Source organism: Hyphomonas sp., from assembly GCF_016125515.1.
Classification (GTDB): Bacteria; Pseudomonadota; Alphaproteobacteria; order Caulobacterales; family Hyphomonadaceae; genus Hyphomonas.
The window spans coordinates 115,343-169,787 of the sequence record NZ_WGLO01000003.1; the positions used below are offsets into that span (position 1 = coordinate 115,343).

A 54,445-nucleotide genomic window follows, 5' to 3' on the forward strand; every position below is an offset into this window, starting at 1 on the left:
TGTTCCTGCTGCTGATGGCCATCGTGTATTTCGGCGCCTTGCTGTGGTTCGGCTGGCTGAACGGGGCGTTGCTGGTGAACGGCAAGGCGCGTTGGAACGCGTTCCAGTTTGCCGACCTGCGGGCCCGCGCGGTCGCGATGTATGACAGCCAGGGACGGTATTTCGGGATTGTGCATCCGGAGACGGAGAACGATCACCTTGGCGAGTTCGACCGCGGCGATCTGGCGCCTTTCGGGGCTTCGCCGGACCACAAGGCGGTGCCGGTGGCGGATGCGCCGCCCTATTTCTGGCGATGTGTGGTGTACACGGAGGATCGGCACCGGGGCGAATTGCGCAACCGCTACGGCGTGGACGTGCTGCATCTGGCGCGCTTGCCGATCAGCTCTCGCGGCGGCTCGACGCTGGAGATGCAGCTGGCGCGGTCGATGTGGAAGATGCATTCGCGCAATTCGAACCCGATGCTGCGCAAGTTCCATGAGCTGAGCGAAGCGCCGGTGTTGAACCATTACCTGGTCAATGATAGCGACACGGAAGGGCTGGAGCGCTGGTTCTCCCAGCACATTCCGTTGGTGCAGGGCGGCGGCGACGAGCAGGGCAGCATCTATGGCGTCTACGCGGCCGGGCAGTTCCTGTTCGGCAAACGGGCCGAGGAGCTGGACGCGGCGGAGCAGCTGGTGCTGGCGGCGGCGGTGCGCCGGCCGATTGCCTGGCCCGCCGATGAGGAAGCGCGCGCGGGCATCCTGTATGACCTGATCGGCGTGGAGAAACACATGGGCCGCGCGCTGCTGTGCGCGAGCGACAAGGCACGGCTGGCGGACGGCACGCGTGTGATCCCCGATGCGCGCGTGCGCAAGCGGACGCGGGAACGGCTGGCCGAGCTGCGCGTGCCGGCGAATGTGGGGCAGACGAATCCGGACTTCCTGGCGATCCTGCGGGATGAGGGGATCACGGCTGAGGTGCCGCTGGTCGCGCCGATGCGGCTGGGTAAGGAACTGGCGCCCAACGTGCAGCGCGAAGTGGTGGCGGAGCTGACAGACCTGTTTGCGCCGGTGGCGCAGGCCGAGGCGACCAAGGCCGCCGTGCCGGCCAAGCGTGAGCCGACGCGCCTGACGGGGACGCACCCGTGGCGCGGCAAGGTGCGCGAGGTGGATGTGACACTGGACGTTGCGGAGAATTCCCGATTCCGCGCGAAAGCGCGCATGGCCGCGATTGCGCTGGGCGAGACGCTATCAGCGACGGGCAGGTTCCGGACGGGCGCGCTGCCGGTACAGGAATTGTCCGCAGACGGTTCGCTGCGCCTGCACGAGGGCGACATGCCGCTGGTGATTGCGGCGGCGGACGAGACGGGCCGGATCGTGCGCTATTACAATTCCTCCTCGACGACGGCCTATTCCGGGTATGGCGACACGCGCCAGCTGATCCGCGGGTTCGGTCGCGGACCCTATGACCGCACGAACGAGTCGCGGCCTGTCGGCTCGGTGGCGAAGCTGGCGGCGGCGCTGCTGCTGGCGCAGGGCGGCGAGACCAATCCGGACAAGACGGTGAGCAATGCCTGCATGTCGGGCCTGTCGCAACGCTGCGCGGGATCGGCCGTCGGCGCAACGCCCGCGCGGGTGACGCTGCGCCGAGCGTTCGGCTCGTCGCTCAATCCGGCGGTGGTGCGCGCGCTGGGCGAGGGCACGACGATTGAGCAGATCGTGACGTTGATGGACGCGCTGGGCTTTTACGTGCCGGCGCAAAACCGCGGCACGCCGGTGGCGACGAATCTGGCGCTGGGCCGGTTTGCCGGGCGACCGCGCGCGGTGCACTGGCTGGCGGCGGCCGCCCTGTCGGCGGCGCAAGGCCGGACCGATCTGGTGATGCAGCCCTACTTCGTGGAGCGCTACTGGCTGATCGAGCCGACGGCGCAGGGCAATTACACCTTCCGGCAGGAGACGCCTGCGAGGACGTCGCTGGATGTGCATGAGGGCATCAGTGAGGGCGGGGCGAAGTTCCTGCGCGCGGTGCTGAGCCAGCCGATCTGCGACGCCGAACATGGCACGCTGCGGCGGCTGACGGCGTGGTGTGCGGCGGGGCGCAAGGACGTGACCTTGCACATTGCCAAGACAGGTTCGGTTTCGTCTGGCCCGGCCGGGGGCAGCTATGACGAATCCGATCTTTGGATCGCTGGCGGAATCGAGTTTTCCGACGGGCGGTCCTATTCCTACGTGATATCCCTTGGCGCCGGTTCGCCGCGCGCTGCCTTTGCGAAGGATCTGGGCGGCGGCATTCTCTCGCCGCTGGCCGACATCCTGCTGCAAGACCTCCTGGAGGACCAGACTTGAAGTTTCCCTGGCAACGCCGAGACGAGACCTCTGACCCTTCCGTAGGCGGACGGAACATGAATGACGCGTTTGACGCGGCCGCCCGGAACATGGGGCGGATGGCGGCGGCGGCCAAGGCGCTGCCGATCTTTGCGTCGATCCCGATCTTCTGCCTCGCCGTGTTCGTGACGATCTCGTTCATCGGAACATATACCGGCATGCTGCAGGTGTTGCAGTCGGGCGATAACAGCTTCGGCATCTTCGGCACCATTGGTGTGTTCCTGTTCATCTTTGCGACGACCGTGATCATGGCCTATTCGGTGAGCGAGATGTTCCGGTCCGGGCGGGACTTCTGGCCGCGCATGTCGCTGGTGGCGACCTATGTCGTGACGTTGCTGATCTCGGTGAGTTTCGGGTTTGCGTTCTACTGGACGCAGCTTGAGGCGCGCTCGCAGGCGGTGGGCGATGCGGAGCGTTACCTGACGGTGTTCGACCGCGAGATTACGGTGGCTGATACCCAGCTGGGCGGAACGCTGGCGACGCTGAGGACGCTGAACACGAACTTCAACCGGTTGTCGGAAGTCGAGCGCGCGAGCGGCAATCAGTGCGGTGAGGTGTCGGGCGGCGGCGACGGGCCGCGCACGCGCCATCTGGCGGCGCGGGCAGGCGAAGTGAATGCGCTGGTGATGGCGCTGACGCCGCAGATCGAACAGGTGCGCGGCGAGGCCGAGACGGTGCGAGCGTCCATAGAGGAAGTGCGCGGCATCGGTGCGAAGACGGCTGGCGATGTGACGCCCGCGCAGCGCGAGGAAGTGTTCCGCAAGGCGGCCGCCGCGGCGAACAAGGCGGGCGCAACGCTGCAGGCGCTGGCGACGAGCCAGAGCGTGACGAACTATGTCGGGGACCTGAGAACCTGGGCGGCGGAATACGCGAACCCGGCGCTGACGCGCGAGGAAAGCGGCACAGGCCTTCGGTTCAAGTGCTACAACACGACGATTGCGAGCCAGCTCAACGGCGTGGCCGCAGACCTGGCAGCGTTGCCCGTGCTGCCGATCTCGGAGCTCGACAGCTATGCCGGCGCGGCAGCGACGCGCGAGGCGCTCGACCGGTTCTGGTTCACGCTGACGACGCCGGTGCGCGCGGTGATCGACGGGCCGTCGATGCAGACCGAGACCGAACGCGAGGAAGCGGTGCGCCGCGATGCGATCCGAGAGGTGATGGTGCGTCAGGGCGAGGAGGTGACGCAGGACAAGTTGTCGAGCTCGCAGGTGAAGGACCTGGTTGAGTCGCAGCAGGGTCTGCGCCGGAACGATGCGCTGCCGCTGGGACTCGCGATCGTGATCGACTCGCTCCTGTTCCTGTCGGCGCTGTGGAGCCAGCCGAGCCAGAAGTTTGCGGCGTTTGCGCGGATGATTAAGGACCTGCGCGGGGAGCAGGAGCGGCCACTGGCGCTGGTGCAGGGTTCGAAGGATATCCAGACCAATCCGGACTTCGATTTCCTGCGGCCCTATGTGTTCACGCATTTCGATGAAGTATACTTGGCGCTGCCCGTGAGCGGGCCGCTGGCGAAAGAGCCCGAGACGCAGATCCTCAATACACTGCGCATCGCCTGGCAGGCGGGTAAGATCGTCAAGCGGGCGAGTGTGTCGTCGTCGGCGATCCAGCGGCAGCTGAAGGCGGCTGGTAGCCCGCTGCTTGACCGGATGGCCGATCCGGAGGCGGAGGTGGCGGAGCTTGAAGCCGGCGCGTATTCGGAACCGCGCGAGCCGGTCGCGGCATCACCCTTTCCGCTGAAGTTTCCGCCTTCGGATGCGACGTTCGTGGCTTACCGGTTCCTGCCCGGGGCGTTCGAGCAGATGGTGTTGCAGGCGATGGTGCCAAGCATGCCGGGCGAGGAGGACGCGCCGGACGAGGACGACGCGGCGCGCCCCGAAGCGTGAGCTGAGGCAGAAAGGTCGGGCCCGGACTGGTGTATGACGCGTCCGGGGCCGCTGCGTTCATTCGCCTATTGGCAGACCGTGGCGCTGGTGTTGCTGCCGGCCATGATGCAGTGGGCGTAGCGATATTTTTCGCGGGTCTGGGCGGCCGCATCGCCCGCGCCGAAGGTCCGGGATTGCGGCGCGCTGGGGCTGGTGCTGGACGTGTAACGCGGGGCCGAGGAGCCGTAGAGGTCTTTCCAGCGAGCATCAGCCATGCCCGGTTCATTGGTGCCGGTGCCGAAGGTGCCTTCAAGACCTGTTCCGCGTGCGGACATTTCAGAATCGGCGGCAGCGCGGACCGGACCGGACGGGAACCAGAGGGCGAGGGCGTAAAGATCAGCGGTCTCGATCTGAGCCATCGCGCCGGCGGACCTGGCCGAGAGGGCGGCTTTTTCCGCGTATTCCTTCGTGCCGATCTGGTGCAGGGCAGCGGAGACAGCGTCGCCATAGCGGCCGGCGGAGACGAGATCGTTGATGATCTTGTCGCGTGCAGCAATGCGGGCTTCGCGGGCGGCAACTTCTGCGAAGTAGCGTTCCCAGTCGGCGGCGATTTCGCAGGCGTTTTCGTGGCCCATGCCGCAGGCCTTGCGCATATATTCCGCGCCCAGCTTTTCTTCGCCGATGTCGAGATAGACCCCGCCGACATTGCGGCAGCTACCTTCATTGGCTTTTTCGTTGCAGTTGATAAGGGAGTATTTCAGGCCTTTTGCGGCGTCGAAGGCGGCAGACTCGGGGTCAGCATAGGCGCGCTCTGCGATATAGCACCCCATGATATCATTGCGCGCACAATCGCGTTCGGCAAACCAGCCCGCGTCGATCATGTTGATCAGGTCAGGGTATTTGCCCTTACTGCCATCCCAGGACCAGCTGCGGCCCCAGGCGCAGGCCTTTTCAACGCCCGCTTCGCAACCGGCCTTGGCGGTGGCGATGGCTTTCTTGAGATCGTAGGCTTCTGAAGCCGGGCTGATGCGGTTGCCGAGCGCCCATTCGCAGCCATCGACATGGCCCATGGCGCAGGCGCGCTCCTGATAAGCGACACCCCTTATGACGTTCTTCTCGAGGTTGCCTTCGCCCGCGCGGATCAGGACGCCGGAGGTGGAGCAGCCGTCGGGAATGCCGCCGTCGCAGGCCTTCAGGAAGAAAGTGACGGCTTTCTGCTTGTCTTCCGGCGCGCCAATGCCCTGAGCGTATTCGACGCCTGTATAGAAGCAGGCCTCGGCATCGCCGGCCAGGCAGGCCGGTTCTGACTGGGTTTGTGCGCTGGCAAAGGCGGCAACTGAGCCGAAGACAACTGCAGCAAGGGTAAAGGTCGAAAGGCGCATCTTGTTTTCCCTGTGGGCGGTTTCGGATTTGCCGCGAGTTTAGAAAGCATCGGAGAGACTTGATCATCCCCCCGAAGGGGCATCGGCCAGGGCAACTGCAGCTGGACCGTCCCGAGATTGTTAACGCCGCCTTAGCGAAATTTCACCAAGGTCAGGCGTGAACCGCTGGTGGCCGCAGAAGGCGTGGGCTGCCTGGAGACGAGGCAGAGACAATGACCCAGCTTTCGCAGCCAACACTGGCCACCGTGCCGGATGTGATCAACCGGATCGGGCGTGAGGCCGGCAAGGCGGCGCATCCGGATGCCTACAAGGTGCAGCTGATCGCGCGCAGCCCGGACACGAAAGTGGCCCGCGAGATGCTGGCGCGCCTGCCGGAACTCGAAGCGCAAGGCGTTGGGTTTGAAGCGATCTTCACGCGGCTGTCGGGCACGGATGTGCTGGGAGCGGTCGCGGCGGTCTATGGCGAGGATGTGGCCCGCCGCACGGTGCGCGTGGTGAACATTCCCGAACAGGGCGAGATCGTTGAGCAGGTGAATTTCGGCCGGGTCGCGGTGTGGACCGGCAAGCCGTTGAAAGCGTGGGTTTCAACCGCGTTCGAGGATGGCAAGCTGTCGATGAGCGGCGAGGGCAGCGAGCGCGCCCAGCTGGCGAGCCTGGCCTTCCGGGCGCTCTGGAGCGTGGCTGAAACGCCGGCGAACGATGCCGGGCCGCAAGGGTTGCGGATAGCGGGCGCCTAGTCCGTACTTTCGTTATGAATTCCAGGCTTGGCGCTGCTGCCGCAGCGCCTTAGCCCGTGCGGAAGGACTTGCGGCCGAAATAGGGGTTCGGGCTGGCCGGGGGCGAAGGCGGCGTGTCGTCGCCCAAGGGCTCGTTCATCGTTTCGGATTCGGGCGTGCTCGCGGCATCGACTGTTTCTTCCGTGGCCGGATCAGCGCTGCCCCCCGACTGCACGGCGGCCGGCACGGTGAGCAGGGTGCGGATGTGGGCGACCGCGGCGCGGGCTGTGGAGACATCCAGGTCCGGCACGCTTTTGTCGAGACGTTTGGCGAGCAGCTTGGCCTGATGGTGCGACAGCGATTTCAGTTGCGCTTCGAAGATCTCTTCGCCAACCGCTGTGCGCAGCGCCATCAGGCCTTCGGCGGTCTGGCCGGCGGCGTTGAGCAGTTTCTTGACGATAAGGCCGGACGCGGCGGCCCAGTCCTTGTCGGCCACGGCCGGAAGACTGTCGCGCGCAGCGACGAGCGCCTGGATCGCATCAAAGCCGGTGGGGCCGCCGCCGAAGCTCATGCCAGCTTCTCCCGGACTTCGCCAAGCAGCTGCTCGATGATATTGAGAGCGTCGCCCGGCCATTTGGCCTGAAGGGTCGGATCCGGGCCCAGCTCTATCGGGTTCGAAGCGAACCCTGATTTAAGCGGAATGATGGTCTTGAACATCGCGAACTCGGTTTCCTTGGCGTTCGCCGCATCGCGCATGGCGCCGAGCACAACCTGCTGGTGGGGTGTGTTGTCGAAACGGGTGGCCAGCACGACCGGCAGGGTCGCAATATCCCGGTTACGCAAGTTCTTCATGATGTCACCCGTGAAGAGGTCGAGACCCAGGGTGGACATGAAATCCGGAATAGTCGGCACAATGATCAAGTGGCTGGCGGCGAGCACGGTTTCGGTCATCACAGAAATGCCGGGCGGGCAATCGAACAGGATGACGTCATAGTCGGCTTTGAGCAGGTTCAGGTCGTCGCGCAGGCGTTTGCCGACCTGGTTCTGCAGGGCCTCCATCGCATAGCCCTTGGCCGTGAGTTCGAAGATCAGCTCACGCTCGGTCTTGCGCAGACGTGGCGAGGAGGGGATCAGGTCCAGCGGCAGGGGACGGCCCTTGAAAGTGACGTCGCTGGCATCGGTGACGATGAACTCCGACAGGCGGCGCTGTTCGCCGGCGAAAAAGTTTTCCAGCAACCAGTCCGAAATCGTGGCGTAGTCATTGATGGCGGTGAACAGGTGCTCGTCGCCGGCATGACCGAAGATCAGCAGCGACGCGTTGGCCTGCGTATCGAGGTCGATGACCAGGGTGCGCATGCCGGCGGCGGCAAAGGCTTCGGCGAGGCTGACACAGGTGGTGGTCTTGCCGACCCCGCCCTTGGAGTTGGCAATGGAAATCACTCGGGCCGACATGGAGTTTCTCTCTTTCGGTCTTTTCCGTTCTTGCCATCGGGTGATGGCAGATTTGGGTGCACAAGAAAACACTTGTGCCTACATTTTCTGACTCGGGTCGCATAAAAAACTCCTAAGGATTCAAAGACTCGCAAAATTGGTGCTTAAATTCCGGGCTCGCCAATCCGGCAGGACATCCGGCGGGGTTAGCTTCACGGCCGTGAAGACAGCCGGAGCGAGCGGACCCCGACATGAAATGGACCTGGCCTTTTGGGAACACCGCGCGAGGCGAAGGCGGCCTGGCCGCTGGCGATGCTAAGTGAACCGCGCGCCGCGAACTGGGCCGGGCGCGATGCAGGCGCCTTGCTGCGCCAGCCGGCTTTGGAAGTGGGTGCCTGCCGGGTTCCTTGCGGCCGGATTTTTACAGCTGCTGCGAAACGGCTATGCGATTGTCGAGGCTGGCCGAAAAAGGGCTGGATGGCCGCACCGGTCCATGGCTTTCAATCGGACCCGGATCACCTTACCTAAGAGGGGTAATTTGAAACTGAGGCGAGGAGCCCTGTTTTGGCGCTCGATCCATACACAGTCCTGGGCGTGCCCCGCTCGGCCACGGAGGCCGAGATCAAGAAGGCTTACCGTATGAAGGTGAAGGCGCTTCACCCCGACCAACACCCCAACGATGCCCGCAAGGCGGAAGAGTTCAAACGCGTCTCGTCGGCATACGAGATCCTGGGGGATGCCGAGAAGAAGGCGAAGTTCGACCGCGGCGAGATCGACGCCGAAGGCAATCCGCGTGGGTTCGCCGGGGGCGGCTTTCCCGGAGGCGGAGGCGGAGGACGCTGGGACGGCGGCAGCCCGTTCGGCGGTGCCCAGGGTGATCCGTTCGAGGACATTCTGTCCGGTATGTTCGGCGCTGGCGCCCGGCGGCGTAATCCGGGCCCCCAGAAAGGCCGCGACATCCGGTACCGGGTCGAGATCTCGTTCGAAGACGCGGTCACCGGCGCCCGCCGCCGGATGACCATGGCCGATGGCAGCGCGCTGGATGTGAACATCCCGGCGGGTATCACCAGTGGCCAGACCCTCCGCCTGAAGAGCCAGGGCCAGCCTTCGCCGTCCGGCGGCGCGCCGGGCGATGCCCTGCTTGAGGTCGATGTGCTGCCCAGCCAGATCTGGACGCGCGACGGCAAGGACCTGCGCATGCCGTTGAGCGTTGACCTGCGCACAGCGGTTCTGGGCGGCACGGTGGATGTGCGCACGCCGTCCGGACCCGTGGCACTGAAAATTCCGGCGGGCACCAATACCGGCGCGCAGCTTCGCCTGAAGGGCAAGGGCGTTCAGGTCACCCCGCCCGGCGACCTGTATGTCCGCCTTGAGATCGTTCTCAGCGATCCGCGCGACGAAGGCCTGAAGCGTTGGGCTGAAGGCCGTTGAACCTTCGCCTCGGCGGCAGAATTGTGCTATCAATTCACATCGTTGTTTGATGAGCGTCCGGATAACGGACGGCGCAATGGTGGGGAGTTTCGACATGAAGACCAGTCATCTGTTTGTGGCCGTCGGCCTGATTGCCCTTGCGGGTTGCCAGACGTTCCAGCACGGGACGCAACCCGACCCCGGGCAAAGCGTCGCCGAGATTGCGGGCGCTCCGTTGTTCGAGGGCATGGGCAATTTCCACCGGGAGATCACGACGGCGAGCCCGGATGCGCAGAAGTATTTCGATCAGGGCATGGTGCTGGCTTTCGGGTTCAATCATGCCGAGAGCATCCGGTCGTTCCGGGCTGCACAGAAACTCGATCCGGTCTGCGCCATGTGCTTCTGGGGCGAAGCGCTCGCGACCGGGCCCAACATCAATGTGACGAGCAAGGGAAAGGCCGTCATGTCGCCCGCCGACCGGGCTTCGGCCTATCGCGCGATCAAACGTGCGGATGCGCTGAAAGCCGGGGCAACGCCTTCGGAGCAGGCTCTGATCGAGGCATTGCTCACCCGATACAGCGCCGATTTCGATGCTCCGCGCGAACCACAGGACATAGCCTACGCCGAAGCGATGGGCGCCTATGTCGAAGCCCATCCGCTCGATGATGACGCTGCTGCGATGTATGCCGAGGCCTGGATGAATACCATGCCGTGGGATTATTGGTCCGCAGACGGCGAGCCGAAGCCCGAAACCGTCAAGGTGATTTCAGCGCTCGAAACCATTCTTGAGCGCTCGCCGGATCATCCGTTGGCGCTGCACCTCTACCTGCACGCAGTCGAGGCCTCCTCCGATCCGGGCCGCGCGGAAGACGAGGCTGACCGGCTCTACACGCTTGTGCCCGGTTCCGGCCATCTCGTGCACATGCCGGCACATATCTACTGGCGCGTCGGCCGGTATGACGATGCGGCGCTCGCCAACATTCAGGCCGCCAAGGTGGACGAAGACTATATCGCGCAATGCAACGCGCAGGGCTTTTACCCGGCGCTGTACTATCCCCATAACATCCACTTCCTATGGGCGGCGGCCAGCATGTCCGGTCAAAGCGCTCTCGCGCTGGAGACCGCGCAGAAGCTGGCCGACAATGTCCGGATCGAACAGATCAAGGAGTTTCCGACAATCGAGTTCTTCAAGACCGTGCCGCTCCTGGCCCATGTGCAATTTGCCAAGTGGAACGAGATACTGGCCATGGATGCGCCGCCTGCGGATCTCGATTACTCCAACGCGATCTGGCACTACGCGCGCGGCGTCGCGCTGGCACGCACAGGGCTGGCCGAACCGGCCAAGGTCGAACAGGCCGCTCTGGCGAAGGTGAAAGACACCGTCCAGATACAGTTCATGGACACGAACGACTATCCGGCGAGCCTGTTGCTGAACATTGCCGACAAGCTGCTCCTGGGTGAGATCGCGGGCGCCGAAGGCGACGACGCGGCCTCCATCGCGGCCTTCGATGAGGCGGTCGCGCTGCAGGATTCGCTACCCTACACCGAACCGCCCTTCTGGTATTACCCGACGCGGCAATCGCTCGGTGAGGCGCTCGTCAAAGCCGGCCGCTATGCTGAGGCCGAAGCCGTCTACCGCAAGGACCTGTCGGACTATCCGCACAATGGCTGGTCGATGGCCGGGCTTGCGCTGGTGCTGGAGCAGCAGGGAAAGACCGACGAAGCGGAGATGGTGCGCAGCCATTTAGACATGGTCTGGGCGAAAGCCGACGTCACACCGGTCGGATCGCGCCTCTAGCGCAGCGCGGCGCAAGACGGGCATGCGCTGCACGGGGCGCAGGTCGGGCGGTGGATCTTCCGCCCTGAAACCGTTGGTGATTTTACGTCTTTCCGGCGCGCTGGCTTGCGGCTAACAGCGCGCACAGACAGGTTAACCCACGTCAACCGACCCATTCACTTCACGTTCAGAGCTTCAACCGCATATGGGGCCTCATGAAACGCACCCTCGTTCTTTTTGCTGCCATCGGCCTGCTGCTCACCCCCGCCGCGTTTGCCGATGGCAAGGGACAGGGCAAGGACCGTCGCGAGGAACCTGGTATGGACTGGTCTGCTGGTCCTCTGGCGCAGCGTGGCGAACAGGGCTGGGGCGACCAGTTCTCGCCGGGCCAGGCCCGCGACGCGGTCAAGGAAGGCCGCACCGTCCCGCTGAGCCGGATCTTCCAGTCGCTTAAGCGCGAGTATGGCGGCTACCAGCTGGGCGCGGATCTCTACTCGCGCGACGGCGGCGGCGCTGTTTACGAAATCGACTGGCTGACGGATGACGGCCGCAAGGTTCATGTTACGGTCGACGCGCAAACCGGCGCGGTGCTTAACCGCACCGGCGGCTGAACCGCTATCTCGGAATTTCAGGAGACCCGCATATGAGAATTCTGGTGGTCGAAGACGATGCAGACCTGCGCCGGCAACTGGCGGATGCGCTCTCGCAGGCCGGCTACGCAGTCGATCTGGCTGCGGATGGCGAGGATGGTCAATTCCTTGGCGAAACGGAACCCTATGACGCCGTCGTGCTCGATCTGGGCCTGCCCAAGATCGACGGGGTCAGCGTGCTGAAAAGCTGGCGCAAGGAGGGCAAGACTTTCCCGGTGCTGATTCTCACGGCGCGCGACCAGTGGAGCGAGAAAGTGGCGGGCTTCGATGCCGGCGCTGATGACTATCTCACCAAGCCGTTCATCACCGAAGAGCTGCTGGCGCGGCTGCGCGCGTTGCTGCGCCGCGCGGCGGGCCATTCGGCGGCAATGCTGGAATGCGGCAAGCTGATGGTCGATACGCGCGCCGCGCGGGCCACGGTGAACGGCGAGCCGATCAAGCTGACGGCCCACGAATACCGCGTCCTCTCCTATCTGATGCACCATCAGGGCCGGGTCGTACCGCGTACGGAACTGGTCGAGCATATCTACGATCAGGATTTCGACCGCGACTCGAACACGATCGAGGTGTTCATCGGGCGCCTGCGCCGCAAGATCGGCCAGGACCGGATCCAGACCGAGCGCGGTCTGGGCTACCGTCTGATCGTGCCGGAAGACGAGGCGCGCGTTGCGGGCTGACGCGAATAGGGGCTAAACCGCCTCCATGAGCGCGCCCGCAGATGCCCCGCAGAAAAGCCTGTTTGACCGCTGGTCCAGCGTATCGCTGGCGCGCCGCATCACGATTGCAGCTGGCATCTGGGGCATCTTTGTGCTGATCGGCGGCGCGCTGGCGCTGTCGGCAGTCTACCGCGCGCAGACGCTGGTCCTGGTCGAGCAGGACCTTCAGGAAACACTGGTCACCCTCTCGCGCGAGTTGATCCGCGAAGACGCCTTCCTTCCGGACGGACGGCTGACCGATACCGACCGCGAACTGTTCCCCAGCGATGCGCGTTTTCAGACACAGTATTCCGGGCACTATTGGGCCGTTGTCGGGATCAACCCGGACCTCAGCATCGCCGGCGACTTCCGATCCAAAAGCCTCTGGGACGAGGACGTGCCCATCCCGCCGGACCTGATCGCACGCGCGGTTGCGGCGCCCGGCGTCACCCAGTTCGGCGACTATGAAGGCCCGGCGGACCAGCGTTCGCGCGTCGCCATTCAGGCCATCCGCATCGAGAACCGGGCGACTCCGATCATCCTGGTGGCCGCGTCGGACCGTACACCGAACGACCTTGCCGCCACACGGTTCCGCAATCTCCTGTTCGGCACGATGGTGGCATTGTTCGGCGGGGTGTTTGCGGCCATGCTGCTCGGCATCCGCTACTCGCTGAACCCGCTGGCACGGTTGCAGACCGATGTTGCGCGTGTGCGCGAAGGCGAGGCCCAGAAGCTGGAAGGCGACTATCCGTCGGAGGTTCGTCCGCTGACGGAAGAACTCAACATGCTGATCGAGCATAACCGGGAAGTGGTTGAACGCGCCCGCACGCATGTGGGTAATCTCGCGCATGCCCTCAAGACGCCGTTGGCTGTCCTGAAGAATGAAGCGGCCGGTCAGACGCAGCTTGATGATGTCGTGCGCCGTCAGGCGGAAGCGATGCAGACGAATGTCGAGCATTATCTCAAGCGCGCCCGGATGGCTGCGCGTGCTGAAACCATTGGGGCACGGACAGATGTGCGTCCCGTCATAGAAGGGCTGGCGCGCCTTCTGAACCGGCTGTTCGATGCCAAGGGGATCGAGGTCACCGTCGAAGGCAGCACGTCCGCGATCTTCCGGGGCGAGCAGCAGGATTTCGAGGAGATGATCGGCAATCTGATGGAGAATGCCTGCAAATGGGCGTCGACCGAGGTGAAGGTCACGATCACCGACTCCCCGCAGGGCATCACCATCGACGTGGAAGATGACGGTAAGGGCCTGTCGGCCGAGGAACGCGAGGCGGCCATGAAACGCGGCGTGCGGCTGGACGAGACCACCCCCGGCACCGGACTGGGCCTCTCGATTGTCAAGGAGCTGGCCGAGCTGCATAAGGGCCGCTTGGAGCTGGGCGAGGCGGCATTGGGCGGCCTGCGCGCCACGCTCAGGTTCACGCGCCCATGACGAAGCTCACTCTTTCCCGCAGCAACTGGCTGATCCTCGGCGCCTGCCTCGCCGTGTCGGTGGCCGGTTACGTGATGACCGGGCGGCCGGGCCTTAGCGACCAGCCCATGCATCTGCGCCAGGACGCGTTGATGGATAAAATCCGCAACGATCCGCAGTCGCTGACGCTGGACGAAACGCTGTCGCGCCTGGAGCAGGCCACAGTCGACCAGCCGAACGCGCCGGAACCGCACTTCTTCATCGGCGAGATGCTGCGCGCGCAGGGCCGTCCGGATGACGCGCTGCGCGCTTACCAGTCTGCCCTGCGCCGCAACCAGGATTATGTACCCGCGCTTGTGGCTCTGGCGGACGTGATCGTGGAGCTCAGCAATGGCAGCGTCGGCCCCGACGCGACCCGTCTCTATGGGCGTGCTTACGAACTCGATGAAACGCAGGTGCGCGCCGGCATGTGGGCGGCCATGGGCGCAGCGCAGGCCGGCGACCAGGCCAAGGCCGAACAGGCCATGCGCTACATTTACGCACGCCTGCCGGAAGACGATCCGCGCCGCGAGCGCTTCAAGGGCATGATCGAGGCGATCGGGCAGGGCGAAGCCGCCCCGCCAGCGCCCGGAAGCGAGTGATCTGCCGCACTCCCCAAACCCCGCGGGCCGCCCTATAACCTCTTCCATGCGCGCCCGTACGAGACGACTCTACACCTTTGGAATCGCCGCCCTGCTCGTGCTGGCGGCGTCAATCTTGGCTTTCTTCGCGTTGCGCGAGAATGCAAACCTCTTCTACACGCCTGAAATCCTTGCCGAAAAAGGCATGCCGAAGCCGGGCCGTGAAGTGAAGGTCGGCGGCTGGGTGGAGCCCGGAACGCTGAGCTATACCGATGGCGGCGCCACGATGCAGTTCACGGTCATCGACAACAGCCCCAGCACCATCACGGTAAAGTTCACCGGCGTCGCACCCGATCTCTTCCGCGAAGGCCAGGGCGTTGTGGCGACGGGGTCGTTCGGGCCTGACGGTCAGTTCACGGCCCGCCAGTTGCTGGCCAAGCACGACGAAAACTACCAGCCGCGCGAGCTGAAGCCGCTCGAGGCGGGCGGATGATCGAACTCGGCCATTTTGCGGCCTTTCTCGCACTCGGACTTTCGCTGGCGCAGGGCATCATGGGCCTGCGCGGAGAGCGGCGTCTGGTCGGCCTGATTGCGGTTGCGGCCTTTGGCGTGATGTCTCTGGCGTTCCTGTCGATCATCCATGCCTTCGTCACATCGGACTTCTCGGTCGCACTGGTGGCCAATAATTCCCACACGCTGAAACCGATGGTCTACAAGATCGCCGGTGCGTGGGGGAACCATGAAGGCTCGATGGCGCTCTGGTGCATCGTGACAATCGGCTTCGGCGCCGTCGCCGCTGCCTTCATGAAGACGGACCGGCCCCTGTTCGAAGCGCGAGCGCTCGGTATCCAGGGCCTGCTTGCGACGGGCGCTTTGGCTTACCTCCTGTTCGCCTCGTCGCCCTTCCTGCGCATCGACCCCGCACCGTTCCAGGGCGTGGGGCTCAATCCGCTGCTGCAGGATCCCGCGCTCGCGATCCATCCGCCGATGCTCTATCTCGGCTATGTCGGCTACTCCTTCGTGTTCGCGCTGGCCGCGGCCGGCCTGTTGGAGGGCCGGATTGACCGGGTTTGGGCCAGGGAAGCCCGCATCTGGTCCCTGGCAGCCTTCGCACCGCTCACCATTGGCATCGCCCTGGGCTCATATTGGGCCTATTATGAGCTGGGTTGGGGCGGCTGGTGGTTCTGGGACCCTGTGGAAAACGCTTCCCTGATGCCCTGGCTGATCGGGGCGGCGCTGCTGCATTCCATCACCGTCACCGAAAAGCGCGACGGTTTCGCGGCATGGACTGCGCTGCTCGCGGTGCTCTCATTCCTGTTCTCGATTCTCGGCGCCTTCCTCGTGCGTTCTGGTGTCCTGACTTCTGTGCACGCCTTCGCTGTCGATCCGGAGCGCGGCACGTTGCTGCTGATCGGTTTGCTCACTTATGGCGGCTTTGCGCTAGGCCTGTTTGCTTGGCGGGCGCCGAAACTGGAAGGCGGTAGGCCTTGGACATTGATCAGCCGCGAAGGTGCGCTGATGGCCAACAATATCGTACTGATCGTGGCGGCCCTGACAGTGCTGCTCGGCACACTCTTCCCTTTGATCGCCGAGGCGTTCGGGCGGACCATTTCGGTCGGCGAGCCCTATTTCAATCTCACCTTCGTGCCAATCCTGGCGCTGATCCTGATCCTCCTGCCCATCGTGCAGGCCTGGGCGTGGGGCAAGGCGGATGTGAAAGGCTGGCTGCGCTGGGCCGCAGGCGGCGCGGGTCTGGTCGCGCTCTTCGTGCTGCTGGGTGTCGGCCCGATGAACATTCCGGTCGGCGCGGCGTTCGGTCTCGCGCTGGGCCTTTGGCTAGTCTTCGGTTCGCTGTGGGAACTCAAGCGCCGTGCGATCACGCCGGGCCGCGTGTTCAAGCTGCCGCGCCGCGTCTGGTCGATGACGCTGGCCCATGTCGGCATCGGCCTGTTCGTCATCGGCGCGGTGGTCGAAACCACGGGTCGCTATGAATCCACGCTCGCGCTGGCGCAGGGCGATACCGGCACAGTCGCTGGGTGGGAACTGACCCTCGACGAAGTGCGCTCGATCGAAGGTCCGAACTGGTACGCCGACGGGGCGCTGCTGACCGCACGCAAGGGCAGCCAGATGACGACACTCGAGCCGTCCAAACGCTACTATCCCGCTGCCCGGATGCCGACGACCGAAACAGCGATCCATAAGACCGGGACCGGGGACCTCTATGCGGCATTGGGCGAACAGCGAAATGTCGATGGGCAGACACGCTGGGTGTTCCGGGTTTACTTCAATCCGATGATCGACCTGCTCTATGCCGGCGTGGCGCTGATCGGTTTCGCTGCGCTGCTCGGACTCTGGCCCACGTCGCGAAAGGTCAAGCCCGCGGAAGCCTAAGCGTTGCGCGCAGGCCCGGGCGGTCCGGCGGACCGTTGCCATCGGCCAGAACCAGTTCACCGCCGTGCAACTCTGCCACCGACTGGACCAGCGAGAGGCCAAGTCCGGATCCCGGTTGGGTGCGCGCCGAGTCCATCCGATGGAAACGCTCGATCACTTTCGACCGATCGCCCGCCGGAATGCCGGGGCCAGTATCCAACACGGTCAGGTCGATCATCGCATCCGCGCCGCGCGTGACGCTGAGCGAGATCGAGCCGCCCTGGGGCGTGTACTTGATGGCGTTGTCGATGAGGTTGGAGATTGCCTGGCCGATCAGCTCGCGGTCGCCCAGTACCAGCTGGTTGCGGGCGATCTGGCTGCGGAAGGTGAGCCCCGCTTCTTCGCAAGCCGGGTCGAACAATTCGGCGAGCTCTTCGGCAACTTCACTGAGGTCCATCCGGACCCGCAGGCCTTCGGTGCCGGCGTCGAGACGGGCCAGTCGCAGGATGGCGTTGAACGTGTCAAGCACGCGGTCAACTTCCTCGACGGTTTCGCCGAGCGTGTTGCTGGCATCCTGCTCCGTCATCGGCGAAGCGAGCGCGAGTTCAAGCCGATTGCGAAGGCGCGTCAGCGGCGAGCGCAAGTCGTGCGCGATGGCGTTGCCGGTATTCTGCGAGGCTTCGACCAGCTTGCCGATCTGGTCGAGCATGGCGTTGATCCGCTGGGCGAGGCGATCGAATTCATCGCCGGTGCCGCGGACAGGCACGCGCCGGCTGAGCTCGCCGCCGATCACCGCTTCGGCGGTTTTCGCCAGTTCCTCGGCCCGGCGGGCTGCGCCGCGCGTGATCAGCACGCCGCCCAGCAGTGACAGGATCAGCGCGACCGGCGCAGCCACGAGAATGGCGCTCTGGATACGGTCCACGATTACCGTCTGCTGAGCCGTGTCGAAGGCCACCATCAGCGCGCCGCCATTGTCCTTCAGGCGGACGATCCGGCCGGCGGCGGGCCGCAGCACTTTGGTGCCATCGGTCTGGGGCAGCTCGAAATCGAAGTAGACGGTCTTCATGCCCGACTCGGGCGGGTCGTCCGGCAGACGGGGGAAGTGCCCCGCGATCTTCCGGCCGGACGTGTCTTCCAGGTAGTAGTAGAAGGGCGAGCCCGACAGCGTCATCCGCTCGAACACCGACTGGCTGAGGCGCTGCATGCCGCCGGTATAATAGGCGTTGGCGAGCTGCTCGAACTCGACGGTGATCCGCCGCTCGGATTCCACCCGGATGTAATAGACGGTCGAATAGTACAGATAGGCCAGCAGGGCGCCGGAAAACGCGGCAATCATCAAGCTGTAGAGCATCGCCAGCTTGAAGGTGGTCGTCCGCATGAAGACCGGCATGGACTTGCGCACCGGTTCCGGGATGGGCAGCCGGATCTCGTCCGGGAATCGCGGAAGCCGCCCGGCGAGTTTCGCGGGCAGCTTGGCGAGACGCTCAAGGGTGAGCCAGGCCGGCCGGTTTGTGGGCAGCTTCATGGGCGCCTAGGTGCCAGCCCCCATGATCGCCGTCTAGCCCTGCAAACGGTAACCTGCGCCGCGCACGGTCAGCAGGAGCGGTTCGGAAAATTCCTTGTCGATCTTGGACCGTAGCCGCGAGACGTGCACGTCGATGACGTTGGTCTGCGGGTCGAAATTGTAGTCCCAGACTTTTTCCAGCAGCATCGTGCGGGTCACGACTTGGCCGGCATGGCGCATCAGGTATTCCAGCAGGCGGAATTCGCGCGGCTGGAGATCGATCTTCTTGCCGGCCCGCGTCACCTTGCGGGTGAGCAGGTTCATTTCCAGATCGCCGGCCTTGAGGGACGTGACCTGCGGCTCGCTGGTCTGACGCCGGCCGAGGGCTTCCACGCGGGCTGCCAGTTCGGCTGGAACGAAGGGTTTGCCCAGATAGTCCTCCGCGCCGGCTTTCAGGCCCTGCACCTTGTTCTGGACGTCGCCGAGCGCCGAGAGGAAGAGGGCCGGTGTGGTGCCGCCCGCGTCCCGGAATTCCCGGATCAGGGTCAGGCCGTCCTTCTCGGGCAGCATCCGGTCCACCACGAGCGCATCGAAGTCTTCCGCCCGGGCGCGGGCCAGACCGGCCGCCCCGTCGCGGGCGCACTCGACTTCATGTCCGGCATCTTCGAGGACTTTCTCGATGAAGCTGGCCATCTCATTGTCGTCTTCGATGACCAGTACCTTGAGGGCACGATGATGAAGTGTGTCCGCCATTTCAGGCTCCATGAACGCAGGGGTTACTCGGGAATATCGACAGTACGGTAGTTGGTGACCTGGCCGACGCGCAGGGCGAGCAGCACTTTCGAGCGGTTGGCGGCTTTCGCCTCGGCAACCGCTTTCTCGAAGGCCTCGACGGTGGGCACAGCCCGGCCGTTGGCTTCCAGGATCACGATGCCGTTCTCGAAGCCGGCTTTCTCGAACACGCCGTCCTTGACCACTTCCGTGATTGTCAGGCCGGTGTCGCCGGGGCGCAGGCCGAGCGCATCGCGCGTGCCTTCGTCCATCGGCAGGAGGCGCACGCCGAAATCGCTGAGCAGTTTGCCCGGGATCGCGGACGGCGCGCCCGGATCGAGCCGGTTGGTGCCGCCATTGCCCACCTGGCTTGCTGCGGTGAGGTCTGCCGGGCGTTCGCCCACGGTGACGTTGAGGGTCTGCGTCTTGCCGTCGCGTAGGATGTCGAACTTGTTTTGCGTGTTGGCGATTAGCTTGGCGACGAGACGGGTCGTCGACGTGGAGTCTGTGACCTTCTGGCCGTTGACCGACAGAATGATGTCATTGCGCTTGAGACCGCCGCGTTCAGCCGGGCTGCCGGTTGTTACGTCTGCGACGAGCGCGCCCTTGATGTCTTCCAGGCCAAGAGCTTCAGCGAATTCCGGTGTCAGGTCGCCGATCTGAACGCCAAGCCAGCCGCGCGAGACGCGGCCGTTCTTGATAAGGGTGTCCGTGACTTCCTTGGCGAGTTCTGCCGGGATGGCGAAGCCGATGCCGACCGAGCCGCCGGTGGGCGACAGGATCTGCGAGTTCACGCCGATCACGTTGCCTTTGAGATCGAAGGTCGGGCCGCCCGAGTTACCCCGGTTGATGGGCGCGTCGATCTGGAGGAAGTCGGTATAGGGGCTGCCGGAACCGAGTTCGCGGCCATCTGCCGACAGGATGCCGGCGGTGGCGGTGCCGCCCAGGCCGAACGGGTTGCCGAGGGCGACGACCCAGTCACCCTTGCGGATTTCCTTGGACGTGCCGAATTTCACATACGGGTAGGGGCCCGGCTCCTTAACGCGCACGACGGCAAGGTCGGTCAGCGGGTCGGTGCCGACGAGTTCGGCGTCGAGTTCGCGTCCGTCACTCATCACGACCTGGATCTGCGTGGCGTGGTCGATCACGTGGTTGTTGGTGACGACGAGACCGTCCTGCGATATGAAGAAGCCCGAACCGAGCGAGCGCGCTTCACGGGTGCGCGGCGAGTCCTGCTCCTGCTGCTGGCGGCGCTGCTCGAAGAAATCCTCAAGGCCCGGCATGCCACGGAACTGTTCGAAGAACTGGTCCATGTCGCCAAGGCTGCTCAACTCCTGGGTCGAGATCACGTTGACCGAAACCACCGCCGGTTCGACCTTTTCAATCAGGTCCGCAAAGCTCATCGGGGCGCCCGGCGGGGGCTGGATCGCGATCGGCTGGGCACCGGCCTCAGGGACGAGCAGCTTTGGAACGACTACAGCAGACCCCATGATCGCTGCGCCAAAGACGGCCGCCAGCATCGCACGGGCCGAAACTCCAATTTTGCTCATAAACCGCTCCAACGAATTGAATTTGTCGCCGTTTCAGGCGACGAACATGAACATAAACATGCCACAGGCAATGTGGTCATTAAAAGACAGTTAGGTGATCTGACCGGGGCTTGAAGGCGCAGAGGTGATAAAAACCGTCCGTTTTCAGACGTCTTCGGGTTCAATTTCCGGTGACTTGCGGCTCGATTTGCGGGCGAGCAGGAAACCGCCGGCGGTGCCCGCCGCCAGGAGCGCGAAGGGCAAACCCCAGAGTAACCAGCCTGACGGATCGCGAGCTGGCGGTCGGAACAGGACAAAATCGCCATAGCGGCTGACGAACCAGTCGCGCACTTCGGTGTCGGTGGCGCCTTCGCCGACCATTTCCCGGATGCGGATGCGCATGTCTTCGGCGATGGCGGCAGAGGACTGGGAGACCGGCTCGTTCTCGCAAGCCACGCAGCGGATTTCCCGCATCAGGGACTGGGCCCGAGCTTCGGCGTCAGGATCCGCCAGCGGCGTTTCGGCAAGCAGGGCGATGAAGACGGAAGCGAGCAGAAGTTTCATGCCCGACAGATAGCAAATCCGATCAGCACATGAAACGTTCTTATTCGGCGGCGGGCGGCTCCGATTGCAGCGTGGCATCGAGTAGATCGAGCAAGCGGGCCTCTTCTGGCTGGGTCACGCCATCGGCTGAGGCAATGGCACGCAGCGCAGTCTTGAGGTTCTCGATACCGGTCTCGGTGAGCAGCTTGTTTGCGAAAGACGTCATCTTGTCGAGCGAAGGAATCTGCTCCGGCGCGCGGCACCTTTCGCGGAAGGATTCGCGGTCGAAGTTTCCGAACAGCTGAGCGGCCTGGGTTTCGGCGGCGTGGATTTCGCGGTCGTCCACATTGCCATCGATGGTCACCATCAGCGCGAGGAAGTCGATCAGCAGCACAAGGAAGATCTCGTCGATCGAGCGCTCGCCGTCGTCCTCCTTCGGCCAGAGTTCGGCATACAGATGGTATTGCAGCGCGGTCAGGTCTTCTTCGAGGGCGATCATGTTGTCGAGGCCGTCTGTCACCTTCGGCGCGACGAAGAACCGGTGGAGCAACACATCCTCGGAGCAGATCTCGCCAAGGCTGAGGCCAAAGGCTTCGATCCGGTCTTCCGTCGGCGGGTGCGTGTCGACCGGATGGGGGACGCTGTCACCGAGCGCATATTGCAGGAGCGGCGCGATCCGGGCGCGGTCGACATCCAGCCGCACGCTTTCGGAGAAGTTGCGTACCACGTTGCGGGAAAAGCGGCCTTTCAGACCGCGCTCGACGAGGCTCTGCATCTGCTCGTTCCAGATCGATCCGAGTAGGGACGATTTCAGCAGCGAGTAGGCAATGTCCTCCGGCGATGAGACCTTGGCGCCGCTCTGGTCGGCGCGGTGCTCGCGCGCCCGGCCGATCCGGCGTTCGACAACGGAGAATGCATAGATCAGGTCATCGATCAGTAGTTTCGCCGGCATCGACAGGAAGCGGGTGAGCGGTCTGTCCTTGGCGGAGAAGACTTCGCTGGCTTTCGACAGGCCCATATAGACCGGCGCAAAGCGCAGCGAATAATTCGTGTCGCCGCCGGAGAAGTGACCGAGTTCGTGGCCGATGACGGCTTTGAGTTCGCCTTCGGTGAAATGGCACATCAGCGGCAGGGACAAGTGCAGCGTGCGCCCGACCATGGGCGCCTTGCCATAGGGCGTATAGACCGGCGAGGACGTGGCGAAGAAGGTCGGCTGCAGGCCGATCACCACATTGTCCGGCATCTTGGAGTTCAGTTTCTTGGCGATGTCGCGCACGAGCAGACCGAGACGCGGAAACTCGTAGAAGGTCACGGGCCGCGCCGCGATATAGGTTTTCGGCCGTGTGAAGAAGACTGCGAGCCCGCGCAGGATGGCGTAGGCGGCACCGATCAATACGGCGCCGGTGCCGATCAGCAGGAGTTCGCTTTCGACGCCGAACCAGTAGAGCAGGGTCAGGTACGCCGCGCCGCCGAAGACGCAGACGTGCACCAGTGACACGATCCCGACCACGCTGGTGATCGCTACGGCGTAGGGCCAGAAGCCCAGCGACAGGATGCTGCGATGCGTGCCGAGCAGCATCGAGACGAGACGCGTCAGCGGCACGACCCCGAAGGACAGGAGCAACACGCCGGCCGAGGCGATCGCCAGCCAGCCGAACGGCGTGGCCTCGCCGCAAGCCTGGGTATCGGGTGCATTGATGAGGGAGGTGGCACAGGCGGCCAGTTCGCCGCTGGCCGGGCCGAGGCCTGCAAGGTCCACCGGCGCGTCTCCCCAGAACCGGGCCAGGGCCACACCGAGCCCGATGAGTGGAACAGCCGTCAGAACGGCAATCAGCCTGAGTATACGCAGCAAGACCTGACCCCCCTGACTGCCCCCGCACCGGAACTGAACGAAAACGCCGAAATGGGCTTGTGTCAACGCTGCTGCCAAGCGCGCGGGCGAGCGCCTTGACACGCTTGGGATTTGTCCAAGGGCGATGTGTCGGCTAAGCGTCTGGGATGCTGAATATCCGCCCCATCGCCGCCGATCCTTCCACCGCCCTGGAGGCCGCCGAGGCCCATGCGCCCTACCTTCGGCGGCTGCGCGGGCGCGGCGTTGCAACCGACTTTCCGGCGGCGCTGAAGGCAGCGCAGACCCTGTCGCCGGACACGCCGCTGGACGTAGCCATGGCGGCGTTGCGGGCGGAGAAGCTCGCCGTGCACCTGTCGCTGGCGGCCGACGACCTGTCTGGCCGGCGGGAGGTGATGGACGTCACCCGCTGCCTCACCGACTTCGCCAATGCGTCGCTCGAAGCCGCCCTGCGTGCGGCGCTCACCGCACGCGGCCTGAAGGGCGACGGCATCTTTGCCATCGCGCTCGGCAAGATGGGGGCGTTCGAACTCAACTATTCCAGCGACATCGACATCGCCGTGTTCTACGACCGCGACCGGTTCGACGGCGGCGAGCGCGATCCCGGTGATGCGGCGCAGCGCGTCGCGCGCGATCTGGTGCGGATCATGGATGAGACGACGGCGGGCGGTTATGTCTTCCGGACGGATCTGCGCCTACGCCCCGATCCCGGCTCCACCCCGCTGGCCGTCTCGACTGAGATGGCGGAGCTCTACTACGAGAGTGTCGGCCAGAACTGGGAGCGCATGGTCTGGATCAAGGGCCGCCCGGCCGCCGGAGACATGGCGGCGGCGGCGAAGTTCCTTTCACGGATGGAGCCCTATGTCTGGCGCCGGCATCTCGACTACTGGGCCATCGGCGACATTCAGGCGATCAAGCGGATGATCAACACCAAGGTCGGCGCAGACGAGTTCGGGTCGGTTTCGCCGGATGTGAAACTTTCACCCGGCGGAATCCGCGAGATCGAATTCTTCGTGCAGACCCAGCAGCTGATCCTCGGTGGGCGCGATCCGGCCTTGCGCAACAATACAACCCTCGGCGCGCTAGCGGCATTGGTCGATGCGGGTGTCGTGGCGCAAAAGACGTCTCAAACGCTGGAAGCCGCCTACAAGGCGCTGCGCAATGTAGAGCACCGGATCCAGATGCGCCAGGATGAGCAGACCCATACCGTGCCCGCCGACCCTGCCGAGCGCGAAAGCCTCGCCTGCCTCTGCGGTTATGGCGCGCTCGCTGAGTTCGACCGAGATCTTCTGGAAACGCGCCGGCTGGTCCAAGCAGCCTACGATGGCCTATTTGTGCAGGAAAGCCGAGCCTCGGAAGACCATACGCTGGGCAACCTCGTGTTCACCGGTGTCGATGATGATCCTGGTACGGTCAAAACGCTGTCCGGTCTCGGTTTCTCCGATCCGTCTTCCGCGATCGATACGATCCGCCGGTGGCATCGGGGCAATGTGCCGGCTACCCGCACCGCGCGCGGCCGCGAACTGCTAACGTCCATCCTGCCAGTGATGCTGGAAGCCATGGGCGCAACAGGTGAGCCGGACGAGGCTTTCCGCTGGTTCTCGCGCTTCTTCGAGGGCTTGTCATCGGGGGTGCAGACGCTGTCCATGCTGCTTGCCAAGCCGGACCTGCTCTCGGATCTGGTGGCCACGCTGGCGCTGGCACCGCGCCTCGCGCGCATCCTTGCGCGGCGGCCGGATCTTCTGGAATCGCTGGTTTCCAACGCCATTCCGAAGCCGCCCGCTCTTGCATCCACGACATCCTTTGACGCGGCGCTCGATGACTGGCGCCGGTATCACCGGGACCAGAGCTTCCTTACGGGCCACCGTCTGCTGCACGGCCTCATCGCCTCGGCTGAAGCCGCCAGTGTCTGGACGAAGCTCGCCGACGACACGATCACTTTCATGGCCGGGGTCGGCGAACGGGAAACCATCCGGCGCTATGGCGATGTGCCGGGCCAGTGGGCCGTGTTCGGTATGGGAAAACTCGGCGGCGAGGAAATGACGGCCGGATCGGATCTCGATCTGATCGTCATTTACGATGCGGATGCGGATGGCGCGCAGACCTGGTTCACGCGCTTCACCCAGCGTCTCATCACGGGCCTCACGGCGCCGACGGCAGAGGGCGAGCTCTATGAGGTCGACATGCGTCTGCGCCCCTCCGGACGTGCCGGGCCGGTTGCGGTCAGCCTTGAAGCCTTCCGGCACTACCAGAACGAAGAGGCCTGGACCTGGGAGCATATGGCGCTGACCCGGCTGCGCTTCGTGGCGGGCGACGCGGGCCTTGGCGAAACGGTGCACCAGATTGCGGCCGACGCGATCTGCGCCCGCGCGCGCAGCCCCCGCCGGAAGCAGATCCCCGCCGACATTTCCGAGATGCGCCAGACACTCTACCGCGAAAAGCCGGGGGCAGGGCTGTGGGACCTCAAGACCGGTGAGGGCGGGCTGATCGACATCGAGTTCATGGCCCAGCAGGAAATGCTGCTGCGGGCCCGGCCGGACCTTGTGCGCCCGAATACGGGCCGTGCGCTGTCAGGACTGGCGGACGCCGACGAGCCTGAAAGCGAGGATTGGTTCTTCCTGCGCGCCGCGATCAACCTGCTGTCCTCGATGCAGCAATTGCAGCGCCTGGCGCTCGGCAACTTGCCCGGTGACGCGAACATCCCGGAAGGCCTGAAAAACCGGCTCTGCCGGGCGGCTGGCGAGGAAGAGTTCGAAGGGCTGGAAGAGCGTCTGGCCGGAGTGAAAGCCCGCGTCCATGCCCTGGCCTGCGAAAAACTGCACTTGCCGGCGACGGATTAGCCTGAGCCGCCCGTTTCATGGTCGCTGGGATCAAACAACGGAGATCACCCATGAAGAAACTCGTACTTGCAGCCGCTTCGGCGCTGACGATCGCGCTGGCGATCCCAATGGCCGCCCAGGCCCACGGTCATCGGGGCCATGGAGACGGTATGGCGAAAATCGACACCAACGGCGACGGCACCGTGACCCGCGCCGAAGCCGAAGCCGCGGCAACCGCCCGCTTTGCCGAGATGGACCTCGACACCGATGGCTTCCTCACCCAGGACGAGATGCGGGCGTTCAACATGGCCCGGCGCGATGAAATGCGCGAAAAACGTGACGAGATGAATGACGACCGGCCGCGTCGTGAACGCGATCCGGAAAAGATGGCCTCCCGTATGGCTGAAATGCAGGCCAAGGGCGCCGAACGCTTCGCAGCCATCGACACCAATGGCGACGGCCAGCTCAGCCCGGTCGAATTCGCAATGCCCCAGATGGACCGCTTCAGCAAGGCGGACGCCAACGGGGACGGCAGCATTTCGCCGGAAGAGCACGCCGCGGCCCGCGCCAAGATGAAGGAGAGCCACGGCAAATGGCGGGACAAACCGGCCGGCGAGTAAGGACACCTGAACCGGACCGGAGCGATGACGTGGCGATTGTTTCCCCCCTGCGATTGTCTGTCGGGTTTCCGGTCCGGAATCAGCTAGTCTCTACCGGGTGGCCTTCACGTCTGACCTTGACCAGATCACACGCGCCGCAGCGGGAGACCCGGCTGCGGTGCAATCCCTTGTCCATCGCTACAGCCCGGGCGTGCTCGCCCTGGCCACCCGGATGCTCTCGGACCGTTCGGAGGCTGAAGACGTGACGCAGGAAACCTTCCTCCGCGCCTGGAAGGCGCTACCCGGATGGGAGCCGCGCGCCAAATTCTCGACCTGGCTGCACCGGGTCGCGCTGAACCTCTGTTACGACCGGCTTCGCAAGCGCAAGGAGTCGCTGCCGGGCGAACTGCCGGACATGGCAGACATGGCGCTTGCGCCGCATGAGGTGCTCGACCAGTCCGAACGCGTCGGCGCGATCGAGCGCGCCATTGGCGCCTTGCCCGAACGCCAGAGCGCTGCCTTGACGCTGTGCGCCCTTCAGGGACACTCACAGGCGGAAGCCGCTGAAATCCTCGAGGTCAGCGTCGAAGCCCTCGAAAGCCTGCTCGCCCGCGCGCGGCGCACCTTGCGCGCACAATTGCTGGAAGGGAGAACCAGCGCATGACCGAAGACCGTCTGTTTGAACTGATCGAGATCTGGGGAGCTGATCCGGACGCCTATCCGGAATCAGAGCGCGCCGGGGCGAAAGCCTTGCTGGCGGCTTACCCGCAACGTTTCGCTGCCGCCCTCGCGGATGCCCGCGCGCTTGATGCCGCCTTCGCCCAGCTGCCGGACATTCTCCCGTCTGCCGCGCTGACCGAAGCGCTGATTGCGTCGGCGCCGAAACCTGCGTCCGCCGGCGCCGCATGGCGCCTGCCGAAATTTGCGCCCTGGGCGCCGGCCAGCGGCTTTGCCGCGCTCGCGGCCGGCTTGTTCATGGGGCTGATGATCGCGCCGACGGCCAGCGCGGCCAGCGATACGGATGACGTGCAGGCCTTGCTGGAGCAGGCGCTTGGCTATGATCCGGCCGCCCTGACCGAGGAGATTGCGCCATGAGCGAACCGCAAGTGCGCCGTTTTCCCTTCCTTCTGACGCTCTCCGTACTGACCAATCTTGTCCTTCTGGGGCTGATCGCAGGCGTGCTGTACAAGGCGCGCCCTGCGGATCCCCCGGCGCGCGGCGAACGTCCCGGGTTTGAACTCAGCCGGGAAGACCGCGACGCCGTACGCCAATTGATGCGCGCCAGTTTCGAAGCGGGCCGCGAGTCGCTTGAGGCGCGCCACGCTGCCGAGCGCCGCCTCGTCGAAGTGCTCAGCGCCGAAATGTATGATGAAGAGGCGGCCCGTGTGGCGCTGGAAGAGCTGCGCAAGGCCGATGAGGTCTCCCGGGATATTGTTGCCCGGAACATGCTGGATGGCATGGGCGATCTCACCCCCGAGCAGCGCGGCCTCGTCGCCCGTCTCATGGCAGGCAATCTGGAACGGCGCGGCGGCCATCACGAGAGGCTGGAGAAGTTCCGCGAACGCCGCGAAGAGCGCGAACGCGAGACGGAAGACCGCGAGCGCTAGTCCCTGGACTTGTGAGCGAGGCGCCCGGCATTCGCTTCCCAGTTCTGCCCGTCGAACAGCGCGACGCTGACATCAAGGCTCTGCCAGTCATCGAGGCAGCGCCACGTCACGGCAAAGCCGTCCGGGTTCGAGCGCGGAATGTAGAAACTCTTGATGCCGCAGGTCTTGCAGAAAAGGTGGCGCGCCCGGCGTGTATTGAACGTGTATTCGGTCAGATTGTCCGCCCCCTGAAGAATCCGGAAGCGGCTCGACGGCACGATCACGTGGATGTTTCCGCTCATCGCGCAGATCGAGCAGTTGCAGTCTTCCACCTCAAAGGCGTGGGGCAGCTCGGCCTCGAACCGCACGGCGCCGCAATGGCAGCCGCCTGCACACCATCGGCGGGCCGGCTCGCTCATCCCACCCACTCCGGCGGTTTGCGGTGCGCCCAGGGGGCGGCGCGTTCCAGTTGTGCGGCAAGATTCAGCAGCAGGCCCTCCAGGCCATAGCGCGCGCCGAACATCATGCCGATCGGCAGGCCGCCGGGCGCGGTCGCGGTCGGTGCGGTCCAGTGCAGCGGCACAGACATCGCCGGAGCACCCATCTGGTTGAACACGGCGCAATGCGGCGCGAATCCAGCCACCGCCTCGCCCATCTTCTGCGGGTCTGCTGTCAGTGCCATCGTGCCCAGAAGGTCAGGCGCCCGGTGGATCGTCGGCGACAGCGTCATGTCAAATCCGCCCGCATCTAGGAAGTGCTCATAGTGGATCGCGGCGGTAATGAAGGCGTTGTTGGCCTTTGCCAGTTCCGCCATCGGCACCGTGCGGCCAAGGCGCACCATGCCCGCCGTGATCGGCTCGATCTCGTCTTCGCCGACCGGCCGCCCGCGCGCCTCGCCATATTCATCCAGCTGCGCGGCAATGTTGGCTGAGATCGTGAACAGCGCGGATTTGCCGAGCAGCTCGCCGTTCAGCATCGGGCCGGCTTCGACGACAACATGCCCCAGGCTTTCGAGCAGCTTCGCCGTCGCCTCCAGCCCCGCCGTCGCGTCTGCGTCCGGCTTTGTGCCATTCGGCGCCGTGCGCCAAAGCGCGATGCGCAGCCGCTTCGGCTCGCGTTCCAGTTCGGACAGGTAAGGCCGCGCTGGCGGCGTTGCGATATAGCGGCTGCCGGTTTCCGGCCCATGCGTCAGGTCCAGCAGCGCCGCAGAATCGCGCACCGTGCGGCTCACCACATGTACCGTAGACAGACCATTCCAGCCTTCCGTGCGTGACGGCCCCATCGGCGTGCGCCCGCGCGAGGGCTTCAGGCCGAACACGCCGCAGCACGCCGCCGGGATACGGATCGATCCGCCTCCATCGCTGGCATGAGCCACGGGCAAGACGCCCGCTGCAACCGCCGCCGCAGCGCCGCCGGACGAGCCGCCCGCAATGCGGGTGCGGTCCCACGGATTGCGCGTCTGGCCGTAGAGGGTGGATTCAGTCGTCAGGGTCAGGCCGTATTCCGGCGTGGTGGTCGATCCGAAGAACACGAGCCCCGCCGCCCTGAACCGTTTCGTCAGCGTCGCGTCTTCGGTTGCGATGGTCCCCTTGTAGGCGACGCTCCCACCGGTCAGCGGCGCGCCCTTGACGCCTACGGCAAGATCCTTGGTCGCGAATGGGACACCGGCATAGGGGCCATCGAGCGTGCCGGCCGCGATCTGTTCGCGCGCCAGATCCGGAAACAGCGCCGCGAAACAGTTGATCCGCGCCTGCGCCGCTTCGGCCCGGCTCACCGCCGCCTCCAGAAGTTCCGACGCTTTTACCTGGCCGTCTTTCACGAGCCCGGCAAGCGCCAGTCCGTCATGGTCTGCATACTCACCGAACATCCGCGTTCCCCCTGAAACTAGTCTTCTTCTGCTTCGTCCAGCTTCGCATCCATTTCCGCGTCCGACCAGCCGAAATGGTGGCCGAGCTCATGGATGAACACGTGGCGCACCAGTTCCTCGATGCTGACATCGCCGCGTTGGGCCCATTCGAACAGGATCGGTAGGCGGAAGAGGTAGATCAAAGGCCGGTCCAGCGCGGGCTGGGTCACGCTTTCGATGGTCAGCGGCACGCCTGTATACAGCCCAGTCAGCTCAAGCGGGTCGTCGATCTCCAGCGAGTCGAGCAGCTCATCCTCGGCGAATTCCATGACCACGATGCGCACGTCGCCGGCGGCCTGGCGCATGAAGTCCGGCAGTTGGGCGAAGGTCTCGTCCGCGCAGGCGAGCATATCCTCGACGCTGGGGGCGGTCTTTCCGAAAGCGCTCACTCGGCCACGACAGCCGTGCCGGACACGGCCACCATCATCATCGACCCGCTCTGGCCGATCACGCCATAATCGAACTTGATCGCCACCACGGCATTGGCGCCCAGCTTCTGCGCCTCGTCCTTCATCTCAGCGAGCGCATCATCCCGCGTTTCGCGGATCGTGCTTTCATAGGATTCCGACCGGCCGCCCACGAGGTTCGTGAAGCCCGCCAGAATATCCTTGCCGAGATGCGCCCCGATGATGACTTCGCCGCAGACGATGCCCTTGTACGCCGTGATGCGCTTGCCTTCGATGGAGGAGGTGGTCGTGAGGATCATGGGTGGATTTCCTATTCAGCCGCAGTCAGAGCCGGGTCTGTCTTGCCGTCCAGTAGTTCCAGCATGCGGATCGCGCTGTCGGCAATCACCGTGCCCGGAGGGAAGATGGCGGCGGCGCCCGCTGTGCGCAAGGCGTCGAAATCCTGCGGCGGGATCACGCCGCCGACGATGATATGCGCGGTCGCGGCGCCTTCGTTGCCGAGGGCCCGTTTCAATTCCGGCACTAGCGTCAGGTGGCCGGCGGCAAGCGATGAGGCGCCGACAATATCCACGCCGGAATTGCGCGCGTCGGCCGCGGCCTCTTCGGGCGTCTGGAATAGCGGGCCGATCTCGACATCCCAACCGAGATCCATCAGTGCGGAGGCAACAACCTTCTGGCCGCGGTCGTGACCGTCCTGGCCCATCTTGGCGATGTAGATTTTCGGCCGGCGGCCATGCGCCTTCTCAAACTTCGCGGCGAGCGCCTTGGCTTGCTCGGCCTTGTCATTGCCCTTCACGCCGCCGCCATATACGCCCTTGATTGAGCGGATCACCGCGCTGTGGCGGCCCTGGCTTCGCTCCACGGCTTCGGAAATCTCGCCCACGGTCGCCTTCGCGCGCGCCGCATCCACCGCGAGCGCCAGCAGGTTGCCCTTGCCACTCGCGGCCGCGTCCGCAATCGCGTCGAGCTTCGCGTTCACCTCGGCGCCATTGCGCTCCGCTTTCAGACGCGCCAACTTGTCGAGCTGCATGCGGCGGACGGCAGCATTGTCGACCTTCAGCACAGGGACGTCTTCTTCCTCGTCGAGCAGGAACTTGTTGACACCCACCACGGTCTGCGTGCCGCTGTCAATGCGCGCCTGCGTATTCGCGGCGGCTTCCTCGATGCGCAGCTTTGGCAGGCCCTGTTCGATGGCCTTCGCCATGCCGCCCATCGCCTCGACTTCGGCAATGTGCGTCAGCGCCTTTTCGGCAAGGTCATGAGTCAGGCGCTCGACATAATAGCTGCCGCCGAACAGGTCGATCGACTGGCAGGCGCCCGCCTCCTGTTGCAGCAGGATCTGCGTGTTGCGCGCGATGCGGGCCGAGAAGTCCGTCGGCAGGGCGAGGGCTTCGTCAAAGCTGTTCGTGTGCAGCGATTGCGTCTGCCCGCCGGCCGCCGCAATGGCTTCGAAGCATGTGCGGATGACGTTGTTGTAGACGTCCTGCGCCGTGAGGCTCCAGCCAGAGGTCTGCGAATGTGTCCGCAGGCTGAGCGATTTCGAGGATTTCGGCGCGAAGTTCTCCTGCACCAGCTTCGCCCAGATCAGACGAGCGGCGCGCATCTTGGCGACTTCCATAAACGTGTTCATGCCGATCGCCCAGAAGAAGGAGAGGCGCGGCGCAAACGCATCGACATCAAGTCCCGCAGCAACGCCAGCGCGGATGTATTCGATGCCGTCGGCCAACGTGTAAGCCAGCTCCAGGTCCGCCGTCGCGCCGGCTTCCTGCATGTGATAGCCGGAAATCGAGATCGAGTTGAACTTCGGCATCTTCTGCGACGTGTAGGCGAATATGTCCGAAATGATCCGCATGCTGGGTTTCGGAGGATAGATATAGGTGTTGCGCACCATGAACTCTTTCAGAATGTCGTTCTGAATGGTTCCGGCAAGTTTTTCCGGCGGCACGCCCTGTTCCTCGGCCGCGACGATATAGAGCGCGAGGATCGGCAGCACCGCGCCGTTCATCGTCATCGACACGGACATCTGGTCGAGTGGAATGCCGGAAAACAGCGTGCGCATGTCGTAGATGGAATCAATGGCCACGCCCGCCATGCCGACGTCGCCGGAGACGCGCACGTGGTCGGAATCGTAGCCCCGGTGCGTGGCAAGGTCGAACGCGACCGAAAGTCCCTTTTGACCGGCCGCCAGGTTGCGACGGTAGAACGCGTTGGAATCCTCGGCCGTGGAAAAGCCCGCATACTGACGAACCGTCCAGGGCTGGTTCGTGTACATGGTGGGGTAGGGGCCGCGTCCGAAGGGCGCGAGGCCCGGATAGTCATCCACAAAGTCCAGCCCCGCGCGGTCTGCGGCGGTGTAGGCGGTTTTCACCGCGATGCCTTCCGGCGTCTCCCAGGCTTCGCCGAGTATCGGCTTGCCGGCCTTAAAGGCGGGTGCCGACAGATCGAGCTTGGTGAAGTCAGGAAACTTGGTCATTGGGCCACTCCGAGTTCGGCATGGGCAAGTTTGAGCAGGTGCGCCACATCGGCGCCCGCAAAGATGTTCGCGTCAATACCTTCGCCTTCGAACTTGCCGGCGAGCCACACGCGCTGCGCGCCGGCCGCTTTCAATGCGGAGGCCGCAGCCAAGGCTTCGGCCTCGTAGTTCTTGTCTGTGCTGCACAGCACGGCAAGCTTGCCCCCCGACGCCTTGAATGCCGCCGCCAGCTCCGCCGCCGTCTTAGGCGGTACGGGCGGCTCTTTCGAGACGATGCCGCCTGCGGCAAAGAAGTTGCGCGCAAAGTCTGCCCGCGCCGTGAACTCGGCGAGGCTACCCAGCGTCGCGAGGAACACGGCTGGCGGCTTCGCAGCTTTCGCCGCTGCATCGCGTAGCGCTTCGAACGGAGCTGTAATCCGGATCGGTGCCAACGCTTCGGCCACCGCATCGGCGCCCGCGGCCGGCGCGGATTTCACATACTGCTGCAGCGCCTCGTCAGACACCTTGCGCGGTTTGGGCGTGTCCAAATCCGCCACCGGCGCGCCGATCTCGTCGAGCAAAGGATACTCGCTGACGCCCGTCACCGGAATCTTCCGGCGGCTGACATCTCTCGCCCGTGCCTCGCGCACAGCGCTGACGCGCGCCTGGAAGGCGCCGCTCATCAACGAGGCGCCAAATCCGCCTTCGCTCTCGATCTTCTGGAACTCCGCCCAGGCTGCTTTGGCCAGGTCATCTGCCAGCGTTTCCGTGAACCACGCGCCACCGGTCGCATCCGCCACCCGGCCGAGCTGACTCTCTTCCATTGCGATCACCTGCGTGTTGCGGGCAATCCGGCGGCCGAGTTCTTCCGGCAGTCCGAGCGCCTCGTTGAACGCCCGTACGGTCAGGATGTCCGCGCCGCCGACCGCGCCGGCGAACGCTGCGGAAGTGCCGCGCAGCATGTTCGTCCACGGATCATATTTCGTGAGCATCCGCGCCGAGGTGACGCCCTGCAGTTTCATGGGTGCAGGCTTCAGGCCAAGCGCCTCCAGGCAGCGCGCCCAAAGGCGCCGCGCCGCGCGCAGCTTGGCAATGCCCACGCCGTAGTTTGCGTCCAGCGCGATCGCAAAGATCGTCCGGTCCGCCGCCTGCGCCAAATCGACCGTTCCGTTGAGGCGCCGCATCGTGTCGATCGCCGCCGCGATCAGCCCGCCCAGCTCCTGCGCTTCCGAGCCTCCGGCCTCGTGCGTGATCGTACCGTCGATGCGGAAGAGGTTCGCCGCCGGAAACTTCGCCGCGAGCGCCGCCGCCAGCGCGCCGGTCTTGCCGAAGGCCGCATCCAGCCCGCCTTCGATCCTGCCCGTCTTCGCCAGTGCGCCGAGTGGATCGAGATTGAAGTCGAGCTTCAGCTTCGACGTGTCCGCCTGGCCTTCGGCCCATTGGCCCAGCAATGCCGCGGTGCGTGTGCCCATGCCGCTCGCCGAATCGAGGGCCACGGCCGCAATTGACGCGTCCACGCCCTCAAGCGCCGTTCTGAAGTCGGCCAGGGAGCACAGCTGCACGCCGTCCTGTCCCGAGCCGTCGATGCGGATCTCGACCGAAGAAACCCCGCGCTCGAGGTCGCGCAGGATTTCGGCATTTGCCTCGGCCGGGGAAGGATGCGCAACGCGCTGGCGAATGTCCCAGGGCAGCCACTTGTCGGGCGCCGCAGTCTTGCCGCGCAGGAAAGGCGCCTGACCGGGCACGCCGAGCGGATCGGCAGCGGCCGGGAAGTCGCTCTCGCGATATAACGGCTTGATGTCCAGCCCGTCGGCGGTCTTGCGGGTCAGCGTTTCGGCGCTCTTGCCCTTGAGGGCTTTTTCCACCTCGCGCAGCCAATCGGCTTCGGTGGCTTCGGGAAATGCGGAGCTGAAGGGGAGGATGTCGTCTGCCATGAGCATGGGGTTTACGGCATACCGCCGGGACTTGTGAACCATTTCCTTCGGGACACTTCGACACGACTTCTGCGCCATTGACCTAGATCTCCAAAAGTGCGAATGAGAATAATTCGCAAAGCTGGAGACCAAGCCATGCGCCAAGCCCGTAAAGTCGATGCTGACCCCGCCCAGGCCGCCCTGCCAGGGCGCGGCGACGCAGCCCACCTGCCGGCCGATTACAGGTCGTGTCCTTACGCACCCGTCCCGCCCGTGCACGCCGTTTCCTCCCCGGTTACTGCCGCGGCGGGCCCTCTGGGAGACTGGATCGACTCGCAGGCGAGTGTGCTTGGTCTCTGGCTGGACCGGCTGATCGAGCAGGGCGACCCGGCCGACCTGATCTCGATGATGCACCGCCAGCAGCTCTGGCTGGAACTCATGCGCGGCCGGCTGCAGAAGGGGTGAGCCCCGAGCGCCGGCTGTTCTCCGGCTGCGTGAATCGGGTGGTCGGTGCAATTTGATCCATGCTTTACACTTGAGCTTCAGTCTTCTTGGTTAAGATAAGGCACATATGCGCTGTCTGAGGCCGTCTGGCCGGAATGACGCGCCGACCCACAGGTGACCGCTATGTCCGAGTCCGAAAACACGTCCAAACGCGCCCGCTCCGCATCGACCAAAGACCTCGAAGCGAAGCTCGAGGCGCTGCGCGCTGACATGGACGACATCATGAAAGCGCTGGGCCACAAGGCCGAGGAAGAAGTGGCCGAGGCAAAGGGCAAGATCGGCGAAACCGCCGAAGACCTGATGTCGGACCTGCGCGACGCCCTGAAGGAAATCCGCAAACAGGCCGGCACTGCCGAACAGGTCATCGAAACCAACACGCGCGAACATCCGTTCCAGTCGCTGCTGCTGGCCTTCGGTCTCGGATTCGTCATCTCCCTTGTGATGCGGCGCTAGGCGGACCCGGCCTCACGTGTCACCGCTCGTTTCCCTTCTGATGTCCCTGTCGGGCAATGCCGTTGGCGGCGCCGTCTCGCGCGGCACGAAGAGCATTGCTCATATTGTGATCGCCGGCGTGTGGCTGCTGACGGCCTATTTCGTCGGCGTGGCGGCATTCGCGGTCTATCTGGCCGAGCATATGAGCCTCTGGATCGCCCTCGCGGTTCTCGCGGGCAGTCTTGTGGTCGCCGCTGGCGCGGCCTTGCTCATCGGCTCCTGGCGGTCGAAGGCCGAAGAGGCCCGGGCGAAGCAACTCGCCGCCACCGCGCAGGATGCAACGCTGAAAGCGTTGACGGATCTCGGCGCTGATGGCTCGCCCCGCTCATTGCTCGTCGCGGCCGTGGTCGGCCTCGTCGCCGGCAGCCTGCTCGACGCCAAACGCCGCTGACTAGCGCCTGCGAGTCACGATTTCGTCGCAAATCACGTTATAGTCGCCGGACCGGGAGGGACGGCTCATGGCTAGAATAGCGACCATCAAGGGCGTCGGGGATATCGATCTCGACAAGATCGCGCGGCTCCTGCCGGGCCGGAAGGGCTGGGATATCCTCCAGCTCACCACCCAGGGCCGCTACATCAAGGCGATCCTCGATTCCTGGTCGAAGCTCGAAGACTACGAGATCGACACGCCGCTGCGCCTTGGACACTTCTTCGGTCAGGGGCTCGTGGAGACCGGTTGGTTCAAGTACACCGAAGAAGGTTTCAACTATTCGGAAGAGGGTTTGAAGAAAACCTTCCGGATCTATCGGCGTAATCCCGATCTCGCCAAGCAACATGCGCGCAAAAAGGAGCTGATCGCCAACACCGTTTATGGCGGCCGGGCCGATCTCGGCAATACAGAGCCGGGTGACGGGTGGAAATACAGAGGTCGCGGCTTCATTCAGTTGACCGGCCGCGCCAATTACACGCGCTATGCTGAAGTCTCCGGCATCGAGCTCGTCAACGATCCCGACATACTGAAGCGCGATCTCACCAAGTCGGTCGAAGTCGCTGCCGCCTTCTGGAAAGCCAACGGGCTCAACGCCTATGCCGACCAGAACGATGCGGCGAAAGTTTCGCGCGGCGTCAATCGCGGCAATCCGAACGATCCCGTCGCGGCCAATCACGAAGACCTGCGCATCCTCTGGACTGAGACGGCGCTGTCGATCACCCAAGCCCCGCAGAACGTTGCGCCTGATCCCTCCGCGCCCGCGCCTTCGCTGAAACCCCTCTCGGTCGGCAGCCGGGGCGACCGGGTCCGGGCGCTCCAGACGGATCTCAACACGCTTGGCTACAACACCAACGGTGTCGACGGCATCTTCGGCCAGGGCACCAAGCGCGCCGTCATCGCGTTCCAGCATGAGAACGGCCTGCCGGTCACCGGCGTGGCCGACAATGCGACCGAGACCGCCATCGACAACGCTGCGGACGATCCGGCCCGCACGCGCGCCGCCACGCAGGACCGCGCCAGCCCCGCCATCTTTGGGCCGCCGGGAACCTGATCCATCAGGGCTTGCCGCGCCGCGTGCCGCGTCCTTTAGTCTCCGGCGACAAGAAACGCCGGAGGAAACCTCACCATGAGACTGAAAAGCCCGCGCATCGCGCCGCTCGCCGATGCCGACATGAACGCCGATCACCGCGAGGCGCTCGCCGCCCAGTTCGGGCGCGGCAATGTCTACAACATCTTCCGCACGCTCGCCCGCGCGCCGGACGCTTATCGCGCCTTCATGCGCTGGGGCGGTTACATCCTGTCGGACAAGAACAGCCTTGCCCCGCGCGAGCGTGAGATCGTCATCCTGCGCACCGGCTACAACTGGAAGTCCGGTTACGAATGGGCCCAGCACGTGCGCATCGGCAAGCAGTGCGGCCTCACGGATGTCGAGATCCAGGCCATCAAGGAAGGCCCGCTCTCGCCCGACTGGTCGCCCATCGACAGCGCCATGATCCGCGCCACGGATGAACTCACCAGCGACGGCTTCATCACCGACCGCACCTGGGCCGAGCTTGCGCCGCTCACCGAGAAACAGCGGATGGATCTCGTCATGACCGTTGGTCAGTACACGCAGGTCTCGATGATGCTGAACTCCTTCGGCATCCAGCTCGACGACGACCTGACACTCGATCCGGATCTGGCGAAATGAGCACGGCGCCGGTTGCAGGGCGCCTCGCAGACAAGGTCGCCATCGTCAGCGGCGCCGGACAGGCACCAGGTGACACGATCGGGAATGGTAAGGCTATCGCGCTGCTCTTCGCGCGCGCTGGTGCCCGCGTGCTGTGCGTCGACCGCGACGAAGAACGCGGCCAGCTGACGATCGATGCCGTCAACGCCCAGGGCGGGCAGGCGGCATTGTGCGTGGCCGACGTAGCCTCCTCAGGCGGCGCGCCATCCATCGCCGCCGCTTGCGAAGCGGCCTTCGGCCCGCCGGACATCCTCGTCAACAATGTCGGCATCGGTGACGCGGGCGACGGTCCGCCCCATAAGCTCACCGAAGAGGCGTTCGACCGCACGCTGCGCATCAACCTCAAGGGAGCGTGGCTGCTCACCAAGGCGGTGATGCCCGGCATGCTCGCGCGCGGGCACGGCGCCATCGTCAACATCTCCTCGCTCGCCGCCTTCGCGGGCGGGTTCCAGATGGCCTATGAGGTCTCGAAGGCGGGCATGAACCGCATGACGCTCAGCGTGGCCATGTCCGGCGCCTCGCGCGGTGTGCGCTGCAACGCCATCACGCCCGGCCTTATGGACACCCCCATGGCCATCGGCGGCATCGCCCGCAAGCGGGGCATCCCTGAGGATGAGCTGCGCGCCGAACGCGCCGCCCGCGTCCCGATGGGCTTCATGGGGTCCGGCTGGGACACGGCCTATGCCGCGCTCTTCCTCGCCAGCGACGAGGCAAGGTTCGTCACCGGCGCCATCCTGCCTGTGGACGGAGGCGGCAGCGCCCGCATCGGCTGAGCCGCTTCCCCTGCGTTACGACTTGCCCGAGAGGGCTGGGACGCTACATTCCAGCCCGATGTAAACACTGTTCACTTTACCAGAGGTCTGATCATGTCCGTGCCGCCCGTCCTGCAGAACCTGCGCATCCCGGTGATCGCGTCGCCGCTCTTCATCATCTCGGGCCCTGATCTTGTGATCGCCCAGTGCAAGGCCGGCGTGGTCGGCAGCTTCCCGGCCCTGAACGCACGCCCCGGCCCTGTGCTGCATGAATGGCTCGACCGGATCACCAACGAACTCGGCGAATACAACGTGAAGAACCCGAACCGTCCGGCGGCGCCCTTCGCGGTCAACCAGATCGTCCACAAGACCAACAACCGCCTCGATCACGACATGGAAGCCTGCGTCAAATACAAGGTGCCGCTGGTGATCACTTCGCTCGGCGCCCGCACAGACGTGAACGATGCCATCCATTCCTATGGCGGCATCGTCATGCACGATGTCATCGACACATGGTTTGCGAAGAAGGCGCTGGAAAAAGGCGCTGACGGCCTGATCGCCGTGGCGGCCGGTGCCGGCGGCCATGCCGGCACGCTCTCGCCGCTCGCCCTCATCCAGGAAATCCGCGAATTCTTCGACGGCCCGCTGGCACTCTCCGGCTCTATCGCAACGGGCGGCGCCGTCGCCGCTGCCCTCGCGATGGGCGCAGACTTCGGCTATATCGGCTCCGCTTTCATCGCCTGCGACGAAGCCAATGCGATGGAAGGCTACAAGGACGCCATCGTGAAATACGGCGCCGAAGACATCATCTATTCGAACCTCTTCACCGGTGTGCATGGCAACTATCTGAAGCCGTCCGTCATTGCCGCCGGGCTCGACCCCGACAACCTTCCGGAAAGCGATCCGTCGAAAATGAATTTCGGCTCCGGCGGCAATACCGAAGCGAAAGCCTGGAAGGATATCTGGGGCTGCGGGCAGGGCATCGGCGCGGTCAAGTCGCGCGGGCCGGTGAAAGACTATGTCGACCAGCTCGTGCGCGAATTCGACGACGCCCGCGCCGCCCTTGCCAAGGGTCAGGCCTTCGTCCGCAAGCAGACGGTTACGAGCTGATCCGTTCTTTGCGCGTGGCTGAATCTGTCAAACCGGCGAAAGCCGGATCACAGAAGCTGCGAACATGCTGCTCCAAAATCGTTGCACAAGTTCCGCCTTGTGCAACGATAAGGGCGCGCTCCGGCACGCCATCTGAAAAATTCACGGGCCCGGCGCGCCTGAAATAACCCCGCCGATAAAGTGCGCTGCTGCCAGCGCCGCACGCCCGCGCTTCACTTTCGCGCGCCTTCGCAATCCGGCAGGACATCTGGCGGAGGCATACTCACGTCCATGCTGATTGCGTCGTACAGGCATCTTTCGATGGCCGGTTGGGCCTGGCCGAATTTCCGGCCCGTGGAGCTGGCATGCAAATGCCGTTGGCACGGGTGCAGGGGTGAGTACTGGCAAGAACCGGTCTTTCTCGACGCGCTGGAAGCGCTGCGCGAGAAGGTGGGCCGGGCCATCCGGAACAATTCCGGTCATCGCTGCGGTGTGCGCAATGTGCTGGTGGGCGGCGCGGCTAAGTCGCGTCACCGGCGGATCGCGGTCGACATCTCCCTGTCCGGGCACGACCGACACGCTGTCCTTGAGGCGGCCATCGCGTGCGGCTTCACCGGGATTGGTGGAACGCCGGCAGGACAACGCGCAGGAGCGGGCGCGCTGGATGCATCAAGCCGCGGTCCTGGACCTTCAGATGAAAGCGCGGGCATATGAACTCGCGGGGCAGGAACGCCTCGCGCAAAAGTCGGGAGCCTGGCAAGGGCTCTCGGCCTCGATGGCGGCGGAGGCCTCAATCGGCGACAGCTACAAGTGGGTAAATGCGGTGCGGGCGCTGACGCCCCCCCTGCTAACCCTGCTGTTGTGGCTGATGACCCGGCTCGTCTATCTCGGCGCGTCGGCAGACGCGCGGGCGGGCATCGTCGAGACCACCGCCTTCGCAGCCACCGCTGCGACGCTCTGGTGGTTTGGCGACGGGGCAACCGGCGGGAGGTGCGTTGAGCTTTGCCTGAGCCGTGCTAGCCTCCCGTGAAAACGGGAGGACGCCATGGCCAGTCAGGCAAAGCCTTTAACGATCAAAGGTGACACCATAGCGTGCGACGCAAGCGTCGAGCGCGCGCCGGTGCTGGGCCGGATGTTCCTTCATGCCTTGAGAACCGCCCGCTTTGTGGCAGGGGTTCCGGCGCAACTGAAGGGCTGATTCCATGGCGACCAATGCAGACTTCCTCCTTGTCATCGACGAAGGCACCACCTCCACACGCGCCATCGTCTATGACCGGCATTTCGGCGAGGTCGCCCTCGCGCAGGAAGAAGTTGCGCTGCAATACCCCGCCGATGGCTGGGTGGAACAAAATGGCGAGGAGATCTGGTCGCGCACGCTGTCGGTCTGCCGCTCGGTCATCGCCAAGGCGGGCGGCGCTGACAGTATCGCCGCCATCGGCATCACCAACCAGCGCGAGACCACGCTCGTCTGGGACCGCAAGACCGGCAAGACGATTGCGCCCGCCATCATCTGGCAGGACCGGCGCACCGCTTCGGTCTGCGACGTGCTGAAAGGCAAGGGCCTCGAAAGCGAGGTCCAGGCCGAAACGGGCCTTCTGCTCGATCCATATTTTTCGGGCACGAAGATCGGCTGGGTGCTGGACAATGTGCCGGGTGCCCGCGCGCGGGCCGGAGCGGGGGAGCTCGCCTTTGGCACGGTCGACACCTTCCTCCTGTGGCGCCTCACCGGCGGCGCGGTGCATGCCACCGACGTCACCAATGCCTCGCGCACCTTGCTCTACCGGCTCGGCCTCGGCGCTGATGGCGGCTGGAGCGCAAGGATGGGCGAGGTTCTCGGCGTTCCTCCGTCGATGTTGCCGGACGTGAAAGCCAGTGCTGCCGATTTCGGCGCCGCCGATCCGGCGCTGTTCGGCCGCGCCATCCCGATCTGTTCCGTACTCGGAGACCAGCAATCGGCGCTGGTCGGCCAAGGTTGCCTGAAACCTGGCCAGGCCAAGGTCACCTTCGGCACCGGCGCCTTCCTCGTGGCCAATACCGGCGACGTGCGGCCCGCCTCGCAGAACCGCCTGCTCGGCACAATGGGTTATGCGCTTCCGGGCGCCGCCGCAATGGCGCTGGAAGGTTCCATCTTCAATGCCGGCACGGTCATCAAATGGCTGCGCGACGATCTCAAACTCATTCAGAGTGCGGATGAAAGCGCCAAGGCCGCGCAGAGCCTTCACGACAATGGCGGCGTCTACATGGTGCCTGCCTTCACCGGTCTTGGCGCGCCGCACTGGAATGCCGAGGCGCGCGGCCTGATCGCTGGCCTCACCCGCGCCACAACAGCAGCGCACCTTGTGCGCGCCGGCCTTGAATCCGTCGCCTACCAGACGCACGACCTGCTCGCCGCCTTCGCGGGTGACGGCGCCCCGATCGCGGAGCTGCGTGTCGATGGCGGCATGGTTGCCAATGACTGGCTGATGCAATTCCTCGCGGATGTCTGCGCGCTGCCCGTGCTGCGTCCGGATTACCGCGAGATGACCGCGCTCGGTGCGGCCGCGGCGGCGGCCATGCAGGCCGGCTGGCTTGATGCGGCGCAATGGGCGGCCCGAGACGTGCCCGGCAAGCGCTTCGAGCCCCGGATGCCCGCCGCCGCGCGCGCCGCACTGCTCAAAGGCTGGGACACCGCCCTTGGCCGCGCACTTTAGTCCGTACACCACCCATCGCAAGGATACGTCCATGACCCAGACCCTGACCGCCCTCCGGCTCGAGCTATCGGGCGAAGTGTTGCATGTGATCATGAACCGGCCGGCGCAGCTCAACGCGCTGAACACGCAGCTCACCACGGAACTGCGCGAGGTGTTCCACGGGCTGTATTTCGACCGGACAGTCCGGGTGGTGATCCTGCGCGGCGAAGGCCGGGCCTTCTGCGCCGGGCTCGACCTCAAGGAAACCTCCAGCGGCAGATCCAGCATCGAAGCTTCGCTCGACAAGCAGCGCTCGATTGCGGAAATCTATGTTGCGATGCGCCGATGCCCGCAGCCGATCATCAGCTGCGTGCAGGGCGCCGCCAGCGGCGGCGGCTTTGCCTTTGCGCTGGCGTCGGACATCCGGATCCTCTCGGAAGACGCACGCATGAACGCGGCCTTCATCCGGATCGGCCTCAGCGCCTGTGATATGGGTGTGTCCTATTTCCTGCCGCGAATGATTGGCCAGTCGCTGGCCAGCGAATACATGCTGACGGGCCGCTTCATCGATGCAAGACGCGCCTTCGAGATCGGCCTTGCCAACCGGGTCGTGCCGGCCGCCGAGTTGCTGACCGAAGCTGATGCCTTCGCGCAGGACATGTTGCACGCCACGCCGCTCGGCCTCCGGCTGACCAAGGATTGCCTGAACCACTCGATCGATGCCAGCGGCCTCGAAGCCGTGATGGCGATCGAAGACCGCAGCCAGATGCTGACGGCCAACGACCCGAACTTCCGGGAAGGTGTGGCCGCCTTCATGGAGAAGCGGGCGCCGAAATATTCCTGAGATTTTCGGGAGATCCGGTCCCGGCTGGTGCCACCTGAGAGAATTGAACTCTCGACCTCATCATTACCAATGATGCGCTCTACCCCTGAGCTAAGGCGGCATTGCCGGTTCGGTTCGGGGGCTTTAGCCTAAGCCTTCCATTGTGAAAAGACCGTTTTGCCGCTGAATATGAGCCAGAAGCCTCCAACCTCCGAACAAGCCGAGCGTGCAGCCCGCCGGGCCGAGGCGCTGCGGGCCAACCTGAAGCGCCGCAAGGCGGCAGCCCGCAAGGAGCCGGGCAGGGCCAGTCCGCCTGAAAACACGGGCAAATCCTAGGGCGACCAGATGACCGGCGGGCGCTCGCGCGGCTTGCCGGCCGGCATGCCCTGCGGATGGCCGAGGGTGAAGGCGGCAAACGGGGTCAGGCCATCCGGAATGGCCAATTCCGCCCGGGTCTGCGAATCGCAGAGCCAGGGCAGCGCGAGCCTCACCCAGCAGGTGCCGAGTCCCCGCGCCTCGGCCGACAGCATCAGGTTCTGGCCCGCACGGGTACAGTTCTGCAGCGCCTCGCCGGCCGCATCGGCTTCAGCGCAGATGACGATGGCGACCGGCGCATCGAAGAAAACCCGTGTGTCGTCCTCCGGACCGTCCGCCCCGTTTGCCCGGGCAAAGTCCAGCGCCTGCGATCCATAAAGCGCAAGCCGGTCTGCGCCTTCGATCACCACGAAGGTGAACGGCGTGTCCAGACCAACGGGAAGGGTCGGGGCCTGGGCCGCGTCCCACAGGATTTCGCCAATGACCGTCCGGTCGACCGGACGGGCCTGATAGGCCCGGATCGAGCGGCGTGAGTGGATTGCATCTACCGTGTGCATGGGTTCCGCGCCACAAGGTTGTTGCGGACCATAAGCGAAACAGGGCACTCCGTCATCCGGAGCACCCCGGAGGTGGACATGACCTTTCTGAAGCTCTCGGGGCAGGCCTTCCACCGCGCCCCTCATGCCTATCTCGCGGGCGCGCTGGCGGCGGGGTCGGTCGCTGAGACCAATGCCATGATCGTCGGCCGGGTGACGCTGGTGCTCAGCCATGCCGGGATCGCCAGTTTCCTGAAGGATACGGAGCGCTTCGCCGTCGATGCCCGCAATGCCGGTCACAAGTCGGCCTTCGGGATGAGCTTCCTGCCGAAGTCCCTGAAAGTGCTGGCCGAGAACCTGCTGACGCTCGACGAGCCCGACCATACCCGTCTGCGGCGGCTGTCCGATGCCCCCTTCCGGCGGACATCGATCGACGGGCTCAGGCCGGCGATTGCCGCGCAATGTTCCGCGCTGCTGGACACGATGGCGGCGGACGGCAACACGGACCTCGTCACCGGACTTTGCCGGCCCTTGCCGCTGCAGGTGATCTGCGACCTGCTGGGTGTTTCACCGGCGCGGCGGGCCGAGCTGATCCGGGTATTCAACGGTTTCACCTCGGGCAGCGTTCTGGCCGTGTTGCAGGCCCTGATGAAGACCGGATGGATCCAGCGGGAGTTCCGGGCGGAGTTCGAACTGGCCCGCCGGGAGGCCCGGCCGGGGCTGATCTCGGATCTGGTCCATGCCGAGTGCGACGAAGGCCGCCTGAGCGAGGACGAACTGTTGGCCATGGTGTTCGTGCTGTTCGCAGCCGGGCACGAGACGACGACGCACCTCATCTCCTCCGGCGTCTGGACGATGCTGACGACACCGGGCGCGCGCGACCGGATCGCGGCGATGGACGATGACGCCCGGGCGGTTGCGGTGGACGAACTGATGCGTTTCTGCAGCCCGGTGCAGATGACCAAGCCGCGCTATGCGCGCGCCGATACCGACCTGTTGGGCGTGCCGGTCCAGCGGGGCAAGCCGGTCATGGCACTGCTGGCGGCCGGCAACCTGGACCCGGCGGTGTTCGACGATCCGCTGACGCTGGACCTGGCGCGGCGGCCCAATCGCCATCTCGGCTGGGGGTGGGGGCCGCACCTTTGCCTTGGTCTTCACCTCGCCACGGCGGAGGCGGAAATCGCCCTGCAGCAGCTGCTGGCCCGTTGGCCGGGGTTGGCGATCGATGGCGATCCGATGGCGCTGCCCTGGGGCAAACGGTTCGGCACGCGCGGCCTCGCCTGGTTGCCGCTCCAGATGAAAACCTGAACACACGCACATTCCGGCCCTGACAAAGCCGCGAAGCACAGTATATCTCCGCGCCATGGACAGACTTCACATCACGGGCGGCACGCCGCTCCACGGCCACATCTCCGTTTCCGGCGCCAAGAACTCGGCGCTGAAGCTCATGGTTACCTGCCTGCTGACGGATCAGCCGGTGGAGCTGACCAACATGCCGAACCTGGCGGACACGCGCTTCCTCGCGCAGCTGCTGGAATCGCTTGGCGTCGAGGTCTACTGGCCGAAAGGCACCTCGACCTGCCACCTGAACGCGGCAGAGCTGAAATCCACCATCGCGCCCTACGAACAGGTGCGGAAGATGCGGGCGAGCTTCAACGTGCTCGGTCCGCTCGTCGCGCGGTCGGGCCACGCCACTGTGTCGCTGCCCGGCGGCTGCGCTATCGGCGCGCGCCCGGTGGACCTTCACCTGCAGGCGCTGGAAGCGATGGGCGCGGACCTGCGCGTCGAGGGCGGCTATGTGAAAGCCGCGGCCATTCACGGCCTCAAGGGCGCCCACATCAACTTCTCGACCGTCTCGGTCGGCGCGACCGAGCATGCGATGCTCACTGCGACGCTGGCCAAGGGCGAGACCATCCTGGAGAACGCCGCGCGCGAGCCCGAGATCGAGGACCTCGCCAACTGCCTCAACACGATGGGCGCCAACATCACCGGCGCTGGCACGTCGATCATCCGTATCAAGGGCGTCGAAAGCCTCAAGGGCACGACCTATCCCGTGATGCCGGACCGGATCGAGGCGGGCACCTTCGCCATGGCCGCAGCGGCGGCAGGCGGTGATGTGACGCTTGATGGCGCGCCGGTGGCCGATCTCGGCGCGCTGATCGCCAAGCTGCGCGAAGCGGGCGTGACTGTGGACGCCGACGAAGCGGCCTCGACCCTGCGCATCCGGCGCAACGGGTCTCCGCTCAAAGCCGTCAGCCTGTCGACGCAGCCGCATCCAGGCTTCCCGACCGACCTGCAGGCCCAGTTTATGGCCCTGATGTGCACCGCCAAGGGCACGAGCATCATCCGCGAAACCATCTTCGAGAACCGGTTCATGCACGCCCCGGAACTCTCCCGCCTCGGCGCCGACATCACGGTGCGCGGGCAGGAGGCCGTGGTGAAGGGCGTCGATCGCCTGACGGCCGCGCCGGTCATGGCGACGGACCTGCGCGCCTCGGTATCGCTGGTCATCGCGGGCCTCGCGGCGGAAGGTGAGACGGTCGTGAACCGGATATACCACCTCGACCGCGGCTTCGAACGCCTCGAAGCGAAGCTCGGGGCTTGCGGAGCGAAGATCGAACGCCGATCTGGCGAAGACGAGTAATCACGGCAGGGGCTGATGACCGATCCAAAACCGCTGCGCCTCTTCACCGAGGACGCTGAAGACCTGAAGATCATCGCGGCGGCCGTGCAGGACGCGGTCGTGAAGGCAGGCAACCTGAAATACGAGCAGAAGAAGCGCCGCTTCGGCCTCGAACTGAACCGTTATCGCTGGGAAAACGCGCCGAAGCGCAAGGGTGAGCCGGGCGAACGTGTACGCGCGCTGCTGGCCTTTGATGGCGTGCTGGGCGTGAAGACGCGCGGCATCACAAAGGCCGACCCTGAGCTGATCCTGTCCCTGCTGAGCGCCGAGTTCACCCCGGACGCCGAGCCGCCGGGCGGCAAGGTCACGTTGCTCTTTGCGGGCGACGGCGAGATTGTCCTGACCGTCGAAGCGCTCGACGCTTCGCTGATCGACAGCGACTATGTCTGGCCGACACGGCACGTGCCGAGCCATGAGCGGCGCAAACGCTAGGCCAATGTCGTTCAGTCAACCCACCCGAACCGTCCCCTGTACGGGGAAGGCGAGTTGGTGCTCTTGGTCTGCTGACGAAGAATGCTATTCCGGTTTCGAGTGGCAGACGGCCTGGAGCTTGTTGCCGTCGGGGTCGCGGACATAGGCGCCGTAATAGTTCGGATGATAATGCGGGCGCGGACCCGGCAGGCCCTCGTCGGTGCCGCCATGCGACAGGGCGGCGGCGTGGAAGGCGTCCACGGTGGCGCGGTCCTTGGCGAGGAAGGCAATATGGGTGCCGTTGCCGTGGGTGGCGGGCTGGCCGTCGAAGGGCGGGCCGATGAAGATTTTCGGGCCGTTCGGCAGGCCATAGGCGATGCCGCCCGGGTACTGGAACAATACGGGAAGGCCGAGCGCGGCGGCGACGGCATCCCAGAACGGCTGGGCCCGGTCCCAGTCATTCGTGCCGAGCGTGACATGGCTGAACATCGCCGTGGTCCCTCCTGTGCCTGTCCGGGGCCAGACTAGTCCTCCCCGGAGCCCTTTGCCAGACGCCCGCAAATTGCCCCATTCGCCGCCTTGCCAGCGCCGGGGGGACGGTCCATGAAGCGAGGCTTGCTAATCGCCGGAACCCGAAATGGCCCGCCACTTTGACGCCACCAGGCCTCAGTTCGATGAGGTGTTGACGCGCTTCCTTGCGGAAGATCGCGGCGGCGGCGAAGATGTGTTCGGCGTCGTGAAGGCCATCCTCGACGATGTGAAGGCGCGCGGCGGCGCGGCGGTGGCCGACCAGACCGCGAAGTTCGACGGTCTGCAGATCGATCCGTCGACGCTGGAATCCGACAATGTGAACCTGCACGCGCTGGCGGCGCAGTGCCCGGCAGACCTGCGTGCGGCCATCGACTTCGCGCATGACCGGATCGCGGTCTATCACGGCGCGCAGCGCCCGGCCGATCATCGCTTCACGGATGAAGCCGGTGTCGAACTCGGCTGGCGCTGGACGGCGCTGGACTCGGTCGGCGTGTACGTTCCTGGCGGACGGGCGAGCTATCCGTCCTCGGTGCTGATGAACATCGTGCCGGCCCGCATTGCAGGCGTCGAGCGGATCGTGATGGTCGCCCCGGCGCCGAATGGCGAGCTGTCGCCCGCGGTGGCCTATGCCGCGCTGAAGGCCGGCGTCGATGAATTCTACCCGATCGGCGGGGCGCAGGCAGTTGCCGCGCTGGCCTTCGGCGCGGGCGCGCTGGCGCCGGTCGACAAGATTGTCGGCCCCGGCAATGCCTTCGTGGCGGAAGCCAAGCGGCAGGTGTTCGGCCGGGTCGGTATCGACACCATTGCCGGGCCGTCCGAGATCCTGGTGATCGCGGACAGCACGGCCAATCCCGAATGGGTGGCCGCCGACCTGCTGAGCCAGGCGGAGCATGATCCATCGAGCCAATCCATCCTCATTACTGTGGATGAGGCTGTGGGTAAGGCTGTGGATCAGGCTGTGGAAAACCAGTTGAAGACCCTTTCCACCGGCGAGCGCGCACGGGAGTCCTGGGTCAATCACGGCGCCATCATCCATGTACGCGACCGGCTGCAGGCTGCCGAGGTGGCAAACCGGATTGCGGCGGAGCACCTTGAGCTTTGCATCGAGGACCCGGACGGCCTGTTGCCGCTGATCCGGCATGCCGGCGCGGTGTTCCTCGGCCACCACACGCCCGAAGCGCTGGGCGACTATGTGACGGGATCGAACCACGTCCTCCCGACGAGCCGCGCCGCGCGTTTTTCGTCCGGACTCGGACTTTATGATTTCCTGAAACGCATGAGCGTGCAGCGCGCCGGGCCGCACGGGCTCGAGGTGCTTGCGCCGGCGGCCTTGCGGCTCGCTGAGGCCGAACGCCTGCCGGCCCACGCGCGGTCGGTTTCCATCCGCACGAAACGGGGTGGGAGCGATGGGCACTGATCGCCTCATCGCCGTCCATATCGATGACGACACGCTGGGTGCGTCGGGGCCGGATGCGGAGCACGAGCGCCGTGTCGCCATCTTCGACCTGATCGAAGAGAACAGCTTCGAAGTGGTGGGCGAGTCGCGCGGGCCGTATGTCCTGTCGCTGAGCCAGGCGGAGCGGCGCCTGATCCTGGCTGTGCACGACGAGGCGGGCGGTGACGTCCACACCTTCATCCTGTCGCTCGGCCCGTTCCGCGGTGTGATCCGCGACTATTTCATGATCTGCGACAGCTATTACGAAGCCATCCGTACACAGACGCCTCACCAGATCGAGGCGATCGATATGGCCCGGCGCGGCATCCACAATGAGGGCTCGGAACTGCTGAAGGAGCGCCTTGCCGGCAAGATCGAGATTGATCATCCGACGGCGCGGCGGCTGTTCACGCTGATCTGCGCCTTGCATGCCGGGCAAGGCCGCGCACCGGGAACCTGAGGATATGCGCACCATGAAATCGCTGACCGTCCTGTCCGTTCTGAGCCTTGCCGTTCTGGCCGCATGTGGCGGGCGAGATCATACGCCGAGCCTCGAAGCGCCGGCCGATGCCGTGGTGGAAGAGGTGCTGCCCGTGGAGCCCGAGCCGGCCATCGACCCGTCGGTCACGGGGCTCGAGATGTTCGACACGGAGACGGGCTTTTCTCTGGTGGATACTGGCATCCAGGATGAGCTGACGGGGCTGTCGCCGCCGAAATTCGCCATGAATTGCAACACGGTAACCAAGACGCTGGAAGCGGTCGCACCGGCGCGCCAGCTCGGCAACTATGCCGAGGCCGGCCCGGCACAATTCGTGGTGTCCGGCGAAGCCTTTCCGGGCGAGGCCGTGTTGGTGAACGACAACGGCACCGGCGTCAGCATGACCCTGCCGCTGACCCCGGAACTGCTGGCCGCGATCGCCACCACCGTGTCCGCCCGGATCATGATCGGGGACGGGTTTGCCGAGTCGCATGACGACATAAACGGTGCATTTCCGGGCTTTGCCGGCCAGTGCAGCCTGAAGTCCGGTGTGCCGTTCCCGCCACGCTGAGTCCCGGGCGTTTACCCCCGACTCCCTCCGGCGCTTGCTGGAATCTGTGCAAAGCTGTATGGCGCAGCGCAGGTTTACCTATGCGGGGCACCACGCCCGTCAGCTGGAGAGAGCATGTCGAAAGAAGAACTCATCGAATTCGAAGGCACAGTCGTTGAACTGCTGCCGAACGCGACGTTCCGCGTGAAACTTGAGAACAGTCACGAAATCATCGCACATACGGCAGGCAAGATGCGCAAGAACCGCATCCGCGTGCTGACGGGTGACAAGGTCATGATCGAGATGACCCCGTACGACCTGACCAAAGGCCGCATCACCTACCGCTTCAAATAAATCCATCCTGAATGAGTGTTCTAGAACTTCCAGAAGGCTTCGAGCCCCATTTCCGGAAGTCGGGATTCACGGACCCCTGGGAGCCGCTTTATTCGCGCGTGCTGGAAGACCGGGTCCAGATCGGCCTGTTCCTTGGCGAAGCCCATTGCAACTCCCGCGGCTTTGCGCATGGCGGCCTGATCACGACGCTGGCGGATAACGCCATGGGCCTGTCCTGCATCCAGAAAATGCGCAGTGAGGGGCGCGAACCCAAAGGGCTCGTGACCATCAGCTTGTCCACAGACTTCCTGGGCACCGGCCGCATCGGTCAATGGCTTGTCGTCGATACCGACCACGTGAAGAGCGGCCGGAGCGTTGCGTTCGCGCGCGCGATGGTGCGCGCCGACGGCGCCGCAATTGCTCAGGCGAGCGCGACGTTCAAGGTTCCGGAATGAGCCGCCTGATCCTGGCCAGTGCCAGCCCGCGCCGACTCGAACTGCTGGCACAGGTCGGGCTCACCCCGGACGAGATCCGGCCCACGGACATCGACGAAACCCGGCGCAAGGACGAGTCGCCGCGTGCGCTGGCCGAGCGTCTGGCGCGCGAGAAGGCGCTGGCCTGCGACGCGGACGGCTTCGTGCTGGCGGCCGATACGGTGGTCGCGCTGGGCCAGCGCAATCTCGAGAAGGCGGCGGACGGGGCAGAAGCGGCCGCCTTCCTGCGTCTGCTCTCCGGCCGGGCGCATCAATGCATCACGGGTGTAGCGGTGCGCGCACCCGATGGCCGTCTCGGTGTGCGCACGGTGCTGGCGCGCGTGAAGATGAAGCGCCTCACCGAAGACGAGATCGCGGAATACGTCGCGTGCGGGGACTGGAAAGGCAAGGCTGGCGGCTATGGCATCCAGGGCGCGGCGGGCGGTTTTGTGACGGAAATTTCAGGCAGCTATACCGCCATCGTCGGCCTGCCGCTCTATGAGACGCGGATGCTGCTTCAGGGCATGGGCTACCGCAAATAAAAAACCCCGGCCTTGCGGCCAGGGTTTTCAATCGTCCGTAGGCTGCTCGATCAGGCCCGTTCGATGGTCGACACCGCGAAGACGCAGAGAGCGGCGCCGGCCGCGATGGCGAGCCACATCGGGTTGCCGAGGGCAGCAGCGCTGATCTGGCTGACGGCGGCGGCGCCCAGTTCGGTCGGCGCGGTCGTCAGCGCTTCGGTGACCGTCTTGTCGACGCCCACCCAATCGGCGAGGAGCTGGGGCAGCTGAAGGGCCGCGACGCCGGCTCCGGCAAGACCGAGGCCACCGACCACAAAGCGACGCATCATTTTCTGCTGGCGAACCCGGCTCATTACCTGGCGGGTGAACGGCTGCGCCGGCAGCGCATTGTCTTCGACCATGAAGAGGTCGGAGAGGTCTTTGTAGGCATCCTGTTCACGCATGATCATCACTCCATCACGCCACGTTGGCATTTTCAAGGCGGGTCCGTAGCAAGGCAACTCCCCGCAGGACGTGTGACTTTACAGTTCCCAGAGGCCAGCCGGTCACTTCGGCCGCTTCCTGGTGGGTCAGTCCCGTGGCGACACACAGCACGACACATACGCGCTGGGCTTCGCTGAGGGATTCAAGGGCGCGGGTGAGGTCCATCCGCATCTCGTGCTGGTCCGCCGAGCGATCGAACGGAATGATTTCCGCGGTCTCGTCGAACTCGATTTCCATCTTCTGCCGGCGGCGCCATTGAAGGAATTCCCTCCAGCAGATGGTGCAGATCCAGGAGCTGAACGTGCCTCCGGCATAGGTGGCGATCTTCTGCCATGCCGTGAGGAACGTTGCCTGGGCTATGTCGTCGCCCTGGGCTTCCGAGCCGGTGAGGCGCCGCGCCATCCCCCGCACCTTGCCCTGGTGGCGGCGCACGAGCTCGGCAAACGATGCCTCGTTTCCTCGTGCGGCCGCATGGGCCAGATCAGGGTCGCTGCGCATGTCTCGTCCTCCCGACGCGACCAGCCAGAGCTCAGGCCTCTGACTTGCCACGACCGAACGCCCACAGTCCGATATACGCGATACCGAGGAAGATGGGGAAGGTTGCAACACCCAGCATCGGGGTCAGGGCATCGGAGTCTTCCATTCCGATGATGGCGCCGAGGACGGCGAAGGCTGCACCGAAGGCCAGGAAGAGGACACCGCGGCGCAGGTCGGCGCGGACGGGGTCGGTCACCATGGACATGCGGTCCATCAGCTCCGGCGAGAGGGGCTGGCCTTTTTCGATGGCCAGACGGATGGTTTCGTGGACGGTCAGGCGCTTGCGGCCGTTGAAGTAGCTGACAAGCCACACAATGCCGACGACCATGCCGAACATTGTGACTGGGACGATGATTTCCTCACCCATTTGGGTCTCCGTTTCAGGTTCTTCCAGCACAATTGCTGGTGTTCATGCCCGTAAGATGCAGCCAGGGGCGACTATGGATGCAGCGGGGCTGAATTATTTTCCGGGAGGCCGCCGGATAGTCCCGATGCAGGCTTCTGCTTGCCCCGGCGGGCGCTGGCGCTTAGGTGCGGGGGCATGGTAAAGTTGAAGCCCAAAGCCAAACGCAAGGCGCATGTGCCGGCGGACCTGTCGACCCCGGCGGGCCGCGCCCGGGCGCGCCGCGAGCTGGTTTGGGGCGATCACGGCTTCCTGCGGGCCCGGTTCAGCAACCTGCACCGGATCTCGCCGGAGATGTGGCGCTCAAACCAGCCTTCGCCCCGTCAGGTGCTGGCCCATGCCCGGGAGCGGGGCATTCGCACAATCCTGAACCTGAGGGGCGCGACCACCAAGGGCTATTACCTGCTGGAGAAGGAAGCCTGCGACGAGGCGGGAATTGAACTGGTCGATTTCCAGGTGTTTTCGCGCGATCCGCCCACGCGGGAGACGATTTTTGCCGCCCGGGACCTGTTCGAGCGGATCGAATACCCGGCCCTTATGCACTGCAAGTCCGGCGCGGACCGGGCCGGGGTGATGGCTGTCCTGTACAAGCTGCTGCGCGAGCGGGTGCCTTACGAAGAGGCGGTGGAGCAGCTGTCGGGCAAATACCTGCACGTGCGCCAGGGCAAGACCGGGGTGCTGGACGCCTTCATCGAGAGCTATGCCGCCTACAATGCCGGGCGTCCGCGGGGCCAATGGAAGCCGTTCCTGGACTGGGTGGCGGAGGATTATGACCGCATGGCGGTCAAGGAGGCTTTTGCCCGCAAGCTGGGCAGGGGACTGCAACTGGATGCATTGCTCGGCCGCGAATAGCTTTTCAGTCGCCGGAAATCGTGCGAGCACTCGGCTTGCGTGTTGCCCGGAGGGTGTCGAATGCGGGTCTTGATCGTTTCGGCGGCGGCGATGGCTGTCCTGTCCGGATGCGGCGGACTCGGCCGCCCCTCGGACAAACAGGTCCTCATTGCAACCTGTCTTGAACAGGGCGAAGCCGAAGCAACCTGCAATTGTGTCGTCGGGGCGCTCGAGAAGAACCTCGATCCGGCGCGTCTGAAACAGGTCGCCCAGGCCGTCGGACGCGACAAGCAGGATATGCAGGACTACCTGAACTCGCTTCCGGAGGAGGATCTGCTTGCCTTCTCCGCGATTACAAACGACCTTGAGGCCTGCGGCGAAGCTGCACCGAAGGGGGCATAAGGACAGGCCGACCGGGGAATGGGCCCGGAGCCTGAAACATCGAATACGCAGGACGTGCCGCTGACCGGCGCGCGTGCCCGCAACAGGACGGAACCAAGAAGGGGATCCTAATGAAGTTCATTATCATCAACAGTTTCCGGATCATGGTGTATGTGGCCTATATCGCCATCATCGTGGCCGGCATTGCCCTTGGCATTTACCAGAAGGGTGAATTCACCGGCGAACTGATCGGCCTCTCGGGTCCGCTGGCCCAGGTGGCTGACTTTGCCGTGTTCAGCTTCGGCGGATGGGTTGCGGCCAGCATCGTCTGCGGCCTCATCGTCACGCTGATGGACATCCGCGACGACATAAACGACCGCCTGCCGGACGCCCGCCGGGACATGTAATGCCGGCCGCCGGGCACGAGCGATGAAACGATCTGGACCGCCGGTCATGCCGGCGGTCTTTTCATTGGAGGAAACCTGAAG

At 64.9% G+C, this 54,445-nt stretch carries 61 protein-coding genes and 1 tRNA gene (2 of these 62 cut by a window edge); 42 read left to right on the plus strand and 20 right to left on the minus strand.

Features of this window, described 5'->3' with window-relative positions:
* A protein-coding gene (locus tag GC148_RS03765) for a transglycosylase domain-containing protein (protein ID WP_291068810.1) crosses the window boundary here: on the plus strand, positions 1–2,324 show its 3' portion. 106 nt of this gene lie to the left of the window's left edge; the window shows 2,324 of its 2,430 coding nt (coding positions 107–2,430); the start codon falls outside the window, past its left edge; its stop codon occupies positions 2,322–2,324.
* A gap of 56 nt (positions 2,325–2,380) precedes the next feature.
* Positions 2,381–4,243 carry a hypothetical protein gene (locus tag GC148_RS03770; RefSeq protein WP_291068812.1) on the plus strand — a complete coding sequence of 621 codons (1,863 nt, stop codon included), beginning with the start codon at positions 2,381–2,383 and terminating at the stop codon, positions 4,241–4,243.
* A gap of 65 nt (positions 4,244–4,308) precedes the next feature.
* Here GC148_RS03770 and GC148_RS03775 read toward each other — a convergent pair whose 3' ends face one another.
* Positions 4,309–5,604: a tetratricopeptide repeat protein gene (locus GC148_RS03775; protein ID WP_291068813.1), complete on the minus strand. Its 1,296-nt coding sequence runs from the start codon at positions 5,602–5,604 to the stop codon at positions 4,309–4,311.
* Positions 5,605–5,816: 212 nt separating this feature from the next.
* Between GC148_RS03775 and GC148_RS03780 the strand changes: the two genes are divergently transcribed.
* Positions 5,817–6,341 (plus strand): hypothetical protein, encoded by a 525-nt coding sequence (locus GC148_RS03780; protein WP_291068815.1) that lies wholly within the window; start codon positions 5,817–5,819, stop codon positions 6,339–6,341.
* Positions 6,342–6,390: 49 nt separating this feature from the next.
* Here the strand turns inward: GC148_RS03780 and GC148_RS03785 are convergent, their stop codons facing one another.
* Together GC148_RS03785 and GC148_RS03790 are read right to left on the minus strand one after the other, a co-directional pair.
* The gene (locus GC148_RS03785; protein ID WP_291068817.1) at positions 6,391–6,891 is read right to left on the minus strand and encodes a hypothetical protein; all 501 of its coding nucleotides are present in this window, start codon (positions 6,889–6,891) and stop codon (positions 6,391–6,393) included.
* Positions 6,888–7,772: an AAA family ATPase gene (locus GC148_RS03790; RefSeq protein ID WP_291068819.1), complete on the minus strand. Its 885-nt coding sequence runs from the start codon at positions 7,770–7,772 to the stop codon at positions 6,888–6,890. Before GC148_RS03790 ends, GC148_RS03785 begins: the two co-directional genes overlap by 4 nt.
* A gap of 543 nt (positions 7,773–8,315) precedes the next feature.
* On the opposite strand from GC148_RS03790, the gene GC148_RS03795 reads away from it, so the two are divergent.
* From GC148_RS03795 to GC148_RS03830, 8 genes are all read left to right on the plus strand, one after another.
* Positions 8,316–9,182, plus strand: a complete 867-nt coding sequence (locus GC148_RS03795; RefSeq protein WP_291068821.1) for a J domain-containing protein — start codon at positions 8,316–8,318, stop codon at positions 9,180–9,182.
* Positions 9,183–9,276: 94 nt separating this feature from the next.
* Positions 9,277–10,959 (plus strand): tetratricopeptide repeat protein, encoded by a 1,683-nt coding sequence (locus tag GC148_RS03800; protein WP_291068823.1) that lies wholly within the window; start codon positions 9,277–9,279, stop codon positions 10,957–10,959.
* Between the two features lie 194 nt (positions 10,960–11,153).
* Positions 11,154–11,549, plus strand: coding sequence for a PepSY domain-containing protein (locus GC148_RS03805; RefSeq protein WP_291068825.1), 396 nt, complete (start codon positions 11,154–11,156; stop codon positions 11,547–11,549).
* A gap of 32 nt (positions 11,550–11,581) precedes the next feature.
* Entirely contained in the window at positions 11,582–12,265 is a 684-nt protein-coding gene (locus GC148_RS03810) for a response regulator transcription factor (protein ID WP_291068827.1), read from the plus strand.
* Positions 12,266–12,290: 25 nt separating this feature from the next.
* Entirely contained in the window at positions 12,291–13,721 is a 1,431-nt protein-coding gene (locus tag GC148_RS03815) for an ATP-binding protein (protein WP_291068828.1), read from the plus strand.
* Positions 13,718–14,341: a tetratricopeptide repeat protein gene (locus GC148_RS03820; RefSeq protein WP_291068830.1), complete on the plus strand. Its 624-nt coding sequence runs from the start codon at positions 13,718–13,720 to the stop codon at positions 14,339–14,341. The genes GC148_RS03815 and GC148_RS03820 overlap by 4 nt, the downstream gene beginning before the upstream one ends.
* Positions 14,342–14,387: 46 nt before the next feature.
* Entirely contained in the window at positions 14,388–14,813 is a 426-nt protein-coding gene (locus GC148_RS03825) for a cytochrome c maturation protein CcmE (protein WP_291068832.1), read from the plus strand.
* Complete coding sequence (locus GC148_RS03830) at positions 14,810–16,711, plus strand: heme lyase CcmF/NrfE family subunit (protein ID WP_291068834.1); 1,902 nt, start codon at positions 14,810–14,812, stop codon at positions 16,709–16,711. The genes GC148_RS03825 and GC148_RS03830 overlap by 4 nt, the downstream gene beginning before the upstream one ends.
* Here GC148_RS03830 and GC148_RS03835 read toward each other — a convergent pair.
* The 5 genes from GC148_RS03835 to GC148_RS03855 form a co-directional block, all read right to left on the minus strand.
* Entirely contained in the window at positions 16,692–18,215 is a 1,524-nt protein-coding gene (locus tag GC148_RS03835) for an ATP-binding protein (protein ID WP_291068836.1), read from the minus strand. The genes GC148_RS03830 and GC148_RS03835 overlap by 20 nt on opposite strands.
* Before the next feature lie 33 nt (positions 18,216–18,248).
* The gene (locus GC148_RS03840) at positions 18,249–18,947 is read right to left on the minus strand and encodes a response regulator transcription factor (protein ID WP_291068838.1); all 699 of its coding nucleotides are present in this window, start codon (positions 18,945–18,947) and stop codon (positions 18,249–18,251) included.
* 23 nt (positions 18,948–18,970) lie between these two features.
* The gene (locus GC148_RS03845; protein WP_291068840.1) at positions 18,971–20,515 is read right to left on the minus strand and encodes a trypsin-like peptidase domain-containing protein; all 1,545 of its coding nucleotides are present in this window, start codon (positions 20,513–20,515) and stop codon (positions 18,971–18,973) included.
* A gap of 144 nt (positions 20,516–20,659) precedes the next feature.
* Positions 20,660–21,058: a cytochrome c-type biogenesis protein gene (locus GC148_RS03850; RefSeq protein WP_291068842.1), complete on the minus strand. Its 399-nt coding sequence runs from the start codon at positions 21,056–21,058 to the stop codon at positions 20,660–20,662.
* A gap of 40 nt (positions 21,059–21,098) precedes the next feature.
* Positions 21,099–22,889: a M48 family metalloprotease gene (locus tag GC148_RS03855; RefSeq protein ID WP_291068843.1), complete on the minus strand. Its 1,791-nt coding sequence runs from the start codon at positions 22,887–22,889 to the stop codon at positions 21,099–21,101.
* A gap of 146 nt (positions 22,890–23,035) precedes the next feature.
* On the opposite strand from GC148_RS03855, the gene GC148_RS03860 reads away from it, so the two are divergent.
* From GC148_RS03860 to GC148_RS03880, 5 genes are all read left to right on the plus strand, one after another.
* Positions 23,036–25,726, plus strand: a complete 2,691-nt coding sequence (locus tag GC148_RS03860; RefSeq protein WP_291068845.1) for a bifunctional [glutamine synthetase] adenylyltransferase/[glutamine synthetase]-adenylyl-L-tyrosine phosphorylase — start codon at positions 23,036–23,038, stop codon at positions 25,724–25,726.
* Positions 25,727–25,776: 50 nt separating this feature from the next.
* A complete protein-coding gene (locus GC148_RS03865) occupies positions 25,777–26,325 on the plus strand; it encodes a hypothetical protein (protein WP_291068847.1) in 549 nt (182 codons plus the stop codon).
* A 97-nt stretch (positions 26,326–26,422) separates the two neighbouring features.
* Positions 26,423–26,968: an RNA polymerase sigma factor gene (locus GC148_RS03870; RefSeq protein ID WP_291068848.1), complete on the plus strand. Its 546-nt coding sequence runs from the start codon at positions 26,423–26,425 to the stop codon at positions 26,966–26,968.
* Positions 26,965–27,399 (plus strand): hypothetical protein, encoded by a 435-nt coding sequence (locus GC148_RS03875; RefSeq protein WP_291068850.1) that lies wholly within the window; start codon positions 26,965–26,967, stop codon positions 27,397–27,399. The genes GC148_RS03870 and GC148_RS03875 overlap by 4 nt, the downstream gene beginning before the upstream one ends.
* The gene (locus GC148_RS03880) at positions 27,396–27,911 is read left to right on the plus strand and encodes a periplasmic heavy metal sensor (protein ID WP_291068851.1); all 516 of its coding nucleotides are present in this window, start codon (positions 27,396–27,398) and stop codon (positions 27,909–27,911) included. The genes GC148_RS03875 and GC148_RS03880 overlap by 4 nt, the downstream gene beginning before the upstream one ends.
* On the opposite strand, the gene GC148_RS03885 is transcribed toward GC148_RS03880, so the two are convergent.
* From GC148_RS03885 to GC148_RS03910, 6 genes are read right to left on the minus strand one after another with little or no spacing between them, the layout of a single operon-like run.
* Positions 27,908–28,309, minus strand: coding sequence for a GFA family protein (locus tag GC148_RS03885; protein ID WP_291068853.1), 402 nt, complete (start codon positions 28,307–28,309; stop codon positions 27,908–27,910). The two genes, GC148_RS03880 and GC148_RS03885, sit on opposite strands and share 4 nt — an antisense overlap.
* Positions 28,306–29,757 carry an amidase gene (locus GC148_RS03890; RefSeq protein ID WP_291068854.1) on the minus strand — a complete coding sequence of 484 codons (1,452 nt, stop codon included), beginning with the start codon at positions 29,755–29,757 and terminating at the stop codon, positions 28,306–28,308. Before GC148_RS03890 ends, GC148_RS03885 begins: the two co-directional genes overlap by 4 nt.
* A gap of 17 nt (positions 29,758–29,774) precedes the next feature.
* Positions 29,775–30,185 (minus strand): metallopeptidase family protein, encoded by a 411-nt coding sequence (locus GC148_RS03895; protein ID WP_291068856.1) that lies wholly within the window; start codon positions 30,183–30,185, stop codon positions 29,775–29,777.
* Entirely contained in the window at positions 30,182–30,502 is a 321-nt protein-coding gene (locus GC148_RS03900; RefSeq protein ID WP_291068858.1) for a YbjQ family protein, read from the minus strand. Before GC148_RS03900 ends, GC148_RS03895 begins: the two co-directional genes overlap by 4 nt.
* An 11-nt stretch (positions 30,503–30,513) precedes the next feature.
* On the minus strand, positions 30,514–32,676 hold the full coding sequence (scpA, locus tag GC148_RS03905; protein WP_291068860.1) for a methylmalonyl-CoA mutase: 2,163 nt from the start codon (positions 32,674–32,676) through the stop codon (positions 30,514–30,516).
* Positions 32,673–34,589 carry a methylmalonyl-CoA mutase family protein gene (locus GC148_RS03910; protein ID WP_291068862.1) on the minus strand — a complete coding sequence of 639 codons (1,917 nt, stop codon included), beginning with the start codon at positions 34,587–34,589 and terminating at the stop codon, positions 32,673–32,675. Before GC148_RS03910 ends, scpA begins: the two co-directional genes overlap by 4 nt.
* A 135-nt stretch (positions 34,590–34,724) precedes the next feature.
* Between GC148_RS03910 and GC148_RS03915 the strand changes: the two genes are divergently transcribed.
* The 12 genes from GC148_RS03915 (at position 34,725) to GC148_RS03970 (ending at position 43,077) form a co-directional block, all read left to right on the plus strand.
* Entirely contained in the window at positions 34,725–35,033 is a 309-nt protein-coding gene (locus tag GC148_RS03915; RefSeq protein ID WP_291068864.1) for a hypothetical protein, read from the plus strand.
* A 162-nt stretch (positions 35,034–35,195) separates the two neighbouring features.
* On the plus strand, positions 35,196–35,525 hold the full coding sequence (locus tag GC148_RS03920; RefSeq protein ID WP_291068866.1) for a hypothetical protein: 330 nt from the start codon (positions 35,196–35,198) through the stop codon (positions 35,523–35,525).
* Positions 35,526–35,541: 16 nt separating this feature from the next.
* Entirely contained in the window at positions 35,542–35,955 is a 414-nt protein-coding gene (locus GC148_RS03925; protein ID WP_291068868.1) for a hypothetical protein, read from the plus strand.
* 67 nt (positions 35,956–36,022) lie between these two features.
* Positions 36,023–37,045: a peptidoglycan-binding protein gene (locus tag GC148_RS03930; RefSeq protein ID WP_291068870.1), complete on the plus strand. Its 1,023-nt coding sequence runs from the start codon at positions 36,023–36,025 to the stop codon at positions 37,043–37,045.
* A gap of 75 nt (positions 37,046–37,120) precedes the next feature.
* Positions 37,121–37,684, plus strand: a complete 564-nt coding sequence (locus GC148_RS03935) for a carboxymuconolactone decarboxylase family protein (RefSeq protein ID WP_291068871.1) — start codon at positions 37,121–37,123, stop codon at positions 37,682–37,684.
* Positions 37,681–38,496: an SDR family NAD(P)-dependent oxidoreductase gene (locus GC148_RS03940; protein WP_291068873.1), complete on the plus strand. Its 816-nt coding sequence runs from the start codon at positions 37,681–37,683 to the stop codon at positions 38,494–38,496. The genes GC148_RS03935 and GC148_RS03940 overlap by 4 nt, the downstream gene beginning before the upstream one ends.
* 93 nt (positions 38,497–38,589) lie before the next feature.
* Positions 38,590–39,585 (plus strand): nitronate monooxygenase family protein, encoded by a 996-nt coding sequence (locus tag GC148_RS03945; RefSeq protein ID WP_291068875.1) that lies wholly within the window; start codon positions 38,590–38,592, stop codon positions 39,583–39,585.
* 270 nt (positions 39,586–39,855) lie between these two features.
* Positions 39,856–40,278 (plus strand): D-Ala-D-Ala carboxypeptidase family metallohydrolase, encoded by a 423-nt coding sequence (locus GC148_RS03950; RefSeq protein ID WP_291068876.1) that lies wholly within the window; start codon positions 39,856–39,858, stop codon positions 40,276–40,278.
* Entirely contained in the window at positions 40,259–40,594 is a 336-nt protein-coding gene (locus tag GC148_RS03955; RefSeq protein ID WP_291068878.1) for a hypothetical protein, read from the plus strand. Before GC148_RS03950 ends, GC148_RS03955 begins: the two co-directional genes overlap by 20 nt.
* A 15-nt stretch (positions 40,595–40,609) precedes the next feature.
* Positions 40,610–40,762: a hypothetical protein gene (locus GC148_RS03960; RefSeq protein ID WP_291068880.1), complete on the plus strand. Its 153-nt coding sequence runs from the start codon at positions 40,610–40,612 to the stop codon at positions 40,760–40,762.
* Positions 40,763–40,766: 4 nt separating this feature from the next.
* Positions 40,767–42,254: a glycerol kinase GlpK gene (gene glpK, locus GC148_RS03965; protein ID WP_291068881.1), complete on the plus strand. Its 1,488-nt coding sequence runs from the start codon at positions 40,767–40,769 to the stop codon at positions 42,252–42,254.
* Between the two features lie 31 nt (positions 42,255–42,285).
* Complete coding sequence (locus tag GC148_RS03970; RefSeq protein WP_291068882.1) at positions 42,286–43,077, plus strand: enoyl-CoA hydratase/isomerase family protein; 792 nt, start codon at positions 42,286–42,288, stop codon at positions 43,075–43,077.
* 25 nt (positions 43,078–43,102) lie between these two features.
* Here the strand turns inward: GC148_RS03970 and GC148_RS03975 are convergent.
* Positions 43,103–43,177: transfer RNA gene (locus GC148_RS03975), tRNA-Thr, on the minus strand.
* Positions 43,178–43,245: 68 nt separating this feature from the next.
* On the opposite strand from GC148_RS03975, the gene GC148_RS03980 reads away from it, so the two are divergent.
* Positions 43,246–43,392 (plus strand): hypothetical protein, encoded by a 147-nt coding sequence (locus GC148_RS03980; protein ID WP_291068884.1) that lies wholly within the window; start codon positions 43,246–43,248, stop codon positions 43,390–43,392.
* Here GC148_RS03980 and GC148_RS03985 read toward each other — a convergent pair.
* On the minus strand, positions 43,389–43,928 hold the full coding sequence (locus GC148_RS03985; protein WP_291068886.1) for a nitroreductase family protein: 540 nt from the start codon (positions 43,926–43,928) through the stop codon (positions 43,389–43,391). The two genes, GC148_RS03980 and GC148_RS03985, sit on opposite strands and share 4 nt — an antisense overlap.
* A gap of 78 nt (positions 43,929–44,006) precedes the next feature.
* On the opposite strand from GC148_RS03985, the gene GC148_RS03990 reads away from it, so the two are divergent.
* From GC148_RS03990 to GC148_RS04000, 3 genes are read left to right on the plus strand one after another with little or no spacing between them, the layout of a single operon-like run.
* Positions 44,007–45,215, plus strand: coding sequence for a cytochrome P450 (locus GC148_RS03990; protein ID WP_291068888.1), 1,209 nt, complete (start codon positions 44,007–44,009; stop codon positions 45,213–45,215).
* 55 nt (positions 45,216–45,270) lie between these two features.
* Positions 45,271–46,551 carry a UDP-N-acetylglucosamine 1-carboxyvinyltransferase gene (gene murA / locus GC148_RS03995; RefSeq protein ID WP_291068890.1) on the plus strand — a complete coding sequence of 427 codons (1,281 nt, stop codon included), beginning with the start codon at positions 45,271–45,273 and terminating at the stop codon, positions 46,549–46,551.
* 15 nt (positions 46,552–46,566) lie between these two features.
* Complete coding sequence (locus GC148_RS04000) at positions 46,567–47,022, plus strand: DUF2948 family protein (protein WP_291068891.1); 456 nt, start codon at positions 46,567–46,569, stop codon at positions 47,020–47,022.
* 84 nt (positions 47,023–47,106) lie between these two features.
* Here GC148_RS04000 and GC148_RS04005 read toward each other — a convergent pair whose 3' ends face one another.
* Positions 47,107–47,490 carry a VOC family protein gene (locus GC148_RS04005; RefSeq protein ID WP_291068893.1) on the minus strand — a complete coding sequence of 128 codons (384 nt, stop codon included), beginning with the start codon at positions 47,488–47,490 and terminating at the stop codon, positions 47,107–47,109.
* A 148-nt stretch (positions 47,491–47,638) separates the two neighbouring features.
* Here GC148_RS04005 and hisD point away from each other — a divergent pair, with 148 nt between their 5' ends.
* The 6 genes from hisD (at position 47,639) to GC148_RS04035 (ending at position 51,343) form a co-directional block, all read left to right on the plus strand.
* The gene (hisD, locus tag GC148_RS04010; protein WP_291068895.1) at positions 47,639–48,949 is read left to right on the plus strand and encodes a histidinol dehydrogenase; all 1,311 of its coding nucleotides are present in this window, start codon (positions 47,639–47,641) and stop codon (positions 48,947–48,949) included.
* Positions 48,939–49,427 (plus strand): UPF0262 family protein, encoded by a 489-nt coding sequence (locus GC148_RS04015; RefSeq protein ID WP_291068896.1) that lies wholly within the window; start codon positions 48,939–48,941, stop codon positions 49,425–49,427. The genes hisD and GC148_RS04015 overlap by 11 nt, the downstream gene beginning before the upstream one ends.
* A gap of 13 nt (positions 49,428–49,440) precedes the next feature.
* Entirely contained in the window at positions 49,441–50,016 is a 576-nt protein-coding gene (locus tag GC148_RS04020) for a hypothetical protein (protein WP_291068898.1), read from the plus strand.
* 114 nt (positions 50,017–50,130) lie between these two features.
* Entirely contained in the window at positions 50,131–50,349 is a 219-nt protein-coding gene (gene infA / locus GC148_RS04025; RefSeq protein WP_291063860.1) for a translation initiation factor IF-1, read from the plus strand.
* Between the two features lie 11 nt (positions 50,350–50,360).
* Positions 50,361–50,783 carry a PaaI family thioesterase gene (locus tag GC148_RS04030; protein WP_291068900.1) on the plus strand — a complete coding sequence of 141 codons (423 nt, stop codon included), beginning with the start codon at positions 50,361–50,363 and terminating at the stop codon, positions 50,781–50,783.
* A complete protein-coding gene (locus GC148_RS04035; protein WP_291068902.1) occupies positions 50,780–51,343 on the plus strand; it encodes a nucleoside triphosphate pyrophosphatase in 564 nt (187 codons plus the stop codon). The genes GC148_RS04030 and GC148_RS04035 overlap by 4 nt, the downstream gene beginning before the upstream one ends.
* 50 nt (positions 51,344–51,393) lie before the next feature.
* Here the strand turns inward: GC148_RS04035 and GC148_RS04040 are convergent, their stop codons facing one another.
* The 3 genes from GC148_RS04040 to GC148_RS04050 are packed head-to-tail and all read right to left on the minus strand — an operon-like array spanning position 51,394 to position 52,709.
* Positions 51,394–51,765: a hypothetical protein gene (locus GC148_RS04040; protein ID WP_291068904.1), complete on the minus strand. Its 372-nt coding sequence runs from the start codon at positions 51,763–51,765 to the stop codon at positions 51,394–51,396.
* Between the two features lie 13 nt (positions 51,766–51,778).
* Positions 51,779–52,303, minus strand: a complete 525-nt coding sequence (locus GC148_RS04045) for an RNA polymerase sigma factor (RefSeq protein WP_291068906.1) — start codon at positions 52,301–52,303, stop codon at positions 51,779–51,781.
* 31 nt (positions 52,304–52,334) lie between these two features.
* Positions 52,335–52,709 (minus strand): DUF6249 domain-containing protein, encoded by a 375-nt coding sequence (locus GC148_RS04050; RefSeq protein WP_291068907.1) that lies wholly within the window; start codon positions 52,707–52,709, stop codon positions 52,335–52,337.
* Between the two features lie 174 nt (positions 52,710–52,883).
* On the opposite strand from GC148_RS04050, the gene GC148_RS04055 reads away from it, so the two are divergent.
* The 4 genes from GC148_RS04055 to GC148_RS04070 all read left to right on the plus strand — a co-directional run.
* Entirely contained in the window at positions 52,884–53,597 is a 714-nt protein-coding gene (locus GC148_RS04055) for a protein tyrosine phosphatase (protein WP_291068909.1), read from the plus strand.
* Positions 53,598–53,657: 60 nt separating this feature from the next.
* Complete coding sequence (locus tag GC148_RS04060; RefSeq protein ID WP_291068910.1) at positions 53,658–53,978, plus strand: hypothetical protein; 321 nt, start codon at positions 53,658–53,660, stop codon at positions 53,976–53,978.
* A 110-nt stretch (positions 53,979–54,088) separates the two neighbouring features.
* Positions 54,089–54,364, plus strand: a complete 276-nt coding sequence (locus GC148_RS04065) for a hypothetical protein (protein ID WP_291068911.1) — start codon at positions 54,089–54,091, stop codon at positions 54,362–54,364.
* A gap of 80 nt (positions 54,365–54,444) precedes the next feature.
* On the plus strand, position 54,445 holds a 1-nt sliver of the coding sequence (locus GC148_RS04070) for an MAPEG family protein (RefSeq protein WP_291068913.1). The gene runs 386 nt beyond the window's last position; a 1-nt sliver of its 387-nt coding sequence is all that appears in the window; the start codon is cut by the window's right edge — 1 of its three bases falls inside, at position 54,445; the stop codon falls past the right edge of the window.

Excerpts from the sequence above, each read along its gene's own strand:
- GC148_RS03770 (WP_291068812.1), top strand. The coding sequence starts at position 2,381 with ATGAATGACGCGTTTGACGCGGCCGCCCGGAACATGGGGCGGATGGCG.
- GC148_RS03775 (WP_291068813.1), bottom strand. The coding sequence starts at position 5,604 with ATGCGCCTTTCGACCTTTACCCTTGCTGCAGTTGTCTTCGGCTCAGTT.
- GC148_RS03780 (WP_291068815.1), top strand. The coding sequence starts at position 5,817 with ATGACCCAGCTTTCGCAGCCAACACTGGCCACCGTGCCGGATGTGATC.
- GC148_RS03785 (WP_291068817.1), bottom strand. The coding sequence starts at position 6,891 with ATGAGCTTCGGCGGCGGCCCCACCGGCTTTGATGCGATCCAGGCGCTC.
- GC148_RS03790 (WP_291068819.1), bottom strand. The coding sequence starts at position 7,772 with ATGTCGGCCCGAGTGATTTCCATTGCCAACTCCAAGGGCGGGGTCGGC.
- GC148_RS03800 (WP_291068823.1), top strand. The coding sequence starts at position 9,277 with ATGAAGACCAGTCATCTGTTTGTGGCCGTCGGCCTGATTGCCCTTGCG.
- GC148_RS03805 (WP_291068825.1), top strand. The coding sequence starts at position 11,154 with ATGAAACGCACCCTCGTTCTTTTTGCTGCCATCGGCCTGCTGCTCACC.
- GC148_RS03810 (WP_291068827.1), top strand. The coding sequence starts at position 11,582 with ATGAGAATTCTGGTGGTCGAAGACGATGCAGACCTGCGCCGGCAACTG.
- GC148_RS03815 (WP_291068828.1), top strand. The coding sequence starts at position 12,291 with ATGAGCGCGCCCGCAGATGCCCCGCAGAAAAGCCTGTTTGACCGCTGG.
- GC148_RS03820 (WP_291068830.1), top strand. The coding sequence starts at position 13,718 with ATGACGAAGCTCACTCTTTCCCGCAGCAACTGGCTGATCCTCGGCGCC.
- GC148_RS03825 (WP_291068832.1), top strand. The coding sequence starts at position 14,388 with ATGCGCGCCCGTACGAGACGACTCTACACCTTTGGAATCGCCGCCCTG.
- GC148_RS03830 (WP_291068834.1), top strand. The coding sequence starts at position 14,810 with ATGATCGAACTCGGCCATTTTGCGGCCTTTCTCGCACTCGGACTTTCG.
- GC148_RS03835 (WP_291068836.1), bottom strand. The coding sequence starts at position 18,215 with ATGAAGCTGCCCACAAACCGGCCGGCCTGGCTCACCCTTGAGCGTCTC.
- GC148_RS03840 (WP_291068838.1), bottom strand. The coding sequence starts at position 18,947 with ATGGCGGACACACTTCATCATCGTGCCCTCAAGGTACTGGTCATCGAA.
- GC148_RS03845 (WP_291068840.1), bottom strand. The coding sequence starts at position 20,515 with ATGAGCAAAATTGGAGTTTCGGCCCGTGCGATGCTGGCGGCCGTCTTT.
- GC148_RS03850 (WP_291068842.1), bottom strand. The coding sequence starts at position 21,058 with ATGAAACTTCTGCTCGCTTCCGTCTTCATCGCCCTGCTTGCCGAAACG.
- GC148_RS03860 (WP_291068845.1), top strand. The coding sequence starts at position 23,036 with ATGCTGAATATCCGCCCCATCGCCGCCGATCCTTCCACCGCCCTGGAG.
- GC148_RS03865 (WP_291068847.1), top strand. The coding sequence starts at position 25,777 with ATGAAGAAACTCGTACTTGCAGCCGCTTCGGCGCTGACGATCGCGCTG.
- GC148_RS03875 (WP_291068850.1), top strand. The coding sequence starts at position 26,965 with ATGACCGAAGACCGTCTGTTTGAACTGATCGAGATCTGGGGAGCTGAT.
- GC148_RS03880 (WP_291068851.1), top strand. The coding sequence starts at position 27,396 with ATGAGCGAACCGCAAGTGCGCCGTTTTCCCTTCCTTCTGACGCTCTCC.
- GC148_RS03885 (WP_291068853.1), bottom strand. The coding sequence starts at position 28,309 with ATGAGCGAGCCGGCCCGCCGATGGTGTGCAGGCGGCTGCCATTGCGGC.
- GC148_RS03890 (WP_291068854.1), bottom strand. The coding sequence starts at position 29,757 with ATGTTCGGTGAGTATGCAGACCATGACGGACTGGCGCTTGCCGGGCTC.
- GC148_RS03900 (WP_291068858.1), bottom strand. The coding sequence starts at position 30,502 with ATGATCCTCACGACCACCTCCTCCATCGAAGGCAAGCGCATCACGGCG.
- scpA (WP_291068860.1), bottom strand. The coding sequence starts at position 32,676 with ATGACCAAGTTTCCTGACTTCACCAAGCTCGATCTGTCGGCACCCGCC.
- GC148_RS03910 (WP_291068862.1), bottom strand. The coding sequence starts at position 34,589 with ATGGCAGACGACATCCTCCCCTTCAGCTCCGCATTTCCCGAAGCCACC.
- GC148_RS03915 (WP_291068864.1), top strand. The coding sequence starts at position 34,725 with ATGCGCCAAGCCCGTAAAGTCGATGCTGACCCCGCCCAGGCCGCCCTG.
- GC148_RS03920 (WP_291068866.1), top strand. The coding sequence starts at position 35,196 with ATGTCCGAGTCCGAAAACACGTCCAAACGCGCCCGCTCCGCATCGACC.
- GC148_RS03930 (WP_291068870.1), top strand. The coding sequence starts at position 36,023 with ATGGCTAGAATAGCGACCATCAAGGGCGTCGGGGATATCGATCTCGAC.
- GC148_RS03935 (WP_291068871.1), top strand. The coding sequence starts at position 37,121 with ATGAGACTGAAAAGCCCGCGCATCGCGCCGCTCGCCGATGCCGACATG.
- GC148_RS03940 (WP_291068873.1), top strand. The coding sequence starts at position 37,681 with ATGAGCACGGCGCCGGTTGCAGGGCGCCTCGCAGACAAGGTCGCCATC.
- GC148_RS03945 (WP_291068875.1), top strand. The coding sequence starts at position 38,590 with ATGTCCGTGCCGCCCGTCCTGCAGAACCTGCGCATCCCGGTGATCGCG.
- GC148_RS03950 (WP_291068876.1), top strand. The coding sequence starts at position 39,856 with ATGCTGATTGCGTCGTACAGGCATCTTTCGATGGCCGGTTGGGCCTGG.
- GC148_RS03955 (WP_291068878.1), top strand. The coding sequence starts at position 40,259 with ATGAAAGCGCGGGCATATGAACTCGCGGGGCAGGAACGCCTCGCGCAA.
- GC148_RS03960 (WP_291068880.1), top strand. The coding sequence starts at position 40,610 with ATGGCCAGTCAGGCAAAGCCTTTAACGATCAAAGGTGACACCATAGCG.
- glpK (WP_291068881.1), top strand. The coding sequence starts at position 40,767 with ATGGCGACCAATGCAGACTTCCTCCTTGTCATCGACGAAGGCACCACC.
- GC148_RS03970 (WP_291068882.1), top strand. The coding sequence starts at position 42,286 with ATGACCCAGACCCTGACCGCCCTCCGGCTCGAGCTATCGGGCGAAGTG.
- GC148_RS03980 (WP_291068884.1), top strand. The coding sequence starts at position 43,246 with ATGAGCCAGAAGCCTCCAACCTCCGAACAAGCCGAGCGTGCAGCCCGC.
- GC148_RS03985 (WP_291068886.1), bottom strand. The coding sequence starts at position 43,928 with ATGCACACGGTAGATGCAATCCACTCACGCCGCTCGATCCGGGCCTAT.
- GC148_RS03990 (WP_291068888.1), top strand. The coding sequence starts at position 44,007 with ATGACCTTTCTGAAGCTCTCGGGGCAGGCCTTCCACCGCGCCCCTCAT.
- murA (WP_291068890.1), top strand. The coding sequence starts at position 45,271 with ATGGACAGACTTCACATCACGGGCGGCACGCCGCTCCACGGCCACATC.
- GC148_RS04000 (WP_291068891.1), top strand. The coding sequence starts at position 46,567 with ATGACCGATCCAAAACCGCTGCGCCTCTTCACCGAGGACGCTGAAGAC.
- GC148_RS04005 (WP_291068893.1), bottom strand. The coding sequence starts at position 47,490 with ATGTTCAGCCATGTCACGCTCGGCACGAATGACTGGGACCGGGCCCAG.
- hisD (WP_291068895.1), top strand. The coding sequence starts at position 47,639 with ATGGCCCGCCACTTTGACGCCACCAGGCCTCAGTTCGATGAGGTGTTG.
- GC148_RS04015 (WP_291068896.1), top strand. The coding sequence starts at position 48,939 with ATGGGCACTGATCGCCTCATCGCCGTCCATATCGATGACGACACGCTG.
- GC148_RS04020 (WP_291068898.1), top strand. The coding sequence starts at position 49,441 with ATGAAATCGCTGACCGTCCTGTCCGTTCTGAGCCTTGCCGTTCTGGCC.
- infA (WP_291063860.1), top strand. The coding sequence starts at position 50,131 with ATGTCGAAAGAAGAACTCATCGAATTCGAAGGCACAGTCGTTGAACTG.
- GC148_RS04030 (WP_291068900.1), top strand. The coding sequence starts at position 50,361 with ATGAGTGTTCTAGAACTTCCAGAAGGCTTCGAGCCCCATTTCCGGAAG.
- GC148_RS04035 (WP_291068902.1), top strand. The coding sequence starts at position 50,780 with ATGAGCCGCCTGATCCTGGCCAGTGCCAGCCCGCGCCGACTCGAACTG.
- GC148_RS04040 (WP_291068904.1), bottom strand. The coding sequence starts at position 51,765 with ATGCGTGAACAGGATGCCTACAAAGACCTCTCCGACCTCTTCATGGTC.
- GC148_RS04045 (WP_291068906.1), bottom strand. The coding sequence starts at position 52,303 with ATGCGCAGCGACCCTGATCTGGCCCATGCGGCCGCACGAGGAAACGAG.
- GC148_RS04050 (WP_291068907.1), bottom strand. The coding sequence starts at position 52,709 with ATGGGTGAGGAAATCATCGTCCCAGTCACAATGTTCGGCATGGTCGTC.
- GC148_RS04055 (WP_291068909.1), top strand. The coding sequence starts at position 52,884 with ATGGTAAAGTTGAAGCCCAAAGCCAAACGCAAGGCGCATGTGCCGGCG.
- GC148_RS04060 (WP_291068910.1), top strand. The coding sequence starts at position 53,658 with ATGCGGGTCTTGATCGTTTCGGCGGCGGCGATGGCTGTCCTGTCCGGA.
- GC148_RS04065 (WP_291068911.1), top strand. The coding sequence starts at position 54,089 with ATGAAGTTCATTATCATCAACAGTTTCCGGATCATGGTGTATGTGGCC.